General features: G+C 61.7%; 46 protein-coding genes and 1 pseudogene. 24 read left to right on the top strand and 23 right to left on the bottom strand.

From position 1 onward, the window contains the following. Nucleotides 1-106: 106 nt before the first annotated feature. The 8 genes from AC1RLZ_RS27650 (at nucleotide 107) to AC1RLZ_RS27615 (ending at nucleotide 9,985) form a co-directional block, all read left to right on the top strand. Nucleotides 107-2,353 (top strand): methyltransferase domain-containing protein, encoded by a 2,247-nt coding sequence (locus AC1RLZ_RS27650; protein WP_493191271.1) that lies wholly within the window; start codon nucleotides 107-109, stop codon nucleotides 2,351-2,353. Between the two features lie 12 nt (nucleotides 2,354-2,365). Next, a complete protein-coding gene (locus tag AC1RLZ_RS27645) occupies nucleotides 2,366-2,659 on the top strand; it encodes a hypothetical protein (RefSeq protein ID WP_493191245.1) in 294 nt (97 codons plus the stop codon). A 94-nt stretch (nucleotides 2,660-2,753) separates the two neighbouring features. Next, on the top strand, nucleotides 2,754-3,533 hold the full coding sequence (locus AC1RLZ_RS27640) for an ABC transporter permease (protein ID WP_493191244.1): 780 nt from the start codon (nucleotides 2,754-2,756) through the stop codon (nucleotides 3,531-3,533). Next, nucleotides 3,530-4,780: an ABC transporter ATP-binding protein gene (locus AC1RLZ_RS27635; protein ID WP_493191243.1), complete on the top strand. Its 1,251-nt coding sequence runs from the start codon at nucleotides 3,530-3,532 to the stop codon at nucleotides 4,778-4,780. The genes AC1RLZ_RS27640 and AC1RLZ_RS27635 overlap by 4 nt, the downstream gene beginning before the upstream one ends. Before the next feature lie 28 nt (nucleotides 4,781-4,808). After that, nucleotides 4,809-5,609 (top strand): TylF/MycF/NovP-related O-methyltransferase, encoded by an 801-nt coding sequence (locus tag AC1RLZ_RS27630; protein WP_493191242.1) that lies wholly within the window; start codon nucleotides 4,809-4,811, stop codon nucleotides 5,607-5,609. A gap of 56 nt (nucleotides 5,610-5,665) precedes the next feature. Beyond that, a complete protein-coding gene (gene asnB, locus AC1RLZ_RS27625; RefSeq protein ID WP_493191241.1) occupies nucleotides 5,666-7,600 on the top strand; it encodes an asparagine synthase (glutamine-hydrolyzing) in 1,935 nt (644 codons plus the stop codon). A 310-nt stretch (nucleotides 7,601-7,910) separates the two neighbouring features. Continuing rightward, the gene (locus AC1RLZ_RS27620; RefSeq protein ID WP_493191240.1) at nucleotides 7,911-9,092 is read left to right on the top strand and encodes a class I SAM-dependent methyltransferase; all 1,182 of its coding nucleotides are present in this window, start codon (nucleotides 7,911-7,913) and stop codon (nucleotides 9,090-9,092) included. 47 nt (nucleotides 9,093-9,139) lie between these two features. Continuing rightward, nucleotides 9,140-9,985: an NAD-dependent epimerase/dehydratase family protein gene (locus AC1RLZ_RS27615; protein ID WP_493191239.1), complete on the top strand. Its 846-nt coding sequence runs from the start codon at nucleotides 9,140-9,142 to the stop codon at nucleotides 9,983-9,985. Between the two features lie 45 nt (nucleotides 9,986-10,030). Here AC1RLZ_RS27615 and AC1RLZ_RS27610 read toward each other — a convergent pair whose 3' ends face one another. Further along, nucleotides 10,031-10,258 carry a hypothetical protein gene (locus tag AC1RLZ_RS27610; RefSeq protein ID WP_493191238.1) on the bottom strand — a complete coding sequence of 76 codons (228 nt, stop codon included), beginning with the start codon at nucleotides 10,256-10,258 and terminating at the stop codon, nucleotides 10,031-10,033. Between the two features lie 918 nt (nucleotides 10,259-11,176). Here AC1RLZ_RS27610 and gmd point away from each other — a divergent pair. The 4 genes from gmd (at nucleotide 11,177) to AC1RLZ_RS27590 (ending at nucleotide 15,607) form a co-directional block, all read left to right on the top strand. Next, the gene (gmd, locus tag AC1RLZ_RS27605; protein WP_493191237.1) at nucleotides 11,177-12,157 is read left to right on the top strand and encodes a GDP-mannose 4,6-dehydratase; all 981 of its coding nucleotides are present in this window, start codon (nucleotides 11,177-11,179) and stop codon (nucleotides 12,155-12,157) included. 4 nt (nucleotides 12,158-12,161) lie between these two features. Further along, a complete protein-coding gene (locus AC1RLZ_RS27600) occupies nucleotides 12,162-13,133 on the top strand; it encodes a GDP-mannose 4,6-dehydratase (RefSeq protein ID WP_493191236.1) in 972 nt (323 codons plus the stop codon). 229 nt (nucleotides 13,134-13,362) lie between these two features. Further along, nucleotides 13,363-14,556, top strand: a complete 1,194-nt coding sequence (locus AC1RLZ_RS27595) for a CaiB/BaiF CoA transferase family protein (protein WP_493191235.1) — start codon at nucleotides 13,363-13,365, stop codon at nucleotides 14,554-14,556. 121 nt (nucleotides 14,557-14,677) lie between these two features. Beyond that, complete coding sequence (locus AC1RLZ_RS27590) at nucleotides 14,678-15,607, top strand: glycosyltransferase family 2 protein (protein WP_493191234.1); 930 nt, start codon at nucleotides 14,678-14,680, stop codon at nucleotides 15,605-15,607. Between the two features lie 192 nt (nucleotides 15,608-15,799). Here AC1RLZ_RS27590 and AC1RLZ_RS27585 read toward each other — a convergent pair whose 3' ends face one another. Genes AC1RLZ_RS27585 through AC1RLZ_RS27565 form a run of 5 tightly spaced genes read right to left on the bottom strand, consistent with a single transcriptional unit; the run spans nucleotide 15,800 to nucleotide 21,681 of the window. Continuing rightward, nucleotides 15,800-18,262 carry a glycoside hydrolase family 2 protein gene (locus AC1RLZ_RS27585; RefSeq protein ID WP_493191233.1) on the bottom strand — a complete coding sequence of 821 codons (2,463 nt, stop codon included), beginning with the start codon at nucleotides 18,260-18,262 and terminating at the stop codon, nucleotides 15,800-15,802. An 18-nt stretch (nucleotides 18,263-18,280) separates the two neighbouring features. Then, on the bottom strand, nucleotides 18,281-19,285 hold the full coding sequence (locus tag AC1RLZ_RS27580) for a DUF1839 family protein (protein ID WP_493191232.1): 1,005 nt from the start codon (nucleotides 19,283-19,285) through the stop codon (nucleotides 18,281-18,283). 3 nt (nucleotides 19,286-19,288) lie between these two features. Beyond that, the gene (locus AC1RLZ_RS27575; protein ID WP_493191231.1) at nucleotides 19,289-20,221 is read right to left on the bottom strand and encodes an amino acid--[acyl-carrier-protein] ligase; all 933 of its coding nucleotides are present in this window, start codon (nucleotides 20,219-20,221) and stop codon (nucleotides 19,289-19,291) included. A 1-nt stretch (nucleotide 20,222) separates the two neighbouring features. After that, entirely contained in the window at nucleotides 20,223-21,431 is a 1,209-nt protein-coding gene (locus tag AC1RLZ_RS27570) for an acyl-CoA dehydrogenase family protein (RefSeq protein ID WP_493191230.1), read from the bottom strand. 4 nt (nucleotides 21,432-21,435) lie between these two features. Next, on the bottom strand, nucleotides 21,436-21,681 hold the full coding sequence (locus AC1RLZ_RS27565; protein WP_371425151.1) for an acyl carrier protein: 246 nt from the start codon (nucleotides 21,679-21,681) through the stop codon (nucleotides 21,436-21,438). A 350-nt stretch (nucleotides 21,682-22,031) separates the two neighbouring features. On the opposite strand from AC1RLZ_RS27565, the gene AC1RLZ_RS27560 reads away from it, so the two are divergent. Continuing rightward, entirely contained in the window at nucleotides 22,032-23,774 is a 1,743-nt protein-coding gene (locus tag AC1RLZ_RS27560) for a serine aminopeptidase domain-containing protein (RefSeq protein WP_493191229.1), read from the top strand. A gap of 77 nt (nucleotides 23,775-23,851) precedes the next feature. On the opposite strand, the gene AC1RLZ_RS27555 is transcribed toward AC1RLZ_RS27560, so the two are convergent. The 5 genes from AC1RLZ_RS27555 to AC1RLZ_RS27535 form a co-directional block, all read right to left on the bottom strand. Further along, a complete protein-coding gene (locus AC1RLZ_RS27555) occupies nucleotides 23,852-25,369 on the bottom strand; it encodes a tripartite tricarboxylate transporter permease (RefSeq protein ID WP_493191228.1) in 1,518 nt (505 codons plus the stop codon). Nucleotides 25,370-25,379: 10 nt separating this feature from the next. Continuing rightward, nucleotides 25,380-25,922 carry a tripartite tricarboxylate transporter TctB family protein gene (locus AC1RLZ_RS27550; RefSeq protein ID WP_493191227.1) on the bottom strand — a complete coding sequence of 181 codons (543 nt, stop codon included), beginning with the start codon at nucleotides 25,920-25,922 and terminating at the stop codon, nucleotides 25,380-25,382. A 173-nt stretch (nucleotides 25,923-26,095) separates the two neighbouring features. Continuing rightward, on the bottom strand, nucleotides 26,096-27,103 hold the full coding sequence (locus AC1RLZ_RS27545; protein WP_371423154.1) for a Bug family tripartite tricarboxylate transporter substrate binding protein: 1,008 nt from the start codon (nucleotides 27,101-27,103) through the stop codon (nucleotides 26,096-26,098). Nucleotides 27,104-27,294: 191 nt separating this feature from the next. Beyond that, nucleotides 27,295-28,092, bottom strand: coding sequence for an enoyl-CoA hydratase/isomerase family protein (locus AC1RLZ_RS27540; RefSeq protein ID WP_493191226.1), 798 nt, complete (start codon nucleotides 28,090-28,092; stop codon nucleotides 27,295-27,297). Nucleotides 28,093-28,219: 127 nt separating this feature from the next. Further along, complete coding sequence (locus AC1RLZ_RS27535) at nucleotides 28,220-29,419, bottom strand: pyridoxal-phosphate-dependent aminotransferase family protein (protein ID WP_493191225.1); 1,200 nt, start codon at nucleotides 29,417-29,419, stop codon at nucleotides 28,220-28,222. Between the two features lie 232 nt (nucleotides 29,420-29,651). On the opposite strand from AC1RLZ_RS27535, the gene AC1RLZ_RS27530 reads away from it, so the two are divergent. The 7 genes from AC1RLZ_RS27530 to AC1RLZ_RS27500 all read left to right on the top strand — a co-directional run bounded on the left by AC1RLZ_RS27530 (nucleotide 29,652) and on the right by AC1RLZ_RS27500 (nucleotide 38,563). Then, on the top strand, nucleotides 29,652-32,621 hold the full coding sequence (locus AC1RLZ_RS27530) for an FAD-binding and (Fe-S)-binding domain-containing protein (protein WP_493191224.1): 2,970 nt from the start codon (nucleotides 29,652-29,654) through the stop codon (nucleotides 32,619-32,621). A 12-nt stretch (nucleotides 32,622-32,633) separates the two neighbouring features. Continuing rightward, nucleotides 32,634-33,065, top strand: a complete 432-nt coding sequence (locus AC1RLZ_RS27525) for a GlcG/HbpS family heme-binding protein (RefSeq protein ID WP_309946411.1) — start codon at nucleotides 32,634-32,636, stop codon at nucleotides 33,063-33,065. Between the two features lie 7 nt (nucleotides 33,066-33,072). Then, nucleotides 33,073-34,038 (top strand): metallophosphoesterase, encoded by a 966-nt coding sequence (locus tag AC1RLZ_RS27520; RefSeq protein ID WP_493191223.1) that lies wholly within the window; start codon nucleotides 33,073-33,075, stop codon nucleotides 34,036-34,038. Nucleotides 34,039-34,149: 111 nt separating this feature from the next. Further along, nucleotides 34,150-35,163 carry a UDP-glucose 4-epimerase GalE gene (gene galE, locus AC1RLZ_RS27515; protein ID WP_493191222.1) on the top strand — a complete coding sequence of 338 codons (1,014 nt, stop codon included), beginning with the start codon at nucleotides 34,150-34,152 and terminating at the stop codon, nucleotides 35,161-35,163. Nucleotides 35,164-35,543: 380 nt separating this feature from the next. Continuing rightward, nucleotides 35,544-36,728 carry a hypothetical protein gene (locus tag AC1RLZ_RS27510; RefSeq protein WP_493191221.1) on the top strand — a complete coding sequence of 395 codons (1,185 nt, stop codon included), beginning with the start codon at nucleotides 35,544-35,546 and terminating at the stop codon, nucleotides 36,726-36,728. Between the two features lie 144 nt (nucleotides 36,729-36,872). Beyond that, on the top strand, nucleotides 36,873-37,865 hold the full coding sequence (locus AC1RLZ_RS27505) for a glycosyltransferase family 2 protein (protein WP_493191220.1): 993 nt from the start codon (nucleotides 36,873-36,875) through the stop codon (nucleotides 37,863-37,865). 14 nt (nucleotides 37,866-37,879) lie between these two features. Continuing rightward, complete coding sequence (locus tag AC1RLZ_RS27500) at nucleotides 37,880-38,563, top strand: class I SAM-dependent methyltransferase (RefSeq protein ID WP_493191219.1); 684 nt, start codon at nucleotides 37,880-37,882, stop codon at nucleotides 38,561-38,563. 1 nt (nucleotide 38,564) lies between these two features. Here AC1RLZ_RS27500 and AC1RLZ_RS27495 read toward each other — a convergent pair whose 3' ends face one another. The 4 genes from AC1RLZ_RS27495 to AC1RLZ_RS27480 all read right to left on the bottom strand — a co-directional run bounded on the left by AC1RLZ_RS27495 (nucleotide 38,565) and on the right by AC1RLZ_RS27480 (nucleotide 43,120). Then, complete coding sequence (locus tag AC1RLZ_RS27495) at nucleotides 38,565-40,010, bottom strand: hypothetical protein (RefSeq protein WP_493191218.1); 1,446 nt, start codon at nucleotides 40,008-40,010, stop codon at nucleotides 38,565-38,567. Nucleotides 40,011-40,131: 121 nt separating this feature from the next. Next, nucleotides 40,132-40,911, bottom strand: coding sequence for an enoyl-CoA hydratase/isomerase family protein (locus AC1RLZ_RS27490; RefSeq protein WP_493191217.1), 780 nt, complete (start codon nucleotides 40,909-40,911; stop codon nucleotides 40,132-40,134). 45 nt (nucleotides 40,912-40,956) lie between these two features. Continuing rightward, nucleotides 40,957-41,607: a glutathione S-transferase family protein gene (locus tag AC1RLZ_RS27485; protein ID WP_493191216.1), complete on the bottom strand. Its 651-nt coding sequence runs from the start codon at nucleotides 41,605-41,607 to the stop codon at nucleotides 40,957-40,959. Nucleotides 41,608-41,830: 223 nt separating this feature from the next. After that, nucleotides 41,831-43,120 carry an acyltransferase family protein gene (locus tag AC1RLZ_RS27480; RefSeq protein WP_493191215.1) on the bottom strand — a complete coding sequence of 430 codons (1,290 nt, stop codon included), beginning with the start codon at nucleotides 43,118-43,120 and terminating at the stop codon, nucleotides 41,831-41,833. Nucleotides 43,121-43,390: 270 nt separating this feature from the next. On the opposite strand from AC1RLZ_RS27480, the gene AC1RLZ_RS27475 reads away from it, so the two are divergent. Beyond that, complete coding sequence (locus AC1RLZ_RS27475; protein WP_493191214.1) at nucleotides 43,391-43,573, top strand: hypothetical protein; 183 nt, start codon at nucleotides 43,391-43,393, stop codon at nucleotides 43,571-43,573. Between the two features lie 333 nt (nucleotides 43,574-43,906). On the opposite strand, the gene AC1RLZ_RS27470 is transcribed toward AC1RLZ_RS27475, so the two are convergent. The 8 genes from AC1RLZ_RS27470 to AC1RLZ_RS27435 are packed head-to-tail and all read right to left on the bottom strand — an operon-like array spanning nucleotide 43,907 to nucleotide 55,388. After that, a complete protein-coding gene (locus AC1RLZ_RS27470; RefSeq protein ID WP_493191213.1) occupies nucleotides 43,907-44,866 on the bottom strand; it encodes a hypothetical protein in 960 nt (319 codons plus the stop codon). Nucleotides 44,867-44,914: 48 nt separating this feature from the next. Beyond that, nucleotides 44,915-48,232, bottom strand: coding sequence for a carboxyl transferase domain-containing protein (locus AC1RLZ_RS27465; RefSeq protein WP_493191212.1), 3,318 nt, complete (start codon nucleotides 48,230-48,232; stop codon nucleotides 44,915-44,917). Next, the gene (locus AC1RLZ_RS27460; RefSeq protein WP_493191211.1) at nucleotides 48,225-49,940 is read right to left on the bottom strand and encodes an AMP-binding protein; all 1,716 of its coding nucleotides are present in this window, start codon (nucleotides 49,938-49,940) and stop codon (nucleotides 48,225-48,227) included. The genes AC1RLZ_RS27465 and AC1RLZ_RS27460 overlap by 8 nt, the downstream gene beginning before the upstream one ends. A gap of 8 nt (nucleotides 49,941-49,948) precedes the next feature. Then, nucleotides 49,949-50,980, bottom strand: coding sequence for an ABC transporter ATP-binding protein (locus AC1RLZ_RS27455; protein ID WP_493191210.1), 1,032 nt, complete (start codon nucleotides 50,978-50,980; stop codon nucleotides 49,949-49,951). Then, on the bottom strand, nucleotides 50,977-51,990 hold the full coding sequence (locus AC1RLZ_RS27450; protein WP_493191209.1) for an ABC transporter ATP-binding protein: 1,014 nt from the start codon (nucleotides 51,988-51,990) through the stop codon (nucleotides 50,977-50,979). Before AC1RLZ_RS27450 ends, AC1RLZ_RS27455 begins: the two co-directional genes overlap by 4 nt. A gap of 1 nt (nucleotide 51,991) precedes the next feature. Beyond that, on the bottom strand, nucleotides 51,992-52,888 hold the full coding sequence (locus tag AC1RLZ_RS27445) for an ABC transporter permease (RefSeq protein ID WP_493191208.1): 897 nt from the start codon (nucleotides 52,886-52,888) through the stop codon (nucleotides 51,992-51,994). After that, entirely contained in the window at nucleotides 52,881-53,798 is a 918-nt protein-coding gene (locus AC1RLZ_RS27440; protein WP_493191207.1) for an ABC transporter permease, read from the bottom strand. The genes AC1RLZ_RS27445 and AC1RLZ_RS27440 overlap by 8 nt, the downstream gene beginning before the upstream one ends. A 30-nt stretch (nucleotides 53,799-53,828) precedes the next feature. Further along, a complete protein-coding gene (locus AC1RLZ_RS27435) occupies nucleotides 53,829-55,388 on the bottom strand; it encodes an ABC transporter substrate-binding protein (protein ID WP_493191206.1) in 1,560 nt (519 codons plus the stop codon). Between the two features lie 37 nt (nucleotides 55,389-55,425). Between AC1RLZ_RS27435 and AC1RLZ_RS27430 the strand changes: the two genes are divergently transcribed. From AC1RLZ_RS27430 to AC1RLZ_RS27420, 3 genes and pseudogenes are all read left to right on the top strand, one after another. Then, nucleotides 55,426-56,304, top strand: a complete 879-nt coding sequence (locus tag AC1RLZ_RS27430) for a GntR family transcriptional regulator (RefSeq protein WP_493191205.1) — start codon at nucleotides 55,426-55,428, stop codon at nucleotides 56,302-56,304. Nucleotides 56,305-56,865: 561 nt separating this feature from the next. Continuing rightward, a pseudogene (locus tag AC1RLZ_RS27425) lies at nucleotides 56,866-57,294 on the top strand (AAA family ATPase); the annotation flags it as partial. A gap of 140 nt (nucleotides 57,295-57,434) precedes the next feature. Beyond that, entirely contained in the window at nucleotides 57,435-57,620 is a 186-nt protein-coding gene (locus tag AC1RLZ_RS27420) for a hypothetical protein (protein WP_493191204.1), read from the top strand. Nucleotides 57,621-57,671: the final 51 nt, after the last annotated feature.

Raw genomic sequence — 57,671 nt, 5'->3', positions numbered from 1 at the left:
TGCGCGCCCGGCATATGAGTGTCGCGTGCTTGACGGGTGCCGCGGCGCCAAAACTGCGCATCTGGGCGTCAGGCATCGGTCGCCTGGATCGTAACTGCGAGTAGTGATGAGCACGCAACATCTGATTTTTCCGGCATTCGAAGCGGACGACTATCCCGAGGGCCCCCGGGTTCTTTTTGTCGGATGGCCCGAGAGCTCCCACACGCACTCCTGGATCAATCTCCTTCAGGACACCGGCATCAATGCACGGCTGTTCGCGTTTCCGTCCACCGTTCCGCCGGAAGATTGGCGCGTTCGAACCTACGTCACGATCAACGCGCCGGACATCGTCAACTCGGAATTTCGCAAGGTAACGATCGCGCCCCCAGATTCGACCGAGGCGTGGCCTCTCGAAAAACTGCTGGCTGCGACGATCCGCGAATGGCGTCCCGACGTCGTACATACGCTGGGCCTGGACTCCGCGTCCTACCTGATGGACCTCGCGCGTGCGGTCGATCCAGGCATCTCAGAGATCTGCCGATGGGTCGTTCAGGTGCGCGGTGGCCCCGATCTTTCGCTTCATCAGCACGATCCCAGCCACCGGCGACGCATCGAAAGCGTCCTGGCGAACTGCGACCACCTGATCGCCGACAATTCCATCAATTATCAAGATGCGATCAAGCTCGGTCTGGCGCCGCACAAGATCGATAGCCCCGGACTGGGCGTCGTCTCCGGTCCGGGCGGACTGGACGTTGCGGCGCTACGCGCGACGTGGTCACTGCCGCCCTCGCAGCGGCCGCGGACCATTCTTTGGCCCAAGACCTATGAGACGATCTCATCGAAGGCGCTGCCGGTGTTCGAGGCGCTTCGCCTGGCCTGGGATCGCATCGCGCCGGTCAACATCGAGATGCTCTGGCTGGTCCAGAGCGACGTGAAGACCTGGTTCGACAAGAGCATGCCTGACCACATCAAGGCGGCCTGCAACATCCACGACCGCCTCGACCGCGACGAAGTGCTGGCGATGTTGCCGAATGCGCGGGTGATGCTCGCGCCTTCCCTGACCGACGGTATCCCGAACTCGATGATGGAAGCGATGGCGCTCGGCGCGTTCCCCATTGTCTCGCCGCTCGACACCATCACGCCCGTCGTCAAGGACGAGCAAAACGTGCTCTTCGCCCGCAATCTCTATCCCGAAGAGATTGCCGAGGCCATCGTGCGGGCCATGCAGGATGACGCCCTCGTCGATGCGGCGGCGGAGCGAAATCTTGCGCTCGTTGAAAAGCTGGCCGACCGCTCGCGCATCCGCACCGACGTCATCGCCTACTATTCGGAAATCGCGTCGATGAACCGCGCCCCTGGTCATCGCTTTGCTCCTTTGGCCCTGGTCCCGCCAAAAAACGCCAGTACTGAAAAGGTTCTGTGCGGCATGTGCGGGCAAGTCGACCTAGTTTCGACCGATCAGGTCGTCGATATCGGCGATTTGATCAAGCGCTGGTCGGATCACGGCGTCGTTTTCAGCACCGAAACCCTCACCAGCTACACTGCCGAGCGGATTGGCTCGATCCGGCTTTTCGCCTGTCCGTCTTGCGGATTTGGACAATACCGCCCGATCGTTGTCGGCAACGCCGACTTCTATGCGGCCATTGGCAAGGTCGATTATTACACCGGCAGCAAATGGGAGTTCGAGCGTTCGATCGAACTGATCCGGAACCACGGCGCTCGCAGCGTGATCGATGTCGGCTGTGGATCCGGTTTTTTCCTCGATCACTTGCGCAATGCGATGCCGTCGGTAAAGGCGATGGGAATCGAGATCAATGCTTCCGCGGCCGACGCCGCGCGGTCGCGCGGCCACCGGCTCGAAATCCTCGACTGGGTGAAGGACGATTTTGCCATTGTCGACTTGCCGAAAGCCGACGTCGTGGTTTGCCACCAGGTCCTTGAGCACATCAAGAACCCCCTTCGCCTGCTGCAGGCGATCCAGTCGATGCTGACCGAAAACGGGCTGGCGATCATCTCGACACCCGACGCCGCGGGCCTGGTCGCGGCCTATCCGGATGCCCTGACGGAGCAGCCGCCACACCACGTCACCAAATGGAGCGATGGCGTTTTCCGCGCTGCCCTCCCCCGCGTCGGCCTGGAACTCGACGCGATCGAGCACGAGCCGCTACCTGATTACCTCTATGGCGGCTACCTTCCGGTCGTATGGAAAGCCAACGGCTGGCCAGCCCAATTGGGGCGAGCGGCCGCCCGGGTGGCCGATCTCCCCGATGGGGGAATGGACTGGTTCAGCAAGGTTTTGGAACGCAGTGGAACGCGTTACATTCACGGGGTGGGTGGACACACGGTCCTGGTAACCGCTCGCGCAGCGAGATAATCGGAGACACCTGTGCGAGTTAAAGAGATAGCCGGACGATATTTTGCAAGGTCGCTGCGCTGGTCGCGTCGTATTGTCGATACGTTGACACGTCGCCAGCAGTCCGATGAGCTGGTACGCCGGTTGGAGCGTCAGCTGGAGCGGTCGGTAAAGGACCTTTCGTCCAAGATCGAAAGCTCCACCCTAGAGTTGCTGGCCATCAACGCGATGGTGATAAACCAGCAGCACGAGCAGATGCGAATTCTTGAACGGCTCGAAAATTCGAACCGGACCCGCACCGCTGGAACATCTGAATCTGAGAAGTGATTGGCCCCGCGTCGCGGGCTGGGAGTTCGATTTGATATTTCAACGGCTTGCTTTTACATCCTGGTGGTCGTCCGGTGTCACATTGGCGCGAAGCATGTCACGGCATCGCCGGCTGGCGCTCGAACTGTCCAAGCGCGAAATGCTCGACCGCTATGCCGGTCAGTTTTTTGGCGCCGCCTGGGCGTTGTTCCATCCGGCGCTGACGGTCCTGGTGTTCCTGTTCCTGTTCGGCGAAGTACTAAAGCTGAAAATCAGCGGCCCCAACGTTCCAGAGGGCGTCGGCTTCACGACCTACCTTCTGGCCGGCCTTCTGCCGTGGCTGGTGCTGCAGGATGTCATGTCGCGCGGCGCGACCATGATCACGGCGCAGGCGCATCTGGTGAAGCAGGTGGCGTTTCCGCTCGATGTGCTGCCGATCAAATCGATCCCGCCGGCCTTCGTGATCCTGCTGGTCGGCCTGGTCATGCTTGCCTGCTACACCATCGCCTTTGTCGGTCCGCTGCCGTGGACCTACATCATGCTTCCGCTGCTGCTCGCCGAACTGGCCATCACCTGCGTCGGCATCGCCTTGCTGCTGTCAGCCCTGGGCGTCTTCGTGCGCGACTTGAAGGACTTCGTGCAGATCTTCACCTTCGTCGGGATCTACGTGTCGCCGATTATCTACACGATTGACGCCATTCCCTCGAAGCTGCGCGTGCTGATCATGCTGAACCCGTTCACGCCGATCATTCTCGCGTTTCAGGATGCGCTATTCTACGGCGCGTTCATCCACCCGTGGGCATGGGTCATTTCCGGGCTGCTGTCTGTCACCATATTCCTTGTCGGCGCGCGGGTATTTTATTCAACGCGGCATTTTTTCGGAAGCTACCTGTGAGCGCAATCGCCATCTCCATTCGCAACCTGTCGAAGGTCTACAAAGTCTACTTGCGGCCGGTCGATATTCTCTGGGAGCTTTTCACCCGAAAGAGCCGCCACCGCGAATTCTGGGCGCTGCGGGACGTCTCGATCGATGTCAAACGCGGCGAGGTGATCGGTGTGATCGGACGCAACGGCGCGGGAAAGACCACGCTGCTGCGCATCATCGCCGGAACGCTCGATGCCAATTCAGGGACCATCGAGGTCAACGGCAAGGTGTCCGCCATCATGGCTCTGGGCACCGGCTTCAATCTGGATCTCTCCGGTCGCGAGAACATTCTGATCGGCGGCCTCGTTCAGGGGCTGACGCATGACGAGGTCGCGGCAAAGACCCAGGACATCATCGACTTCTCCGGGCTGCGCGACTTCATCGACCAGCCCTGCAAGACCTATTCGAGCGGCATGATCGCCCGCCTCGCCTTTTCCGTAGCAGCAAGCATCGATCCGGACATCCTGATCGTCGACGAAGCGCTGGCCACCGGCGACATGGTGTTCAACGTCAAGAGTTACGCGCGGATGCGGCGCATTGCCCGCAGCGGCGCCACCGTGCTGCTAGTGACACACAGCCTCGCGCAAATCTATGAACTGTGCGACCGCGCGATCCTGATCGAGAACGGCAGCGTCGCGATGATCGGCGAGCCTCGCGTCGTCGGCCAGGCCTATGAAGATCTTCTGCACAAGGAGATGGAGGCCGCCGCAGCTGTCACCGCGCCGACGGCAGCGGCTGTGCCGGTCGCCCAGGCGTTAGCCGAACCGGTGCAGTTGAAAGGCTTCGTTGTCGATAGCGTACAGTTCTCCGATCTGCAGGGCCGGCCGGTGCGCTCGCTCAATTCCGGCGAGACCTATCGCATTACCATTCGCGGCAGCGCGACGGGGCCGATGAAGAACGCGAGCCTCGGCTACAAGATACGCACTCAGTTGGGCACCGAGATCTACGGCACCTCTGCCGCAGAGCTTGGTCGCGGCCTCGACCTGGACGCGGGCCAGCGTGCCGAAGCGGTGTTCGACTTCAAGTGCGATCTCGGTGGCGGCAGCTATTATCTGACGATCGCGACCAGCGAAGGCGACGGACCCGGCGACGAGTCGGCAATCGCGGACTCGACGAGCCTGACGAACGCCCTGTTCTTCGACGTCACCGGCGTGAAGATCTTTGCCGGCATCGTGGATCTCGACAGCCTGCTGCTTCCGTCCGACAGCGCCACGTGAGACATTTACGCAAGAGAGCGAGCAAGTCATGAATCCCAGGCGATGGTTTTCCGGCCCCGGCGCCGCGCCGGCTCCCGAGTCGTCGAGCAATCGCAATGAGCAGATCGCTGCGAATGAGTTGAAGCAGCAGATCGAACAGTTGCGCAACGAAGTCTCCGTGCTGCGGGCGCACAGCACGGAGCTGGAGTACCGCTTTGCCACCTATTATCGCGAGCGTTACAATTGCATCGACAAGCTCGCAGACTATCTGGTCGGCGCGGAGCTTCCGGGCGACGACTATTACGAGTTCGGCGTCTCCAAGGGCGTGACGTTCTCCTACGCCATGCGCACCATGCAGGGCCTGTTTCCGGAGATGAGGTTCATAGCGCTCGACTCGTTCGAGGGACTTTCCGCCGCGCTCGGGCAGGATGCCGTGCAGGGCTATACCAGCGGTTTCCGGGCCGGCGAATTCGCCTGCAGCCAGGAGGATTTCCTGAACAACGTCGCGACCTCCGGCGGCGACGTCTCGCGCATCACGACGGTGCCTGGCTGGTTCGACAAGTCACTGGTCAAGGGCAAGCCAGAGATCGCGGGACTCGGCAAGGTCGCCGCGGCGTGGATCGATTGCGACCTGCACGATTCGACGATTCCGGTTCTCGATTTCCTGACCGAGCGCCTGAGCGTCGGCAGCGTGCTGCTGTTCGACGACTGGCGCTGCTTCCGCAACCTGCCCGACCGCGGCGAGCAGCGCGCCTGCCGCGAATGGCTGGAGCGCAATCCGCAAATCTCGCTTTGCGAATTCGTCGATTTCGGTTTCCACGGCGTATCGTTCACGGTCGAGCGGTGCTGATCGGCCGGGCCGCTCAGGCGAATTGTCGGCGCGGCTCACGAAATGCGGTGTCATAGATGTGCGGACTAGTCGGAATTTTTGGCAGCAGGGATCGCGCGGCGATCGACGCCATGGTCGCGTCGATCGGCCATCGCGGGCCGGATGACGAGGGCACCTATCTCGACGACCGCGTGAGCCTCGGCCACGCCCGGCTGTCGATCATCGACTTGTCGGCGAACGGCCACCAGCCGATGTCCAATGCCACCGGCACGATCGCCATCGTGTTCAACGGCGAGATCTACAACTATCTCGAAGAGCGGCGGACGCTGGTCGCGGCGGGCTGGCCGTTTCGCTCGACCTCGGACACCGAAGTCCTGCTCGCTTTGTACGAGCGCGAGGGTGACGCCTTTCTGTCCCGCCTGCGCGGCATCTTTTCGTTCGCGATCTATGACAGCCGCCGAGGACCCGGCCGCGAACGGCTGTTGCTGGCGCGTGACCAGTTCGGCATCAAGCCGCTGCTCTATGCCGAAACCGACCGCGGCCTCGTCTTTGCCTCCGAGTTAAAGGCCATTCTGGCCAGCGGCCACGTGGCGCGCCACATCGATCGTGAGGCGCTGCGCACTTTGCTCACCTTCGGCTCGGTGTCGCAGCCTCACACGCTGATCGTGGGCGTCCGCCAGTTGCCATCTGCCTACAAGCTGGTGGTCGATGAAACCGGGCATCATCTCGCGCCCTACTGGTCGTTCGCCACCGACCGCGTCGCCGGGCTGCGAAAGAGCCCCTACCCGGTGATCCAGCGGCGCGTGCGCGACGCCGTGGTGCGTTCCGTGGAAATGCAGATGGTCGCCGATGTCAAGGTCGGCGCGTTCCTCAGCGGCGGCGTCGATTCCTCGCTGATCGTGGCGCTGATGGCGCGGCACAGCGGCTCGCAAATCGAGACCTGTTCGGTCGGGTTCGAGACCGGCGCCAATGCCGACGACGAAACCGAAGACGCGGCCGAGATCGCGACGCTCCTCAAGACGAAGCACCAGCGCATCGTGGTCGGCGAGAACGAGGTGAGCGATCATCTCTTGCGCTTTGTCGCCGGGCTCGACCAGCCCTCGGTGGACGGCATGAACAGCTACTTCGTGTCTCACGCTACCGCGCAGACCGTGAAAGTCGCATTGTCTGGCACCGGCGGCGACGAATTGTTTGCAGGCTATCCCTGGTTCGCCGGCATGATCCCCGAATTCGATGCGCACGTGCGCCGCCCCGATCCTGGCATCCTGGAACGCCTGAAGTCGATGTTCGGCGCCACGGCGCCCGCCGTTCCCGACGGGGGATACACGACGGAGTTTCTCGAAAACTACGGCCGCCTGTATCATTGCTTCGGCCCTGCGGCCGCCGCCGGTCTGCTGTCGCTGACCACGCCCCGCTCGATGGCGTCAGATCTGCTGCCGCTCGACCAGCTACCCCAGGCGGATGTGCTGGACCGCGTCGGTGCGCTGTGCCTGAACGGCTATACTCGCAACCAGCTGCTGCGCGACATCGACGCCACCTCGATGACCAACTCGCTGGAAGTCCGCGTCCCGTTCCTCGACGTCAATATCGCGGACATCGCGTTCTCTCTGCCACGCGACGCCAAGGTCGCGCCCGGCCATACGCCGATGGCGCTCGGCGCCAGCTACGACGAGAGCGGCGTCAAGCGCGTACTGATCGATGTGGCGCGCGAGTTTCTGCCGGCTGACTTCTTTTCACGGCGTGGCAAGCGCGGCTTCAGCCTGCCATTCGGCGACTGGATGAAGGGACCGCTGCGCGACATCCTCGAGGACACGTTGTCGGACGACGCCGTGCGCCGCCGCGGCCTGTTCGATCCCGCGATCGTCGCGGGCATCAAGCTCGAGTTTCTCGACGGGCATCGGGCCTGGAACGGGACCTGGCTGCTGATGGTGCTGGAACTGTGGATGCGCGAAGTGTTTGATAAGGCCGGCCCCTATCGCCTGCCGTCCGTCGCCCGGAAGGTTGCAGCCTGATTGATCCGATCGCGGGGCCCGCAAGGCGGCGCTTTGATTGACATGCAATTTCGTAAATGTAACCAGACGTGTATGCTCGGCCGGGCAAAAACGTTTTGACAACCGGCTGTGACCTTGCAATGGAACAGCCACCACAGGATCCCGCCACGGACGATCCGGATCGGACCGCGCGCCTTCGCTAGCACGGTCTCCGAGCCACTCGGCCGCAACGGGAGCCTGATCGCCGGAGATCAACGAAAAGGTCTCTTTGGCGACTTCCAATTTCTGTTTCATGTCTCTCACAACCAATTTTCGATGAAGGCAGCGCGCGATGGCAAGCAATACCAGCAAGAGTTCTGCTTTCGTCCGCCGCGCCCAGAACGTGATCCTGCGTCGCGCGATCAAGCTGGCCCGTCGGGTGGCCGGCCCGGCCATCCAGCGCATCCTGATCGAAGAGCGTCAGGCGCCGCAGCAGCTAGCCGCGTCCCCCGTTGCCAAACTGGGCGACGGCCAGACCCTGCAGAGCATTGCAAAACTGCTTTCCGCTGGCGATGGCCAGACCGAGATGAGCACCGACGCTGCCGTGCTCGAACTCGCGCGCCTGATCGCACCGAAGCTCGCTGCGATGCCCGGCAATCCGGCGCACGGCATTTTCTATCCGCACGGCCTGCATCTGCTGCCGAAGCACTTCTATCTCCCGATTCCGGATGACGGCGACCAGCTCGACGAGTTCTGGACCACGCCCAGCGAGATGGTCGGCGTGGAGATGAATAACGCCTCGCAGCTTTCGTTGATGAAGGACGTGCTGCCCCGCCACCTCGCCGAATTCCGCCAACAGTTTTCCGTCACCGACGCCAAGGAACGGACTGAGTTCTACCTGCTCAACGGCAGCTACATGGCGGTCGACGCGCATGTGTATTACTCGTTGATCCGCGAAACCAAGCCGAAGCGCATCGTGGAAATCGGCACCGGCTATTCCACGATTCTGGCCTGCCATGCGGGCAAGCTGAACAAGGAAGAATTCGGCGTCGCGCCGGTGATCACCGCGATCGACCCCTACCCCTGGGAAGTCTTCAAGGACGGTCTCGCCGGCCTCGACGAAGTCGTTCCCAAGAAAGTGCAGGACGTGCCGCTCGACGTGTTCACGTCGCTCGAAGCCGGTGACATCCTGTTCATCGATTCCACGCATGCGCTGCGCTCCGGTAGCGACGTCCAGTACGAATTCCTCGAAATCCTGCCGCGCCTGAAGCCGGGCGTGCTCGTGCATGTCCACGACGTCAGCCTGCCGCTGCCCTATCCGAAAGTGTACTACGACACCCAGACCTACTGGAACGAACAGTATCTGCTGCAAGCGTTTCTGGCGCACAGCTCGCGCTTCGAAGTGGTGTGGGCCGGCAATTACATGCTGATCAACCATCCCGACGTCACGCTCGACACCTTCCCCGAGTTCAAGCTGATGAAGGCCAAGTGGACGTCATCGGAGCCCACGGCGTTCTGGATGCGCTCGAAGTAGGCGCGTCCTCCGCACTCGTTTCAAGATCGATGTCAGGCAACCGGTTGATGGCGAAAAGTCTGGTCATTGGTGCTTCCGGCCTGGTCGGCGGTTACATCCTGCAGCATTTGATCGCGCGCAGCGAGACGCCGTTCGCGCTGTCGCGATCGCCGCGGCCGAATTCGGAAGCCGTCGAATGGTTCGTGGGCAATTTGCTTGATGCGGCCGCAATCGACATTCCGCCGTTCGAGACCTTGTACTGCACCGCGCTGGCCGAACAGCTGGTGCAGGCGCTGCCGCGGCTGATCAATCCCGCGCTGAAGCGCGTCGTCGTCATCACCTCTACCAGCATCGTCACCAAGATCGACTCGGAAATACCGGCCGAGCGCGAGCTGCTGCAACGCTACGCCGAGAGCGAACGACGCCTCGCCGAACTCTGCGAGCAGTCCGGCATCGAATGGACGATCCTGCGGCCGACGGTGATCTACGCCGAAGGACGCGACGGCAACATCACGCGCATCGCCCGGCTGATCGAGAGATTGGGTTTCATTCCGCTGGCCGGATCTGGCAAGGGCCTGCGTCAGCCGGTCCATGTGGAAGATGTGGCGATCGGCGCGGTCGACGCCGCGGCGAGCGCAGCGGCCGCCAATCGCATCTACGCCATTCCCGGGGGCGATACCATTTCCTACCGCGAAATGGTCGGGCGCGTTTTCGACGGCACGCGGCGTCCGCGCCGCATCATATCGATCGAACCGGCGATCTGGAGAACGGCCTTCTTCGTGCTCAATCGATGGCTTCCCAACGCCAACACCGCCATGGGAACGCGGATGTCGAACGACATGGTGTTCGACCCGGCGCCGGCCAGGAACGACTTCGGGTGGAATCCCCGTCCCTTCCGCCCTCGTTTTGGCTGACAGCTCGGGACGCATTGCGCGGGAGCGTCAATGTCGGCAACCGAATCAGCGCGCGACGCTCCCAGTCGGTAACGACGTCACGGATGCCCGTGCGGACGGATCGACCGTCAGGTCAACCGACCTGTGATTTCGGAAGTACAGCCGCTCGGCGACGAGGAACGAAACCCAGCTGATCGCCGACGCGCCGTATCGTCGGGAATTGTCGAGCCGGACAAGCAAGCAGCAGACATCGACAAACAGCAACGCGAAGACGAGCTGACCCGCGCTGCGCATGTGGCAACTACGTTGAATCATGTTTTCCCCCGACCTGCCCGAAGCAAGTCGTAACACTAGCTGAAGCCTACGGACGCCAAAAGAGCCACCTCGCTCGGCGATTCGCAGCGACATAAGCGCCAAGTATCATTGGCATATCAGCATTCGTCGGCATTCCGACAGCGCAACGGGCACAGCCGTAGCTTCGGCGCCATACAAATGTCGTTGGCCGCAGAAGTCGGCGAACAGATCGATGAATTACAGACGAGTTTGGATGTGGCACTGACGAGATTTGCGGCGCTCTGAAAAGGCAGGTCAATTGCTAAGGGCGAATGGGCAATGATTGCTTATCGGTTTTTTGAATGCGTAAGCGTAGCCTCCTTGAAATTAGGTGGCTAGTCGGGAAAGAGCACAATGCAAAACAGATATGAAATTTGGCGCTTGATGGCCTTGGCACTTGCTGGGATAGCGTTCTTAATGTTGGCATATTTTTCGGGAGGGTGGACCCTTCGTTTCAGTCAACCACCCGCAACTCAGGAAAATACACGTCAACTAGGTCGTTAGTCGGAATACGGAAGCGCCGACAGCCATGCGGTGGTGCGCGAACTCGCGTGCACCAACGTCATCAAGGTTGACACGCTAAGTGTCACGACGCCGGTGGTGAATGAAAGCCCGGCGGCTGCAGCTCTCATTTGCAGAGCCTGCACAGCAGCAGCGGGCGACGGCATGAACCTTCTGGTCCAAAGGGCTGGCGTAGGTCAATATTTTTGCCCTGCCTTCGAAGTCAAACCTTACATTTACCATGAGAGGCCGCGCCAGATCAATCAGGGCATTATCAGTGGCGGCGGGCTTCGGCGCGCTCGAAGAACGTGCGCATCGGTCATAATCCGAACCGAATGAGCTGATTTCTTCCGGAGACCAGATTTTGAAAGTTAAATCATGAAGCGCGCTCTCATCACCGGTGTTACAGGACAGGACGGCGCCTATCTGGCGGCGCTGCTGCTCGACAAAGGCTACGAGGTCTATGGCCTAGTCAGGCGTTCGAGTTCCGCCGATGTGATCGACGCCAAGCTACGCTGGCTCAAGATTCAGAACGACGTGAAATTCATCGACGGCAATCTGCTTGATCTGTCATCGTTGATCCGAACGATGCGCGGCGTCAAGCCCGATGAGGTCTACAACCTTGGTGCCCAATCCTTCGTGAAATCGTCATGGAGCCAGCCGCTGCTGACGGGACAGGTCACCGGCCTCGGCGCCGCCAACGTTCTCGAGGCCGTGCGGCTCGACGCGCCGCAGGCGCGGTTCTATCAGGCTTCCTCCTCGGAAATGTACGGCCTGATCCAGGAGCCGGTACAGAACGAAACCACGCCGTTCTATCCCCGCTCTCCCTACGCCGTCGCCAAGGTTTTCGCGCATTACATGACCGTCAACTATCGCGAGAGTTTCGGGCTGCATGCCAGCAATGGCATTCTGTTCAATCATGAATCCCCGGTACGCGGTATCGAGTTCGTCACCCGCAAGGTTACCGACGGCGTTGCGCGCATCAAGCTCGGCCAGCAGAAAGAACTGCGGCTCGGCAATATCGATGCTAAGCGCGACTGGGGGCATTCGAAAGACTTCGTCCGCGCGATGTGGCTGATGTTGCAGCAGGACGTCTCCGATGACTATGTCATCGCCACCGGACGTACCACCACCGTACGCGACATGTGCCGCATCGCCTTCGACCATGTCGGCCTGAACATCAACGACCATCTCGTGATCGATCCCGCGCTGTTCCGGCCGGCGGAAGTCGATCTGCTGCTTGGCAATCCGGCGAAAGCCCACGCCAAGTTCGGCTGGAAGGCGGACATCTCGCTGGAGGAAATGATCCGCGAGATGGTAGAAGCCGATCTGAAGCGGATCAAGCAGCAGATCGGTTAGCCGGATGAACCTGAATGGGCCGATGCAGGTTCTCATCACGGGGGCCAGCGGATTCGTCGGTGACCACCTCGTCCGGAGACTGAAAACCGTATTGCCGGCCGATGGCCAACTTCTCCTGGCGGACAGACACGCCGGCGGCAACGCCAATCTGCCGAACTGCAAGAGCATTCACCTCGACATCACCGATGCGGATGAAGTGGATCGCGTCATTCAAAGGGAGCGGCCGACGCATGTTGTGCATCTCGCCGCCATCGCGGCCGTCACCGCAGCCAACCGCAATGTCCGGCTCGCCTGGAACGTGAATTTCTCCGGCACGCAGAACATCGCGCTGGCCATCTCCGAGTTCGCGCCGGAATGCCGGCTGCTCTATTGCAGCAGCGCCGAAGTCTATGGCGCCAGCTTCAAAAGCAATGCGGCGCTGGATGAAAGTGCCCTGCTGCAGCCCATGAATCCCTACGGAGCGGCGAAGGCGGCGGCCGATATCATGCTAGGCCAGATGGCGCTGAATGGCCTGCGTGTTCTGCGGCTGCGCCCGTTCAATCATACAGGCCCCGGCCAAAATACCCAGTTTGTCATTCCTGCCTTCGCAGCTCAGATCGCCAAAATAGAACGTGGCGAACAAGAGCCGGCAATCCGCGTCGGTGACCTCCGAAGCCGCCGCGACTTTCTCGACGTACAAGACGTGGTCGACGCCTACGCCGAGGCTCTGCTGCGGTTTGACGACCTGCCGAATGGCGCCGCCATCAATCTTGCATCGGGCGATGCCCGCGCTATTCAGGAAGCACTCGACATCCTGGTGTCGCTATCGCGCGTGAAGATCGATGTAGCAATCGACCCCGCGCTGCTGCGCCCCAATGATACGCCGGTCGTGCTAGGCAATGCGGGGCGCGCCCGCGACTGGCTCGGATGGGCACCAACACGAAGCTGGAACACGATGCTGGAGTCGGTGCTGAATTACTGGCGCCAGCAACCTTAGCCAGGCAGCGGAAGCTCGGGCGGGGTGTCGCGGTCCGTTCCGCTGAATAATTCGGCGCGCCCCGCCATCAGTCTCGTCACCCGTTTTGTGACGTCCGGATTACATGGATTTCTGCACAAGCTGGCGGGGATGCACTCCTCGCCAGCCCACAGGAGGGCATGACAACGCTGCCGGTTTGCGCGAAAGGTAATGTCTCGGCCCAACCTTGCGTCATTCCGGAGCCCTCTGAATGCCCTTCCCGCGCGCCTCGCAGGCCCTCTCCCGCTTTACCGTGCTCGACCTGACTCGGATCCGCTCCGGCCCGACGGCGGTCCGGCAGTTCGCCGATTGGGGTGCCAATGTCATCAAGATCGATGCGCTGTCGGACGATGCCGCGGGGGAACAACCCGGCGGCCCGCGCCAAGGTTCCGACTTCCAGAATTTGCACCGCAACAAGCGGGCCATGACGCTGAACCTCAAGGACCCCCGCGGCCTGGCCGTTTTCAAGCGGCTGGTCGAGAAGGCCGACGTGGTGGTGGAGAATTTTCGCCCGGACGTAAAAGCCCGGCTCGGCATCGATTACGAGAGCCTGAAGGCGATCAATCCCGGCATCGTCTATGGCAGCATCTCCGGCTTCGGCCAGGACGGCCCCTATCACAAGCGGCCGGGCTTTGATCAGATTGCACAGGGCATGGGCGGCTTGATGTCGGTCACAGGGGCCCCGGGCGAAGGCCCGATGCGGGTCGGCATTCCCGTGGCCGATCTCACCGCCGGGCTGTTCTGCGCCTTGGGCGTGCTTACTGCGCTGCTGGAGCGCGATGTCTCCGGCCAGGGCCAGTGGGTCCAGACCTCGCTGCTGCAGGCGCAGATCTTCATGCTGGATTTCCAGGCCGCGCGCTGGCTGATGGAACAGGACGTCCCCAAACAGGCCGGTAACAATCACCCGACCAGCATCCCCACCGGCGTGTTCAAGACCTCCGACGGCTACATCAATATCGCCACCACCGGCGGCAAGATCTGGGAGCGCTGCGCCCAGGCCATCGGCGCCGCCGAACTGATCACCAATCCCGATTACGCCACCGGCCCTGCCCGGTCCAAGAACCGTGACGCGCTCAATGCAGCGATCGGCGCCTGTACCGAAAAGCGCACCACCGAGGAATGGGTCAACGATCTCAATGCCGCCGGCGTGCCATGTGGCCCGATCTACTCCGTCGACCAGATGTTCGCCGACGCCCAAGTCAAGCATCTCGGCCTTGCCCAGGACGTACCCAACGACCAGAACCGCAAGATCACGCTGGTCGGCCAACCCTTCACGCTGTCGCGCACGCCGAGCCAGATGGCAGCGCGTCCCCCGGAAGTCGGCGAACAGACCGAGGAGCTACTCGCCGAGTTCGGTTTCGGCGCCGAGGAGATTGCTGAATTGCGCCGCGGCAAGGTGGTCTAAGGCGCGAGCTATCGAGTACTATGAAAATTAACGCCAGTTGCTGCATTGATCAGGAGCACATTTTCGTCCAGGCGCAGTCGATCGGAGATCGTGCTGCGCCTCGAACCCGCAGGAAGGCTCCATGACCGCCCCGCCTCGCGTTGCTATCCTGATCCCCTGCTTCAATGAAGAGGTCGCAGTCACAACAGTCGTGAACGATTTCCGCAAGGCGCTGCCCGCCGCCACGATTTATGTCTACGACAACAATTCGACAGATCGAACGCGGGAAGTCGCGTCGCAGGCGGGGGCGATTGTTCGCAGCGAGCCCCGCCAGGGCAAGGGTCATGTCGTCCGCCGCATGTTCGGTGACGTCGATGCCGATATCTATGTTCTCGTAGATGGCGATGCGACCTACGACGCGACGTCCGCGCCGGCCATGATCGAAGCGCTGTTAAAAGGTCGTCTCGACATGGTCGTGGGCCGCCGCATCGAGCGGCAAGTTGCCGCCTATCGCCTTGGCCACCGTACCGGCAACTCACTGCTCACCGGCTTTCTGTCAATGACGTTCGGTCAGAACTTCAAGGATGTGCTGTCGGGCTATCGCGTATTCTCGAGACGCTTCGTCAAATCCTTGCCGGTGCTGTCCGATGGTTTCGAGATCGAGACCGAACTGAGCATTCATGCGCTGCAGCTCGCACTACCGGTCGCTGAAATCGAGACGCCGTATTTCGCGCGACCGCAGGGCTCCACCAGCAAGCTCAGCACGTGGAAGGACGGCTTCCGGATCCTCGGCACCATCATGAAGCTCTATCGTTCGGAAAAGCCCCTGCGCTTCTTCGGCACGATCGGCCTGTTTTTCGGCATCGTCTCCATCGGCTTCGCGATTCCCATCGCCGTCACCTATCTGGAAACAGGGTTGGTGCCTCGGCTGCCCACCTCCGTGCTCTCGACCGGCCTGATGATCGTCGGCGTACTCTCATTTTCGTCGGGCCTCGTCCTCGACACTGTCACCCGCGGACGCCGCGAGATGAAGCTGCTGGCATATCTGGCGCAGCCGTCATTGCCGGATTAGGCCTGCATCTAGCCGAGCACCAGCTTACGTCGTCAGCGGCCCCGGACGCCAGATGCGTGCAAGGTCGTAAGGGCTCGAACGATCACCGGTCAAAACAGCAGCCTGATCGCCAGCGTGGGATGGTCGCCTCTCCAAAGCAAACCAAGGCGATGCGAGCTGGCGCGGCGTGTCTCCCCCACCTTGATCGTCCCTTCAGTAGTTGGCTTCGCCGCTTCCGCCCAGCACCGAGACCCGCCCTGCAGGGCGCAGGTGTTTGCCCGCTCGGTGCGGCGGTGTGAAGCAAACGACTTTTTTGCGCCCGGGTGCGAGATGAAAGTAATTGTCGTCGGGCACGAAACTGTCGTCCACGATCTCGACGAATCGTGTTGTCGTGTCCGTCTGCAGTTCCAGGAAGAAACCGTTTCGATCTTCGCCAAGCACTGCGTTGATGGCATGATCGGATTCCACCGCGGGGATCCCAATGAAGTGGAAAGCCTCGACATGCTGGCCCGCGATTGGCATCTCGAACGTCGCATGAACCACATCATGCGCGGCCGGTCCAAACCGATAACAGTGACCTGCGTCGAAGAAGCGATCAAACAGGTCGAACGCCCCGATGGAGAGCCCTGCATGGGCCGCAACCGTCACGTCACGGGCCGCTTCGATCACCGGTATCGCACCGTCTTTCAGGCAGCGCAAAGTGAGCCTGCCGGTGACGGCGTGTGGCGTGTCGTTGACGAGATGCAGGTAAAGCCCATTGGTGCCCTCGTCGGTGATGGACAGCCGCAGTGGCAAGGAAGCCCGCCGAAGCGCGTAGACGGCCGACTTGGGGCGTCCGTCCGAATCCACAAGACCCCAGCCTGCACCAGGCCACAGGTCGCGCCACAGCCATAGCAATGCGCCCGCTGTTGCGGACGCGGGACGGCGCCATTCATCAATGGTGCGTTCGATCACCTCGGCGACGACTGCTCGCGACAATTGGCGCCAGCGCATGGAATCGCTGTGGCGCAGGCTGCGGCCGTCTTCATTCCAAAGCGAAGTTAGATAATATTCGCGGATGTCCTCGAAATCCCAGGACGAGCCGCCATCGCGGGGCACACGCCTCAGCCAACGGACCGGATCAGCGCTCGGATCAAGTTGACAGGATGCAAATTGGCGATCGTCCGGCAAGTTGGCAAAAGCCAGGCATTCAGAAGCAAAGCGGACATTGGCTCGGCGTGCGTCGGCGAGCGGCCGCATGTAGGCACCGACGCCGTAGTAGTGCGATGGCCCCGCTTCGGACACGAACGGAAGCGCTCCCCCCGACGGCGAACCCGGCGCATAGACGGCGTCCGACCATTGCACAAGAATCTCGGGGATCACCGTCTCGGCGAGCGGTGTGCCGCGCATCTGGCGCGGCAACCCCATCATCGCTGCCTGCTGTCCAACTTCGCTTCCGCCGCACATAACGGTGAGAGACGGCGACGCGCTCAATCGGCGCAGGAGCGTCGTGATCTCGCTGCGGATGATGTCTGCGAATGCGGCATCCGATGGATAGTCAAAATTGGCCATCATCGCGTCCTGCCAGACGAGAATGCCCATCTCATCGCAAGCGCGGTGGAATTCGGGCGTCTCGTACAGCATCGTGCCGCTCAGGCGCAGCATGTTCAGGCCCGCGCTTTGCACCAGGCTGAGGTCTCGGATGTAGTCGGCATCAGACGCCTGCAGATCGACGATATCGATCGGGGTCCAGCACGCGCCGCGGCAGAAGATCCTCACGTCGTTCACAAGGATCGTAAATCCGTGGCCATCCGGTCCCCGCTCGAATCCGATCTTGCGAAAGCCCGTCTTCCCGAGATCGACATGGACCTCGCCGATCTGGATGTCGACCACATGTAACGTCGGCGTGCCATGGGTGTGTGGCCACCATGGCGCGACATCAGGAATGCGCAGCACCCCTTGCCAGGTCGTTGTCCGATCGGACCGGGTGAGCTGAGCGCTCGCGCCGGCACATCGGAGAACCGGAAGCGCTTCGGCCGGTACACCTTCCAACTCCAGCGAGATAGACAGCACGCCATCGGCTTGTTCCAGCTGGGCGCGCAGATCGACATTGCGGGCCACGATCGGCCCCTCCTCGATCAGCAAGACCTCGCGATACGGGCCAACGACGTCTACCGGTGGACACCAGCCGGGCATATGGCCGATCAGCGTGGTGCGCAGGAATCGCAGCCGCGGCTCCTCGATCATCATGATCTTCCACCGTGCCCGCGGGCCTTTCGTTCCAGCCAGCACGCGGCCGAGGCTCCTGAAGGCGATATGCACCCAATGCTCACCGCCGAGAATGATATCAGCCTCGTACGGCTCGAACATCGAGTTACTGGTCAGGATGGGCCTGTCGTCGAAGAAGACCTCAGCGAATGTCGCGAGCCCCTCAAACCGCAGCTTGCGCGGGCCGTGTCCGCTGATCTGGATCCGGTACCAGACGTCCTTGGCGTGCAGCGGCTGTGGCTCGTCGAAGCTCCATTGACCGAGGGCGCGCAGCGCGCCGGCGGCTGTCCCAGGGACGATGGCGGGCAACCATATGGCCTCACGCAACGCGCCAGGCTCTTGCCACGCCTGAGGGAGTGACAGCGCCAGTTCCCAGCCGCTGTCGAGCGACTGCACCTTACGTCCCGTCATGGCGAGGATGTCGGTCATGGCAACACCCGGATCAGGTCACAGGGAAGATCGTGCCGCGGCCCCGCGAGCAACGAAACTGTTCATGAGACTATCGAAAGCGATGTCATAGTCGGTCGCGAGCTGGCTGATGGCATCCGCCACGTCGGGAATTTTGCCGCGGGCCGAAGCACGGGCGAACTGAAACTGCATCATCTTGGTGCCGCCGGCGATAGCCTCTGCGGCGAGCCTTGCGCGCTCCAGCGCCGGGTCAGGCAGCTCCTGCAACCAGGCCAAATAGGACGCCAGCAGTTCGAAATTCGCACCGGCCTGACGCAATGTGCTGAAAGCGTAGGTGTGAAACCACTCGGGAGGCCGTCGCATCAGTTGGGCGATGTCGGCACCGATCATCTCGCCCCAGGCCGCAAATGGATTTTGCGGCGGACGACGGCGCAGATGCTCCGCCAATAGCGTGCGAGATATCTTCATCTGCGCCTGTACAGACGGCGCGGGACCGAACTTGATGAATTCCACATAGGGAAACAGCGGCAGACCGGCGTCACGCGTGGGCCGCATCAAGGCGTCGAAATCATCGCCTTCGAGACGGAAGTAGCCGGCATTGTGAAAGTAGTCGAGTCGGCGATTGACCGAATCCAGCACATTGACGCCAATGGTCGTCTTGCTGTGGCTGTGCCGATAGGTGATGCCGCGGGTGTCCGGCAGATACCAGGAATCGACCTCGATCATGGGCAGGCGGCCGCGCGCCAGTTGCATGCGCACGTGCTCTTCGAGCTCATCGAAGATCGCAAGCTCCAGAATTTCGACGCCATAGAGCCGTGCGAGATCGACAGCCGGAAACTTGAAGAAGGTGAACTGGTCGCCCTCGTAATCCTGCGCGACCGTGAAAGCCAGCGCCGCGCGGGGATCATGCCCACGCTGGCTGAGCACCTCGATCAGCAGATCGACATAGCAATTGGTCTCGGGCCAGTTGCGCGCGGGATCATGCAGTGCATGCCGCACATAGTTTGCCGAATCCAGTCCATCGATGGCGCAAGCGATCTGCAAGACCTAGCCCCACAACACGCGTCGGACATCCGCGGGCCATGCCTCGACCTTTGTGCCGTGGTGGCGAAACAGCGCCAGCGCCGTCCGCTCCAGGCCGAAGCCGACGCAGGCCGAATGCGCGACTTCACCGTCAGCGAACTGCATGCCCCACAGGCTACCGAAATGGTTCTGGTGATAGTTGAACGACAGGCACGCCGTCGGATTTTCATCGCTGGCGACCGGGATCAGCAATTCGAATTTCAGCCCCTGCTCGCGCTGGTTCGACGCCAGCATGCGTCCGGTACGGCCGAAGAACGGATCATTGGCGACATCAATGACGCAAGGCAGACCCAGCGCGTTGATCAGCTGTTCTCCGCGCTCAAGCCAGACGGCACGAAAGGACGTCACGTCGTCGGCGGTGCCGATGCGGACGAATTCGCGCATCCGGAACAGCTGCATCCGCCCCGGATCTTTCGAGGGCTCATGGCGGAAGCAATATGATTTGAGATCGAACAGCCGGCCGCCTTCCGGCACCGGGCCCGCCGCCGCGACGGTGGGATAGAGCGGGTAGCAGGCCGCGGGCGTCAAGGCGACTTCCGTCGCATCCTGCATCTCGGTCCAGTCTTCGCCCCGCTCGATCATGCCGACGAGCTTGGCGTGGTCGGCATTGTCGCCCGTGAAAGAATGGACGCAGCCGGCTAGTTGCGGAAAGCTCTTGAGGTAGCCGGCCTTTTCGAGATTCTTGCGTGGCATGCCCGGCGGAAAATGAATCCGGGTGGCCTGATCGCCGACAGCCATTTTCGTCACCGCGTCTTCGAAGCGATCGATGACTTCCTCGAACACGCCGGCACGGCCATAGAGGCCATCGACGCCGGTCCTGATCAGGATCGATTCATCGAACAGAGCGTCGAGAAACGCTTCGGGACTTTGCACGGCTTTGGCAGGCGCGTTCATCATGTCACTCCAGACCTGAGTCAAATCGGCTCGCGACCACCAGGCCGGCGGTGTTGGCGAGGATACGGTCGTTTGCCACCATCAAGGGCGCCGAAAGCACATCCCTGAGATGGCGGCCGATCGAGAATGGGCCGTCATTGCGATAGCCGGCGATGCCGGTCACCATCAGCGCTTCACGGACAACATCGACGGCCATATTCGAAGCCATGACCTTGAGATTGTTCATTTCGACGGTGAAATTATTCGAGTTCAGATCGTCGTCGTCGCGCTTCGCCGTCTCGAAGCGTTCGATATGAGCGACGAGCGTGGCTTTGAATACCTGCAATTTCGCGGTCGCCTCGGCCAGTCGCGCTGCGCCTGGCAGCGGCCCCGCGAAATCGGGTGGCATGCGCCGCGCCGTTGCCCGAACCGAGGCATGCGCGCGCGACAGAGCATTACTCGCGATCCCGAACCAGACGCTGGCCCACAGCACATGCGCGGTGGCCAGCATGGATTGCACGGCGATCTCGTGAAACGGCTTCGGGAAGATCTGGTCGGCGCCAGCTGTTGCCGTCAGCAGGAAACCTTCGGAGCAGGTGCCGCGCATGCCCAGCGTATTCCACTCGGCAGTGCGTTCGAGTTGATAATCGTGGCGCCGCAGCGCGATCAGGACCTGGTCGGACCCGGCCGACGTCGGGCTGCGGCGCGCAGTCGCCATGATGATGTCGGCTTCCGCGGCGTAAGACAGCACACTCGCCTGTTTGGTCAGGGAAACCCGGTCGCCCGTGACCTCGATCGCGCAATTGGAGACACGCATATCGCCGCCAATGCCGGCTTCCGTGGTCGATGACGCAATGAGCAGCTGCTTTGTTGCCACATCGCGCATCAGCGCACGGTGATAGTCGGTGTCCATCCCATGGGCGACCAGGCTTGAAAGCTTGATCTGATGCATGGCGTAAATCATGCCGCTGGCGCCGCAGGCACCTGCGAGAATGGCGCAAAGATCGGCGATCTTGCGCAATTCGAGCTCCTGGCCGCCAAGATCCTTGGGCACCATCAAGCCCAGCATACCGTTACGGCGAAGAGCGTCAAATGTCTGTGCAGGAAACGTCGCGGTTCGGTCTGCAAGCTCCGCATTTGGCGAAGCAACTTCGCTGGCGATCCGCTGCATCACGTCACGCCAGGAGGCGGCTTGCGGCAGGTCAACGCCTTGCTTCACCGCGTTTGGGATCATGGCCTCAGACCTTCTGAGTGGCGAGCTGTTCAACTGCAGCAATCAACCCACCAAGCGTCGCAAATGTCTTGCGAGTGAGAAGACTATTGGGAAACTCGATATCGAATTCTTCCTCGATCGCCAGCATCAGCTGAACCGAACCGAATGACGTCATGCCCGTATCGAACAGATTGTCCTGGTCGGACAAACCATCGATCGGAACAGGGACGAGGTTCATCGATCCGACGATGGCGCGTACACGATCACGCATTGATTTCCTCCAGAGCTATTGAAGTATCGACGGCTGCCTCAAAGCGACCGGCCGTCGTCAGAGCTTGTCGGGTGATATCAGATAAATAACGCGTGAGTCGTAAACAGCATCGAATGCAATGGGTCGTTCCGGTGTAAAGCCCAATGGGTTGCAAGATCGATGTTAGCGAGCGGTTAAATATCCGGATACGAATCGAGCCGAACACGTAATTAATGATGGAATGCGATATCGCATGACACGTTCATCGACCGTCAGCTACGAAATCAAGCTCCAACGGGGCCATGACTTGTCAGATATTGCCCGCTTTTCTGGATGTGACGGACCGGTTCAACGATGATGGTTTCCAAATCATGAATTTTCGATATGGCTCACCGGTCACGTTCGACACGTTCGGCGGCTTCTATCACTCAAGCTGTATTGACCGGCAAGGGCACAAGGCAGTGCTGCTGCTGGCGCCTATCGGATACGAGGAATTGTGCACCCGCGCCACATGGCGCGCTTTGGCCGAGAAGATTGCTCAAGCAGGCCATGCCTGCCTCAGATTCGATTATCCCGGTACTGCAGATGCCATCGATGTTGTTGGCGAGCCTGACGGCCTCTCCGATTGGCTCGTTGCTGCGCGTCAGTGCATGGCATTTTTGCGAGACTGCAATCCCGGCGCCGAACTCGTGCTGGTCGGGCAAGGCGTTGGCGCGAGTCTGGCCGCTCAACTCGGACCGGAATCCCCCGGCATCGCAGCGACGGTTCTGATGGCGCCGGCCGTAAAGGGCCGTTCTTATCTTCGTGAATTGCAAGCTTGGTCGCGTATGGTGACCGAGCGGATGGGGATCGGACCCGATCCCTTGGACGACAGCGGCTACACCGTCGCCGGTCTTCCGCTGGCAAGCAGCCGAGCCGCGGCCATCAAGGCGATTGATCTCACCAAGGCCACTCAGCCTCCCGCCGCACGGGTCCTCCTGGTTGAGCGCGCACAAATGTCTCGCGACAGATCGCTCGGCAACCACCTGCAGACGCTCGGAGCTGATGTGTCGTCGATCGACTACGCGGGTTATGAAGTGATCATGCAAAACCCAACTGTGGCTGAACCACAGCTCGGCACGCTGGCACGCATCGTGTCGTGGATCGACGATCTCGTGACCGCTCCAATGACAGGCGCCAAATTGCCTACAAAGGAGCCCACGCCTGCACGGCCAATCGCCGGCCCTCACTATGAAGAACTACCCGTTCGGTTCGGGCCGGATGACCGGTTGTTCGGTGTCTTGTGTCAACCGCTCGGTCGCAAGCCGTCAGCCATAGCGGTTTTGGCCAATTCGGGGCGGGACTATCACATCGGCTGGGGTCGCGCAGCAGTCGAACAGGCCCGCGCCCTCGCGGAGCGCGGGATCGCCTCGTTCAGATTTGACGCCGGCGGCATCGGCGACAGTCCGGCTTCGGCAGGTGCGCCGGCCGAAGTGCTTTACTCGGACGAGCAACTTGCCGACATGCATCACGCGATCGACCATGTTGCGAAGCTCGATGCCGGCCCGATCGCTCTGGTCGGGCGCTGCAGCGGGGCCTACGCCGCATTCCAGGCAGCGGTGCAGGATGTGCGCGTTCGCAATGTTGTCGTCATCAATAATATGCGTTTTGTCTGGGACCCCCGGGAAACTGTCGCAGAGGCGCTACAATCGGCCCATCGAACCATCGGTGGTTCCGTTTCGCTACTGTTCAGCAAACGAAGCCTGAGACGACTGCTGTCAGGCAACTTGCGTCTCAAGGCCCCAATCGCATTCGTCTCCAAACGTCTCCTTCAAATCCTCTCGTTGAGACCGAGCCAAATCCTTGCGCGCCGCAAGCTCTATGGCGAAGGTCATCGCCGCTTCCAAACTCTCGCAAATCGCGACGTTCGCCTGGCGATGCTGGTTTCGGAGGGAGATCACGCGCTGGGTGAATTCCACACCTATATGGGACGAAAGGGCGCGCGGCTGCGCCGTTATCCGAACGCGTCGATTTCGATCATCCCCAATGCCGACCACGATTTCACGCATGCGTATGCGCGCGCGCGATTGACGAACGCCTTGTGCGACGTGCTTGCGGCATCCTCACGGCAGTAACATCGCGAGGGAAACTGCTGAATTCTCCAGAGCGATCGTTCGGGAGGATCACATGCTCTTGAGGGCCAGACGGCGGGTCAAGGCGTTTGAGCCATTGGCCGCAGTATCCGGCCTACCCCACTGAACGCCTTGTCGATGAGCGGCCAGAACAGCAGCGTGATCGCCAGCGTGGTGATGGTGCCGACCAGTCCATTCGACCAGAACACCCCGACGCTGCCGCCGGAGCCGATCATGGCAAGGCGGAACGCATCCTCGGCGCGGCTGCCGAGCACCAGCGCCAGCGTGAACGGCGCGAGCGGAATACCGATCTTCTTGAACACATAGCCGACGACGCCGAAGCCCAGCATCAGCCAGATGTCGAACATGGCATTCTGGATCGCATAGGCACCGATGGCACAGGACACCACGATCATCGGCGCCACTGCCGCGAAGGGCACGCGCAGGATCGAGGCGAAGATCGGAACCGTCGTCAGGACGATGACGAGACCGACCACATTGCCGAGATACATCGAGGCGATCAGGCCCCAGACGAAATCCTTGTGCTCCACGAACAACAGCGGCCCGGGATTAAGGCCCCACACCATCAACCCGCCCAGCAGGATTGCCGCAGTGCCGGAGCCGGGGATGCCCAGCGCGAGCATCGGCAGCAACGCCGCGGTGCCCGACGCGTGTGCCGCGGTTTCCGGCGCGAACACCCCCTCGATGCGGCCTTTGCCGAAGCTTTCGGGATCCTTGGAGAAGCGCTTGGCGAGGTTGTAGCCCATAAAGGATGCGGCGATGGCGCCGCCCGGCGTGATGCCGAGCCAGCAGCCGATCACCGAGGAGCGCAGCAGCGTCGCCCAGTATTTCGGCAGGTCCATCCAGACCCTGAGCACAGTGCGCAGGCTGATCTTGGCGGCGTGGCCGCGCAGCGCGAGGCGCTCTTCCATCGTCAGCAGGATTTCGCTGATGCCGAACAGGCCGATCACGGCGACGAGGAAGTTGATGCCGCGGAGCAGATCCGTCGAGCCGAAGGTCATGCGGAGCGTGCCGGACACTGTGTCCATGCCGATGCCGGCGATCAGCAGGCCCAGCGCCATGGAGATGACCGTCTTGTGCTTGGCCTCGCGGCCGAGGCCGACAAAGGAGCAGAAGGTCAAAAGATAGACCGCGAAGAATTCCGGCGGCCCGAATTTCAGCGCAAATGACGAGATCATCGGCGCGAGGAACGTGATCAGCAGCACGGCCACGAGCGAGCCGATGAAGGATGAGGTGAATGCCGCCGTCAGCGCTTCCGCAGCCTTGCCCTGCTGCGCCATCGGATAGCCGTCGAAGGTGGTGGCCACCGACCACGCCTCACCGGGGATGTTGAACAGGATCGAGGTGATGGCGCCGCCGAACAGCGCGCCCCAATAGATGCAGGACAGCATCACGATGGCCGATGTCGGGTCCATGGTGAAAGTCAGCGGCAACAGAATGGCCACGCCGTTGGGGCCACCGAGGCCCGGCAGCACGCCAACAAAGATGCCGAGCACGAGACCGACGATCATCAGCGAGATGATCTTCCAGGTCATCAGCACGGCAAATCCGTGCATCAACAGTCCGAAGGCTTCCATATCAGTAGTCCTAGCGACCGAGAGCCGATTCAATCGGCCCCTTCGGCATGATGACGTCGAAGGCGACATCGAAGGTGACGAACATGATCGCGGTGAACACGAAGGCGGTGAGCAGCGACTTCCACAGCGCGATCTTGCCGACCATGCGCATGAAGCCGGCGATCAGCACGAAACTCGCGACATAGATGCCGAGGAACTGTGTGGCCACGCAGAACAACGCCGTCGGCACGAAGACGAGCGCCACGCGCCGCAATTGCGCGCGGGTGACGAAGGTGTCATCGCTCTTGCTGCGCGCGAGCAGCGTCGTAATCAGGCCGTACAGGCTGGCGCCGCCGAGAATGACCGACAGATAGAACGGGAAGTAGCCTGGCTGAGGCCCGGTGGAATCCCAGGCGATGCCGGTACGCCAGTTGTCGAAGCCGAGTGCGATGGCAAGTGCCAGCAGCACCAGCGAAACGATGATCTCGATGGTGCGCGTGCTGACCACCGACGGGGAATCATCCTCCGGCGCGGTCGGGTCTTCGACGATGATTTCGAGCTCGGTATTGGACATGAGGATTTTTCTTTCCCTTCTTCCCTGGTGGGAGAAGGTGACGCGGACGTCGTCCGCCTCGGATGAGGGGTAATGCTGGGCGCGGAGTCTGTGGCTACCCCCTCCCGTCTCGAACGCCACGCGGTTCGATCCCCCCTCCCCAAAAGGGGGAGGGAAGAAAGCGAGCGATCGATTTACTTCGCCACAAATCCCGCTTCGGTCATCAGGGACTTGTTGAGCGCATCATCCTCTTCGAGGAACTTCTGCATCTCCTGCCCCTTGAGGAAGATCGGCTTCAGCGCCTGCTTCTCCATGTAGTCCTTGTATTCGGCCGTCTTGGTCACCTTCTCGAACAGGTCGACATAGAAGGCCTGCTGCTCGGGCGTCACCTTGCCGGGCAGGAACATGGCGCGCAGCATCAGATACTGCACGTCGAGGCCCTCTTCCTTGCAGGTCGGGATGTCATTCCACGACTGGGTCTCGGTGACCTTGGTCTTGTAGGAGATGCGCTCCTTGTCGAACACGCAGAGCGCGCGGACCTGGCCGGCACGCCAGACTTCGAGATTCTCGGAGGGATTGTTGACGTTGGCTTCCGTGTGATTGCCGACCAGCTGCGTCGCCGCCTCGCCGCCCGACTTGTAGGGCAGATAGGAGAACTTCGCGCCGGTCTGCTTTTCCATGAATACCGTCAGCACGTGGTCTTCACGCTTGGAGCCGGTGCCGCCCATCTTGAACGGCGAGGATGCCGCCTTGGCCGCTGCGATGAATTCCTTCACGGTCTTGGGGCCTGACGCATTGTCCCACAGCACGAACTGGTCCATCGCAACGACGGAGACCGGCGTGAGGTCGCGCCAGTTGAACGGGATCTTGGCCGACAGCGGCAGCATATAGATCAGCGAATAGGCGATCAGCACCTTGTTGGCGTCGCCGTCGCTGGACTTCATGTAGATCAGCGCTTCTGCGCCGGATGCGCCGCCCTTCAGCGACACCACCACCGGTGCCTTCATCAGATTGTTCTTCTGGATTGCGGCCTGCATCATCCGCGCCATCTGGTCGGAGGCGCCACCGGCGCCCGCTGCAACCACGATTTCGACGGGCTTCGTCGGCTCCCAGGCCATGGCCGGCGACGTGGCCGATGAGAGGATGGGCGCGCTGGCGAGCACGGCTGCTAGCGCAGCTGTGGCCCTGATCGACTTGGACATTGTTTCTTCCCTGTAGACGCAAGCGGACGTTGGACGCCGCCGTTTTTGTTGGTTCTATTCTATTGTGCGGGGATTTGGACGTGAGTTCAAGCGTGCCCCACGCATGCCCATGCCGACTTTGGTCAGGGGTCTCCCCACTGAATGGTCAGGCGACAGAATATAGACCCAGCCGCCTGCCCCTAATCTGCCCGCTATTTCCCCTGCCAGTTCGGCTTGCGCTTGTTCAGGAAGGCATCCATGCCCTCGCGGAAGTCCTCGCTCATATAGGCCTTGAGCACGAGATCCTTCCCCTCCTCGCGGGTCAGGGTCGGACGCAGGCGGCGCACGGCTTCCTTGGTCACTTCGAGGGTGATCGGCGCGTGGCCGGCCACCAGTTGCGCGAGTTCCAGCGCGCGGCGCTGCAGCGTCTCCACATCGGGCACGATCTCGTTGATCAGACCGAGCGCCAGCGCCTCATCGGCCTCGATCAGACGCGCCGTGAAGATCATGTCCTTGGTGCGCGCCGGGCCGACCAGCGCCATCACCCGGCTGATATTGGACATCGACAGGCAGTTGCCGAGGGTGCGGGCGATCGGAAAACCCATGCGCGTTGCGGCGGTGCCGATGCGCAGGTCGCAGCAGGCAGCGATGCCGGCGCCGCCGCCCGTGCAGGCGCCTGCGATGGCGGCGATGGTCGGTACCCGGCAGGTCTCCAGCGCGGTGAGCACACGGTCGATCCGCGCTTCGTAATCGAGCGCGTCCTGCGCCGTCTTGAATTCACGGAACTGCGAGATGTCGGTGCCGGAAGCGAAAGCCTTGTCGCCGGCGCCGGTCAGGATGATCGCCTTGATCGAGCGGTCCTCATTGGCAGCCTGGCAGATCTGCGCCATCCGCTCATACATCGAGAACAGCATCGCATTGCGCGCCTGCGGGCGATTGAACGTGATCTTCGCGATCCCGTTCTCGACGGAATACAACAGGTCTTCGGTAGCGGGCGTTGGCGCGTTCATGTGATTCGTCCTCTGGTGCAGCATTCCGCCGCAACATGATGAAAAGGCTGGAGCGATTATGCTCCAGCCTCCGGTAGATTGTTAGGCCTCAAAGACGGGAATTCGCGGGCTTAAGCAACCGCCGCCACTACGCAACGGCAGCCTTGGTCATCGGCACCACGCTCTTGCCAGTCAGCACATCCATGGCTGCGATCACGCCGCCAGCGCGATGCGGGACCTTGGCGAGTTCGAGACCCATCTCGACGCCGGCCAGCGTGCCCATCAGCATCAGGTCGTTGAAGTGACCGATATGGCCGATGCGGAAGATCTTGCCCTTCCACTTGTTGAGGCCGGTGCCGAGCGACATGTCGAAGTTGTCGAGCACCACCTTGCGGAACTTGTCGGCATCATGCCCGTCCGGCATCAACACCGCGGTCAGCGCCGGCGAGTGATCATGCGACTCGATCGAGACCGTCTCGAGGCCCCAGGCCTTGACGGCGGCGCGGGCGGCGGCGCCATGGCGCTTGTGGCGCGCGAACACGTTGTCGAGCCCCTCCTCCTCCAGCATCGCCACGCCTTCCTTCAGCGCGTAGAGCAGATTGGTAGCGGGCGTGTAGGGCCAGGAGCCGAGCTTGTTGGCGGCGATGATCTCGGCCCAGTCCCAATAGGACCGGAACGAGCCGTTGGCCTTGGAGGCCGCCAGCGCCTTGTCGGACACGGCATTGAAGCCGAGACCCGGCGGCAGCATCAGGCCCTTCTGCGAACCGGCGACGGACACGTCGATGCCCCATGCGTCATGCTCGTATTCGAGCGAGCCGAGGCCGGAGACGGTGTCGACCATCAGCAGCGCCGGATGCTTCACGCGGTCCATGATCTTGCGGACATCCTGCGGATGGGTGACGCAACCGGTCGAGGTCTCGTTATGAACGATCATCACGGCCTTGATGGCGTGCGACTTGTCGGCGGCGAGACGCTTCTCGATTTCCGCGAGGTCGGCGCCGTGGCGCCAGTCACCCGGGACGAAATCAATGTCGAGCTTGAATTTCTCGGCAAGGCTCCGCCACAGCGTGGCGAACTGGCCGGTCTCGGCCATCAGCACCTTGTCGCCCGGCGACAGCGTATTCACGATGGCGGCTTCCCAGGCGCCCGTGCCCGAGGACGGATAGATCATCACCGGCTGCTTGGTCCGGAACACACGCTGCATCGCAGCAATGACGTGGAGGCCGAGCTCGGCGAATTCGGGACCGCGATGGTCCAGCGTGGGCATATCCATCGCCCGCAGCACCCGGTCGGGTACGTTGGTCGGGCCAGGAATCTGCAGGAAATGCCTTCCGGTATGCACGGTCATTGTCTCGTCCTTCCCAGGGAGTCCATTTTTTATTGAAGCGCCCGGATAGCACCTTTCAGAGGACTTGTCCCGCGTCTGGTATACCAGAGCGCCGAAGAAAAGCGTGGGGCAGCCATGAGCATTTCTTATCCCTCCGGTATCCCGTCCTCGCCACCGCTGGCACAGCACCTCCGGGTTGCCAAGCCGGAATCCGGATGCAAGACAGGACGATAGAGGGACGAGGCAGGAATTCATGGCGAAGGCGGCAATCATTCGAAGCACGGCCGCAGACAGCGCGCTGGCGGCCAAGCTCGCGCGTGAAGTCTCCGGCGACGTGTTCTTCGACCCGTTCAATCGCGGCCGTTATGCCACCGATGCCTCGTTCTACCAGATCGTACCGTTCGGCGTGGTCGTCCCTCGCACCATCGACGACGCCTTGCGCGCCATGGCGATCTGCCGCGATGACGGCCGCATCGTCACGCCGCGCGGCGGCGGCACCTCGCAATGCGGACAGACCGTCAATGACGGCATCGTCATCGACCTCTCCAAACATCTCAACAAGCTCATCTCGCTCGACGTCGAGAACCGCACCTGTATCGTCGAGCCCGGCATCGTGCTCGATGATCTCAACCGCCAACTGAAGAAGCACGGCCTCTGGTTTCCGGTCGATGTGTCGACCGCTTCACGCGCCACCATCGGCGGCATGGCCGGCAACAATTCCTGCGGCGGCCGCTCGCTGCGCTACGGCACCATGCGCGACAACACAATCGCGATGGATGCCGCGCTGGCCGATGGCAACCTGCTGCATTTCGGCGAAGTGAATTCAGGGGACGATGCGCCTGCCCTGTTTCGCGACATGCTGGCGCTCGGCGAGCGCGAAGCCGCCGAGATCGCCGCGCGCTTCCCGCAGGTGCAGCGCCGCGTCGGCGGCTACAATCTCGATGCACTCGTCCCGCGCAACACGGCCAACAATCTCGCGCACCTGCTTGTGGGTTCCGAGGGCACCCTCGCCTTCACGACACAGGTCGAACTCAAGCTGTGGCCGCTGATCGGCAACAAGGCGCTCGGTGTCTGCCATTTCGGCAGTTTCTACGAAGCGATGGATGCGACCCAGCATCTGGTCAAACTCAAGCCCATCGCCGTCGAACTGGTCGACCGCACCATGATCGCACTCGGCCGCGACATCGCGATGTTCCAGCCGATCATCAAGAGCGCCGTGCGCGGCGATCCGGATGCACTCCTGATCGTCGAATTCGCGGAAGAGGATCAGGCTGCCAATGCCGCCAAGCTGAAAGAGCTGGGCGCATTGATGGGCGATCTCGGCTTCGGCTGGGATAACCCGACGCGCAAATGGGGCGGTGTGGTCGACGTCACCGAGCCAGCGCTTCAGGCCGGCATCGCCGAGTTTCGCGCGGCCGGCCTCAACGTCATGATGTCGATGAAGCAGGACGGCAAGCCGGTCTCCTTCATCGAGGACTGCGCGGTACCGCTGCCGCATCTCGCTGATTACACCGAACGCCTCTCCGCGATCTTCAGGAAGCACGACACCACCGGCACCATGTATGCCCATGCCTCCGAAGGCTGCCTGCATGTCCGCCCGGTGCTGAACCTGAAGCTCGACAAGGACGTCAAGGCAATGCGCGCCATTGCCGAAGAAGCCTTCGCTATGGTCCGGGAATACAAGGGCTCGCATTCCGGCGAGCATGGCGACGGTCTCGTGCGTTCGGAATTCCATGCCGAGATGTTCGGCCAGCGGATCATCGACGATTTCGCCGAGGTGAAGAGGCGCTTCGATCCCGACAATGTTTTGAATCCCGGCAAGATCGTCGATCCGCCCAAGATGGATGATCGCTCGCTGTTTCGTTACACGCCGGACTATCGCGTCGGCGAATTGAAGACCGCGCTCGACTGGTCCGCATGGCCCGGCGCCGGCGGCGGTTTTCAGGGCGCCATCGAGATGTGCAACAACAATGGCACATGCCGGAAGTTAGAGGGCGGCGTGATGTGCCCGTCCTATCGCGCGACACGCAACGAAAAGGACGTCACCCGCGGCCGCGCCAACACGCTGCGGCTGGCGATCTCCGGCCAGCTCGGCCCGGATGCGCTGACGTCGGATGCCATGGCCGACACGATGAAACTCTGCGTGTCCTGCAAGGCCTGCCGCCACGAATGCCCGACCGGCGTCGATATGGCGAAGATGAAGATCGAGGTGCTGGCCGCCCGTGCTGCGAGGCACGGCCTTACGCTGCGTGATCGACTCGTCGGCTACCTGCCGCGCTATGCCGCCTTGGCCGCCCGCGCCGCACCACTCGCGAATCTCCGCAACAAGAGCCCACTGCTGCGCAATCTGCTGGAGCGTTATGCGGGCATCAGCGCCAAGCGCAGCCTGCCGGAATGGCGCAGCGACGTGTTTCATCGTGATGCAGACGCCGTCGGCCCGGCCGATGGCCGCGAGGTCGTGCTGTTCGCCGACACGTTCAACCGCGCCTATGAGCGCGAGAACCTCGATGACGCGCTGCGCGTTCTCATCGCCGGCGGCTATCGCGTGCATCTGCCGAAGCCGATGGATCGCAGCAGCCGTGCACTGTGCTGCGGCCGTACATTCCTTTCTGCGGGGCTCGTCGATCAGGCGCGCGCCGAACTGGATCGCCTGGTCGCAACCTATGCGCCTTTCGCAGCGCGCGGCGTGCCAATTGTCGGACTTGAGCCGAGCTGCCTGCTGACGCTGCGTGATGAATTGCTGTCGCTGCGATCGGACGACAGCGCCAAAACCGTCAGCGCGCACGCAATGCTTTTCGAGGAATTCCTGGTGCGCGAGGCCGAGGCCGGCCGACTGCAACTGCCGCTGAAACCGATCGCGCCGAAGGCGATGGTGCACGGTCACTGTCACCAGAAGTCGTTCGGCGCTTTCAAGCCGGTCGAACAGGCCTTGCGGCTGATCCCGGATCTGAAGGTCGAGACTATCGAGTCGAGCTGCTGCGGCATGGCTGGCGCTTTCGGCTACGGCGCCGATACCTATGACGTCTCGATCCAGATGGCCGAGGCATCATTGCTGCCCGCCGTGCGCAAGGCCGAATCCGATACACTGATCGTCGCCGACGGCACCTCCTGCCGCCACCAGATCGCTGACGGCTCCGCGCGCCATGCGCTGCATGTCGCCCGCGTGCTGGGTATGAGCCTCGACGGCGCCGCAACAAACGTCCATTCTTCCACGCTCAACTAGGAAACAACCGATATGGCCGACCTCACCCTCGACACAGCCCGCAAGATCATCGATGGCGCCCTCGCCAAGGTGATCGAGATGAAGCTCAAGCCGATGGTCATCACGGTGCTCGACGCTCGCGGCTGCGTAAAGGCCACCATCGCGCAGGATGGCACCAGCCTGATGCGCGGCGAAGTCGCACACGGCAAGGCCTATGGCGCATTGGCGATGGGGCTCGGCTCGCGGGCACTATTCAAGCGTGCCGAAGAGCAGCCGTTCTTCATCGATGCCGTGAATACCATGGCCCGCGGGGCGCTGATCCCGGTGCCGGGCGGCGTTCTCATTCATGACGCGTCGGGCAGCCTGCTCGGCGCCATCGGCATCTCCGGCGATACATCGGACAATGACGAGATCGCAGCCGTCGCCGGCATCGAGGCGGCCGGCCTCAAGGCCTCGACCGGCTAGAACCGCATTGACCCGACCACTGCATCTCCCGATCGACGACAGCGCGCTGCGCCCGCTGATCGACCGTATCGGGGATGCGCATGTGAAGGCACGGCTGGAGATCGAGACCCATCACGATCACCAGCTGTTCGGTCAGGGGCGCCTGTTCTTCAATCTGGAGAACTGGCTCACCGCACCGCCGATCGTCCGCACCGCGCTGAAGCTCACCGGCCTCTATGGCCGCGCCCGCCGCGAGGCCGACCGCGTGTTGGTGTGTGAGAATATCGTCGCCTCACCGCGCCTGCCTGCCGCGTTCGATGGCTTCACGATCCTGCACATCAGCGATCTTCACGTCGATCTCAGCGAAAACGCGCTCCGCCACCTGATCTCCTTCGTCGGCGATCTCCAATACGACATCTGTGTTCTGACCGGCGATTATCGCGGCAAGACCTACGGTCCGTATCAGCGCGCCACCGAAGGTGTCGGCGAACTGCGTGCAAAGCTGCGCGACCCCGTCTATGGCGTTCTCGGCAATCACGACAGCATCCGTATGACGCCGGCGCTGGAAGCCATGGGCATCCGCATGATGTTCAATGAATGCGAGACGATTGCCCGCGGCGATGCGCGCATCTATCTCGCCGGTGTCGACGACCCGCATTTCTATCTCGCAGACGACATTCCGAAGGCCGCGTCGCAAATTCCGAAGAATGCCTTCTCGATCCTGCTGTCGCACACGCCGGAGACCTACGCCGAGGCGGCCGCGCACGATTTCGACCTCATGCTGAGCGGCCACACCCATGGCGGCCAGCTCTGCCTGCCCGGCGGCTACGCCATCAAGCTGGAGGCCGTGCTGCCGCGCCATATGGGCAACGGCGCGTGGCGCCATGAGGGAATGGCCGGCTACACCTCCGTGGGCGTCGGCACCAGCCTGCTGCCGGTGCGGCTCAACTGCCCACCGGAGGTGACGTTGCATCGGCTGACGCGCGCTGGCTAGTCCATATGTGTAATTCACTAACCAAGGCGACTATCGCCGCGAACCGCCATTTATTAAGCTGACACAGCTAGTCTCGGTGCAGCCCGACGGCTCAGGCAGGACAATTCCGATATGACGGTGATGATTACAGGCGGCGCCGGCTTTGTAGGTTCGCATATCTGCGTGGAGCTGATCAACGCCGATCGCAAGGTTGTGGTCTATGACAATTTCTGTAACAGCCACCCCGAAGTCATCAATCGGATCCGGCAGATCACCGGTACGGCTCCGGATGTCGTCAGAGGCGACGTGCGCGACGTCGAAGCGCTGATATCGGCACTGTCAGCGCATGGTTGCAGCGCCGTCATTCATCTCGCCGGACTGAAGTCGGTTGCGGATTCCGTCAACAAGTCGGCCGAGTATTACGATTACAATGTGGTCGGAACCCTGAGGCTGGCACAGGCCATGCAGCAGACCGGCGTGCGCAATATCGTGTTCTCGTCGTCGGCGGCGGTCTACGGTGAGCCGGACGTACTGCCCTTGCAAGAGGACCACAAGCTCGCACCGTTCAGCCCCTATGGCCGCACCAAAATGCAGGCTGAGGAATTGCTGAGCGACATTGCGCATTCCCAGAATCCGTTGAATGTCGCGATTCTGCGCTATTTCAATCCGGTCGGCGGCCACGAAAGCGGGCTGATCGGAGAAGACCCTCATGGCATTCCGAATAATCTGATGCCCTACATCTCGCGCGTCGCTATTGGACGCCTGCCCGTGCTGAACATCTATGGCAACGATTACCCGACACCGGACGGCACCGGCATACGTGACTACGTCCATGTGGCCGATCTGGCAGCCGGGCACGTAGCGGCCCTTGACTGTGCCGACAAGCAGCGTGTCCTTAAGGTCAATCTAGGAACCGGACGAGGCGCCAGCGTGCTGGAGCTGGTAGACGCCTATGCAGGTGCGTGCGGCAGGATGATCCCTATCACTTTTGCACCGAGACGCGCCGGTGATATCGCCAGTTACTATGCAAGCGCAGAGCTTGCGGCAAACGTACTCGGATGGCACGCAAAGCGCGGCATTGCGGAGATGTGTCGCGACGCCTGGAACTGGCAGCGAAAAAACCCCAATGGCTATCTCGACCAGTGAGCATGATCACGCAAAAATCGAAGGCCATGTCTGCCTGGACGCATGCGGATCCGTATCGGACGGTAGCGATCGTCGTTTTTGCATTGCTGACGGCAGCCTCGCTTCTTCCCGCAGTACTGACGCCAATTCCGGCGATGGTCGATTATCCCAATCACCTCGCCCGCATGTATCTTCTGGCTGAGAATGGGAAGCCCGGCGCCAACCCGTATTACGAAGTGCATTGGGCGCTCTATCCCAATCTCGGGATGGATCTGCTCATCCCACAGGTGGCACGATGGGTCGGTGTCGAAAACGCGACCCGGCTGTTTCTGCTCTGCAGCCAATTGTTGATTGTCGGCGGTGCGCTGGTGCTCGAACGGGTCGCGAAGGGTCGCACCCAGATGGGCGGCTTCGCCGCGCTGCTGTTCCTCTACTGCCTGCCCTTCAGCTGGGGGTTCCTGAATTTTGAATTCGGTCTCGGCGTCTCGCTTTGGGGCGTCGCAGCCTATCTGACGGTCGTCGAGCGTTCATTGCTAACGCGCTTCCTTGTCAACGCCATCTTCGTCGCCGCACTGTTCGCGGTGCATTTCTTTTCGCTGGGCATCTACGGCGCAGCGATCGGTTTTTACGAGCTGTGGCGCGCCCACCGGCGCAAGGCGCCGTATCGCGTCACCGCACTGCGCCTGATCCTTCTCGCAGTGCCCGTCGCTCTTCTGCTGGTGGTGATGCGCGCCACCGCCGGCTCTGTTGGCAGCGAGGGCACGGAATGGCTGTTTCAGTACAAGCCGCTTTGGCTGTTTCGGATCATGAACGGCTATAATTTGACGGTATCCGCCGCATGCGCTCTTGTCCTGCTGGTGTCGTTGTATCTGGCGTTCAAGCGCGATGTCCTGACGATCGAACCGGTCGGCATATGGCTCGCCGCCGGTTTCGCGCTGCTGTATTTGGTCATTCCTTCGAAGCTTCTCGGGACGTCGTTTGCCGACCTCCGGATTATACCCGCCGCGGCGATGATCGTTGCGGCGTTCTGCTCGTTGTCGTTGCCAAGCCGACGATGGGTGGCTGCCGCGCTGCTCGTGGTCACCGGCGTCATCCTCGCCAATCTCGCGACCGTATTTGCCGTCTGGCTCTCTTACCGTGCGGACTATGCAGCTCTGATCGAGTCGTTTCATCGGATTGACCGCGGCGCGCGGGTACTCACGGGAACGAGCGGCGATGGCGAAGACCCGCCGTTCAAAGACCTCACGCAATATCCGATGGCTTATGCTTCGACCCTGGCCGTCCATTATGCGAACGCCTTCGTCCCCAACCTGTTCACCGAGATCGGAAAGCAGCCAATCCGCCCCATCGCCGGCATGCAGCGCCTTGCCATTCCATATGGCGGGCCGGTCCCAATACGTTTGCTTAGCGCAGTTGCGGCCGGCGGCACCGCGGCAGACTTTCCTTCGTTCATCCAGAGCTGGCACCGCGATTTCGACTATCTCTATGTGCTCCGTCCCGCTTCGGAGAACCCGCTGCCCGACAGACTGCAGGAGGTGGACAGGTCCGCGCGTTTTGTCCTCTACAAAATACACCGGCAGCCATAGCCGAGCAGACCACAGGGTACTCCCGCTTGCGGTAGCGCGGCCCCATGAAGGCGGCTCAAAGGCGCCTGATTTCAAGGCTCTTTGCAAGGCCGCCTTAACCATCAAGGCTTAGGATCCTGCTATTCAGCAGGGCGGAACTCCAAAATGACGATTGATGGCGGACGGATCATCTACAGCATCGTCGTGCCGGTCTATAATGAAGAGGCCGTTCTGCCCGTGCTGATCCGCCGGCTCGGATTGCTGCTTGATCGCCTCGGCGGCCCCGCAGAGGCCATCTTCGTGGACGACGGCAGCAGTGACACCAGCCCCATCGTGCTGCAGGCGCTGGCCAGGGATGACCCGCGGTTCCGTTACATCGGCCTGTCCCGCAATTTCGGCCATCAGGTGGCCATCACCGCCGGCATGGACGCCGCGCAAGGCGACGCCATCGTCGTCATGGACGCGGATCTGCAGGACCCGCCCGAAGTGGTCGAACAACTGATCGCCAAGTGGCGCGAAGGCAATGACGTGGTCTATGCGCGCCGTCTGTCCCGCGCCGGTGAAAGCGCGTTCAAGCGCGCCACCGCCCACGTGTTCTATCGGGTGCTTGGCCGCCTCACCTCCGTCCGCATTCCCGCCGATGTCGGCGACTTCCGCCTGATCGATCGCAAGGTGCTGGACGCGCTGCGCCAGATGCCGGAGCGCGATCGCTTCGTGCGCGGCATGATCGCCTGGCTCGGTTTCCGCCAGGCCGAGGTCAGCTTCCATCGCCTCGAACGCGCCGCCGGCGAGACCAAATATCCGCTGTTCAAGATGGCCCGGCTCGCGATGTCGGCCGCGCTCGGCTTTTCCGATGCACCACTTCGGCTGGCGATCTGGTGCGGTCTCGTTGTATCGGGCCTGGCACTCCTCTACGGCGGCTGGGTGCTGGTGCTGTGGTTGACCAACGACTCTCATCTGGTCGCGGGCTGGTCGTCGATCATCGTCATTGTGTCGCTGCTCTGCGGGTTGAACATGCTGATGACCGGCATCGTCGGTCTCTATGTCGGACGCATCCACGCAGAAGCGAAGCATCGCCCGCTTTATGTGGTCCAGAACCGCGTCGGCTTCGAGCGCGATCAGAACGAAGCCTCTTACCGCACTTCACGCAGTGCCTGATTGAGCGGATTGCCATGAGCCAGCTTTTCGACAGCTACCGGAGCAACTATCGCGACGTCGTTCAATCCTCGATCGACTTCTCCGGCCTGCCGCACAGCTTTTTCATGCGCGCCAAGGCCGATCTGCTGCGTGACCTGATCGCAGCGCGGCTGCAATCGAAGAAGCCTGATATGCTCGACGCTGGCTGCGGCGTCGGCAGCTTCCACCCGCTGCTGCGCGGGATGGTCGGCCAGCTCAGCGGCATCGACGTATCCTCCGCCAGCATCGCGCAGGCGCAGGTCGACAATCCTGACGTCGATTACCGGGCTTTCGACGGCATCCATTTTCCGTTCGCCGATGCCAGTTTCGATCTGGTCACCACGATCTGCGTGATGCATCACGTCCCGCCTGCGGAATGGGCGGGTTTCATGGGCGAGATGCGCCGCGTGGTGCGGCCGGGCGGCATGGTCTGCGTCATCGAGCACAATCCGTTCAATCCGCTGACGCGTCTTGCCGTTGCACGCTGCGAGTTCGACCGCGACGCCGTGTTGCTTGGCGCCGGCAGGACCCAAAAGCTCATGGCGAGCGCCGGTTTCCGCCAGATCTCTTCGCAGCATTTCCTGCTGCTGCCTTGGGAAGCGACAGCCGCGCGGCGCGTCGAAAGCGCCTTGAGCGGCCTGCCGCTCGGCGCGCAATACGCGACGTTTGGTACCGCCTGAGCTACTTCGCTCCCGCGCTCTGACGCCTGTGGACCACCGCGACGTCATCGCCATAGACACGTTTCCAGTCCGGCAGCCGATCGAGCAACGCCACCGCCGGGGTGTCCGGCTCCAGCAGCGTGGCGTCGATTTTATAGTCGTCGAGCAGTTTCAGAAGATCATTCAGATCAGCCAGCGAGAGGCCGCTATTGTAGCGATGGAGAAAGCGACCGCCGTAGAGCTCGCCGCGACCATCGATGAAGGTGGGAATGCCTGCGAAGATCAAATAGCCGCCGAACGAATAGTCGTTGAGGATACGGTGCCCCGCCGTCAGGCCGGCACCGGCCAGCGCCGCCTGCGGCGTGTTTCGGGAAGTTGGCCGAACGTCGCGTGCGGTCGCCACCGCGGTCGCCAGGATCATGACGCCGACAGCCGCGGCCTGCAGGCTCCAGCCTGAGTCCGCCTCGCCCTGCTCGGCCTTTGCTTGAAACTGCCGTGCGATCGGCGCGGCCAGATAGAGCGGCGCCAGCATGGCAAGCAGATCGACATTGCGCACCTGCGCCAGGGCAAAATGCAACAACCCGATGACGACCAGGGCACGAACCACGGGAAGCGTCACGCCGCGCGACAGAGCAAAGATTCCCGCGAGCAATAGGATTTCGAAAGTGCCGACGCGGCTGAAATTCTGCGACCGCCATTCGCCGATCCAGTTGAGCGCATCGCCAAGACCGAGAGTCGTCAGCGGCATCAGCAGCGTGCCGGGCCCGTAAGGGGTCAGACAGGATGCGATAACAGCAAGAGCCATAAAGGCGAGCCAGTTGAGCAGCTCGCGAGGCTGCTCGCGCAGCTTGTTTCGTATGAGGACTTCAAGGATTGCGGGTCCGATCAATCCCAGCGCCAGGATCACGCTGCCATGGAGATTGGCCCAAAGGATCAGCAGGGGTAACGCCCAGTAAGGCGGGCGTGCGCGTGCATCCATGGCGCGAACGAGCGCCGTCGCCCAGGCCATCATGACCGGCAGTGCCAATACATGCGGCCGCGCTAACAGGTGCGGAGCCAGAAGGACGACCACCGCTATGACGATGAACAGTACCGGCTTCGGTGAGAATTCCCGCAGCAGAAACTGCGTCAGAAGCCCGACGGCAAGCGCGATCGCTGCGGCAGCGAGCGCCACGACGCCATGCCAGCCGGCAAACGCGTAGATCGCCCCGTAAATGACCTCGGAAAGCCACTCGAAAGCAAGCCAGTGGCCGCCATACATGGAGAAGGAGAACGAGTCCGTCGATGGGATGACGCCATTGGCCAGGATCCAGCGTCCGATGGCGATATGGGAGTAGCTGTCCGGATCGTTCAGGAGCCGCGGCCCGAGCGCCAGCAGCATGACATAGACGCACGCGCACACCAGCAACGGCATCGCTGCCCGCACCGGGAACTGTTTGGCTGTGCTGCTGATTGCCTGGTCGCTCACGGGCTGCGAGGGTACAACGACACTGTTAATTCCACTTTAAGGCAGACGATACGGCCAGCTTGCATGGACGATGACGTGGTCTGCCGCAGAGGCTGGCAATCCGCCGCCGGGAAGCCCGCGCTTACCTCCCCGGCCAGACCGGCTTGCGCTTTTCGCCGAATGCCTTGAGGCCTTCCTTGGCGTCTTCGGTCATCGACAGGATTGCAATCTGGCTTTCGGTATAGGCAATGCTCTCGTCGAACGACATTGCGGCAATAGCGCGCATCGCGTACTTCCCGCGGCGGATCGCCGTCGGCGACTTGTCGGTGATACGCGAAATCAACCAGTCGACCTTGGTATCGAGTTCGGCGGCCGGCACGACGTGATTCAGCAGGCCCGCACCAAGCGCGGTCTGCGCGTCGAACGGTTCGCCGGTGATGCACCACTCGTTGACCAGCCGGCGCGGCGCGATCGATTGCAGCAGCGCCAGCACCTGCATCGGAAACACGCCGACCTTCACCTCGGGCAGGCCGAAGATCACGTTGTCCGCAGCCACCGCCATGTCGGTCATGCACAACAGGCCCATGCCACCGGCCATGCAGACGCCGTTGACGCGCGCAATCGCAGGCTTGGTGGCGCTCTGCGATAGCCGCATCAGATCCGCGAGATCGCCATTCGGCTTGGAGAAATCCATCGAGAAGGCCGCGCCGGCATTTGCCAGATCGGCCCCGGCACAGAACGCCTTCTCGCCCGCACCGGTCAGCACGATGACCCGCACACCCGAGTCCTCGTGCGCGGTGCGATAGCCTCGGGTGATGCCGGCGATGACATCGGCATTCATGGCATTGCGTTTCTCGGGGCGGTTGATGATGATGCAGAGTGCGGCACCCTTCTTCTCCAGGATCACGCTGTCATTGGCCATCGAAGTTGCTCGCTCTATTGAATGTGATGCTGCTGGTATAGCCGCTTAGAAGCGGCGCGCCAAACCCAGCGCGTCGCTCGCGCTGTTTTCAGACTCCATCGCACGCAGGTAGGCCTCGCGCTGTTGCAATCGTGCCCAGTAGGCCGTGACATTCGGCCCGAATTGCGATGCAAGCCCGAGACGATTGGCCAGCAGCAGTGCATAGCCGACGGAAATGTCCGCGGCGGTGAAACGGCCGGCGCAGACATAGTCGTTGCCGGTGGTGATGGTCTCAATCATGCGCAGCCGGCCCAGAAAGAACTTCGAGTAATCCTCGACCACCTGCGGATGACGGCGCTCCTCCGGCTCGAGCTTCGAATAACGCAGCACCAGCGCCTGCGGGAAAGTCAGCGTTGCCTCGCCGAAATGTAACCAATTCAAGAACGCACCGAAATCCGGTTCATCGACGCCAACGGCCAGCGGCGTCGGGCCATATTTGGTCACGAGATATTGCGCGATCGCCGCTGATTCCGTCATCCGCGTCTCGCCATCGAGCATCAGCGGAATGGTGCCGAGCGGATTGATGCCGAGATATTCCTTGGCAAAGACACGCGGCGGGAATGGCAACATCTTCAGCTCATAGGGCAGTCCAAGCTCCTCGAGCGTCCACAGCGGGCGGAACGAGCGCGCGCGGGCGCAATGGTAGAGCGTGATCATCGGGCGAGACCTCCAGGCAAGCACGGACTATCGCCGTGCTGCCGGCCAATGAGACGCAGCCACGAGGCTTCGTCAAGTCTTGCCATCGCTATATGGCCTCGGCAAACCGGTCTCGCCCTTCCCGATCGACGACACCCGTGATCACGCGCACGTCACCGAGGCTGACCACGACGGCTTCGCGCCTCGATCGCAATTCAGGCGCCCGGCGTCGCCGCAGTCGACATTATTTCGCCTGAGTGCGACGAACGCCCGGCCAGATCGTCGTCCGCTGCGGGAGCTCGTCGAGCGGTCTGGCGCGATGCTCTCGGGGAAGAAACGCCCCGCGCGCAAACCCGGCAAGCGGGCCGCCCTGGGTGATGCTTGCTCGCGTTGCGTTGGCCGGCTCCGCCGGCCTGGTGCCGCTGAAAGTCTGCTTCAGCTTCGCCATCGGACTTTCGAGCAGATAGTAGGACAAGATCGACAGACCAAGCGTAATGCCGAAAGCGAGCGCGACCTGGAGGATCGGCACCTTGGCGCCATGGGTCGCGGCATCGTTGAGGCCGAGATAGAACAACACCGGCAGATGGAACACATACATCGCGTAAGAGAGATAGCCGAGCCCGCGGAACAGGGACAGCGACAGGACCGCCGTCATCACACGCCTGACAATACCACGATCGAACACCAGCGTCGCGACGAAGGACACGCTCACCATCGAATAGGCGATCAGCGCAAGGGTCCAGTAGACTGGTTGCGAGGTGATAATGCCGAGGTCGCGGCCCCTCCGGTCAATCACAAGGATTACCACCGCTATGACCACGAGCGCTGCACAGCGCCAGCCGCGCAACGGCCGGTTCTCGAATTCGCGCACTGCCAGCAAGCCGCCGAGCGACAGCGACAGCATGCGGGTAAACAGCGACATATAGACGAGATCGCCTGCCTCTCGCGGATCGTGATTGATGAATAGCAGCGCGATCAACAAACCGCTCGCCACCGCCAGCAGCGGGATCATCCGACCGGTCACGGCGTTGAGCCAGGCCGGCGCCACGATGAGGATAAGCATCGGCCAGAAGAAATAGAACTGCTCCTCCACCGACAATGACCAGGTGTGTTCCAGCGGGTTCGGAACCCCATGTAGCGGGTGATAGAAATTGAACGTGTAGGTCAGAAGGCTCAGCGTTTCCGCCGGACCGAATCTGAAGATGAAGTAGCAAGCGAAGATCGTGAGATAATAGACCGGGAAGATGCGCAGCGCCCGGCGCATATAGAAATCCTTGAAGGAAATGCGACCGGTTTTGGCTCGCTCGCGCAGCAGCAAGCGTGTGATGAAGAATCCTGAGATCACGAAGAAGATGTCGAGCGCGATATAGCCCACGCGTGACAGCTGGTTGACATACCAGATCGCGTTATAGGCGCTGCTGTCCAATACCTGCGGGCAATGGGTGAACACCACCACCACCACGCCGATTCCCCGAAAGCCGTCGAACGCCGGAAATTTCTCCAGCCGCTTGGCGATTCCTGCATTCCCTGACATTGCGAGCTCCCCGTTTGAACCGGGGTAGCAACCGCGCGAACAACGAAGGTGAAGGCGATTTACCTATCTACCACCTCAGGCGAAATGTTCGGGCTTAACCTGAATGCACGGTCACGCGGGAGCGTTAGGGTTGATGACACCGCGTCGACCACAACGCATGAGAATCCTCTCTGAGACACCAGCGCCACTTACGGTCTGTTAAGCATCTGGGGACAGGCTGGGAACGATTGAAATTGACTCAACTTGTATCGGCAAGTGTGAGGGCAGAAGATGAACAGAGTTCAGTATCTCAGGGACCAGGCGGTCCGCGCCGAACGGTTGGCAAGGACCATTCTGGATGCCGTCACTGTATCGCGACTGATCGAAGCATCGCACGAGTACCGCCAGGAAGCCGATCGCCTCGAGCAACGCGAATCGAGCGATCAGGCCACGACGATGTGGATGCCTCACTGACGTACGAGTGCGGGAGGCATCGGAACATCGAATGCCATTGTCCGGCAAGAAAGAAGGCTGAAAGCCGCCAATCGCCACCTTGAGAACCAGGTGTTGGCGAGCAGTCGAGACGTTCACAGACCAAGTGCAAGTAAACGTCCGCTTTGCGTGGCGGATTCAACCGGTCGATGCAACACTCAGATCTTGTAGCAACGATGGGGTGTGAGCATGAACTGACAACGTCGCACTCACTACTCGGCAGCTAAGCACTCCGAGAGCCGAAAGGCCTGTGAGCCGATGACTTCGATCGGCCGCCGATTTGATAGAAATTGACCCTGGGGGCCAACCCTTGCCTCATAAACCTGGATGCAACAAAGCAAATTCCTGGTCATAGGTAGCGTATGACTCCTTGAGCGTGGCCAGATTAAGCAGCATGGTGGCCGCAAGTGCGTCTGAACGATCGAACACCGCGGTGCGCACCCACAGGCTTTCGGTGCGCTTGCTGCCGGACATGGCGACGACCTTGCGTTCGATCCGATAGTCTTCGCCGACGAACAATGGCCCGCGCAGCAGCCGGATTTCCTGATCGGCGAACAGTCCCACAGCCGGCCCCTTGACCGGCAGGCGATCCTTCTTGCTACCGTGCTGAAACAACACGCTGAGCATCTCGACCGGAATGATCGCGCGTCCCCATGGCGAGTTGCCTGCGCTCTCGGGCTCGTAATATGGCGAGGGCTCGGTGATGACCTTGAGCTTCTGTTCCAGCGAGAATGGATAGAGCTCGCCCATGTTCTGATCGAAATCCATCCGAACGGTCTGCGACGCAGTGGTCATGCCGAGCTTGATGTTGCGCAGGATTACCGCATCATTCAACGGCTTCAGCTCGGTGAGCCGGATATCCAGCGCGGAGGCCGGCGCATCACTGCCGATCGACGCGCTGCCACGCAGCACTTCAGTGCCGTCGCGTTTCATCATTCGGATCGTGGCGTAGTTGCCGCCGTCGGCCGGCTTCTCGACGATGGCCTGCACCTCTTCGCCTTCGAAGGCGGCGGCGCGGTAGTGCGCCGAGATACAGCCGGTCTCAAACCATTCCCTGCCCCACAGCCGCTCGCAGAGCGGCGCAAACTGGCTGAAGTGAGTCGGACCCTCGATGGTGCCGCCCTTGAAGCCCAGCTTCTGCGCCGTGGCGTCGTCATGGATGGAGGCGTGCGAGTCGTAGGTCTGAGCATGCAGCATCTGACGCGGCTGGCGCCATGGGCCGACGAGCATATTTTTGCTATCTTCGATCAAAGTGTCGAAAGCGGCTGATGTCATCGACTTTTCCTCGGTGAATGCGGTCTATCGACGCTTGCGCCTGTTTGGCTACCAAGTGTCAACGCAGGGACGCTTGCGGCCCTCGCGTTGCGGCGGCTTTGGCGCAGATCGAAGTCCGCTGATGATCCAGTGCCGGGTCTCAATGGGATCAATGACCTGATCGATCTCAAGTACCGAAGCGATGTTGATCGCCTTGCCGTTCTCGTAAAACTTCGCAACCATGGTCTTGAAGAAGTTGTCGCGCTCGACGGGATCCGCGATCGCTTCCATCTCCTTGCGGAAACCGAGCCGGACGGCCCCCTCGAAACCCATGCCGCCGAATTCGCCGGTCGGCCAGGAGATCGTGAAATTCTGCGCGTGGAAGCCGCCGCCAGCCATTGCCTGAGCACCGAGGCCATAGCCCTTGCGCAGCACAATTGTAAAATACGGCACCGTGATGCTGGCGGCTGTCACGAACATGCGCGAGACATGGCGCACCAGCGCAGTTTTTTCCGCCTCTGGACCAACCATGAAGCCGGGCGTGTCGCACAGTGATACGATCGGAATGTCAAAGGCGTCACACAATGCCACAAAGCGCGCCGCCTTGTCGCCGGCATCCGCGTCGATGGCGCCGCCAAGGTGCTTGGGATTGTTGGCGATCAAGCCGAACGGCTGGCCTTCGATACGGACAAAAGCTGTGACGACGCCGATGCCGAATTGCGGGCGCAGCTCCAGCACCGACTCGTGATCGGCGAGCGTTTCGATGACATTGCGGATGTCATAGACACGCAGGCGATTTTCGGGGATCGCGCGCCGCAGCAGGCGCTGGTCCGGCTCGCTCCAGGTCTTCAACGCCCCCTGGAAATAGGACAGATACTTCCTTGCGGCCGCGACGGCCTCGACCTCGTCCTCGACCAGCACATCGATAACGCCGTTCGGCGCCATCACCTCGGTGGGGCCGACCTCCTCGGGCTTGTAGACGCCGAGTCCACCGCCTTCTATCATCGCCGGTCCGCCCATGCCGAGGGTGGTGTCACGGGTCGCGATGATCACGTCACAGCAGCCGAGCAGCGCCGCATTGCCGGCAAAGCAGCGACCGGACACAACGCCGACCAGCGGCACCAGGCCGCTGAGCCTGGCGAACGCTCCGAAGGTCGGCACATCCAGACCCGTGACACCGAGACGTTCGGTATCGCCGGGCCGCCCGCCGCCGCCTTCGGCGAAAAGTACCAACGGAATTTTCAGTTCTTCCGCAAGCTTGAACATGCGGTCCTGCTTCTTATGATTGCGCTGTCCCTGCGTGCCTGCCAGCACGGTATAGTCGTAGGCAACCACCATGGTGCGGGCATAATCCGGCTCGAAGTGACCGCCGTTTACGGTGCCCATTCCGGCCACAAGGCCATCCGCCGGCGTGTTGCGGATAAGATCGTCGAGACTGCGCCGCGCACGCTGCGCGGCAATCGCCAGCGAGCCGTATTCGACAAAGCTGCCGTCATCGACCAGCGCTGCGATATTCTCGCGTGTGGTGCGATGATTGGTCTTGCGCCGCCGCGCGATGGCATCGGGCCGGTTCTCATCCAGCGTGAAGGCCTGCCGCGCATTCATCTCCGCCAGATCGGCGCGGATGGCATCGAGATCGGCCGCCTCGTTCGCGACCTCACGTTCGCCGGCGACATCCGCCGGCTCGATGAAGACGACGGGGTCGTCCCTGTACAAGGTCTCGCCGATCGCAGCGCAGACCTGCCTGACGATGCCGCCCTGCGTCGCGGTGATCAGGTGCTCCATCTTCATCGCTTCGACCACGGCGATCTGCTGACCCGGCCTCACAGTATCGCCCTCCGCCACGGCGATGGCGACGACCGTACCCTGCAACGGCACGGGCACCGACACGGTGCCGGCCGGCGCGGACGGCTTGTTGCTGGCGCCGACCGCAGCGGTGCAGCCTAACGCCGTCTCGAAAAACAGATGCGGATGCGCCGCGGCGGCGCTGGCGTGAAGCTCGGCGATATTGCTCTCGATGAAGCGCGTATTGACCTTGTTGGCCACGAAACGCGGGTCGGTTAGCAGCGCCTGCAGGAACGACAGATTGGTGGCGACGCCATCGATCCGGGTTTCACAGGCCGCGCGATAGGATTTTGCGACGGCGTCGCTGAAATCCGGCGACGCCGAATGCACGATTAGTTTTGCCAGCAGCGAGTCGAACGAGGTGCTGGTGCGATAGCCGGTATAGCCGAACGTATCGACGCGCACGCCGGGGCCGGACGGCATGTCGAAGGCGCTCAGCGTTCCGCTGCTCGGCTGGGTCTCGCCGGTCGCATCCATGGTCTCCATGTTGACGCGCAACTGAATGGCGTAGCCGCGTGGCGAGGCCGCATTCGCGCGCGACAGGCCCAGACTCTCCAGGCTTCTCCCCGCAGCAATCCTGATCTGCGTGGCCACGAGATCGATACCCATCACCTCCTCGGTGACGGTGTGTTCGACCTGCAGCCGCGGATTCGCTTCGATGAAGGCAAAGAACCCATCCGCGCCTGACTTGCTGGCGTCGACGAGAAACTCGAACGTCCCGAGATTGTCGTATTTCGCGGCCCGCGCCAATTTCAGCGCCGCGTCAAGGATTCGTTTACGCAATTCGTCCGACAGTGACGGGCTGGGGGCTATCTCAATCAATTTCTGATTGCGGCGCTGGATCGTGCATTCACGTTCACCGAACTGCACGACGGTCCCCGTGCGGTCGCCGACGATCTGCACCTCGATGTGGCGGGCGTCCTCGACCAGCCGTTCCACATAGACGGTGTCGTCGCCGAACGCCGCCTTGGCCTCGGACTGGCAGCGCGCATAGGCTTCCGCAATATCATCCGCCCTGCGAACCGCGCGCATGCCGCGTCCGCCGCCGCCGGACACCGCCTTGATCATCATGGCGCCGCCCTTGAGCGACGCGAAGAAATCCTGCGCCTGCGCGAGGCTGGTCGCACCGACCGTACCTTCGATCACCGGCACGCCGGTCTCCACAGCAAGCTTTCGCGCCGCGATCTTGTCGCCGAACAATTGCAGCGCATCCGGCGATGGACCGATGAAGGTGATGCCCGCTTCTTTGGCACGGCGCGCCAGTTCGACATTCTCGCTGAGAAAGCCGTAGCCGGGATGGATCGCATCGCAGCCGGCTTCCTCGGCCGCGGCAATGACGCGGGCGATGTCGAGATAGGCGGCCGCGCCGTGGTGGCCGAGCGCATGCGCCTCATCCGCCTTGCGAACATGCAGCGAACTCGCGTCATCCGTTGAATAGATCGCCACCGTGGCGATTCCCAGTTCAGACGCCGCGCGCGCGACACGGATGGCAATCTCGCCACGGTTGGCGATCAGCACTTTCTTGAACAATGTCTCACGCATCGAGCAACTTACCTAACTCTTGTTTCTTGACCTTACCCGTGGCCGTCATCGGCAGGGCATCGACGATCCGGACTTCCGGAACCTTGAAACCCGCCATGCGGGCACGGCACCAGTCCTCAATGGATTGCGGCGTGACGCTGGCATCGGCATCCGGCGTCAGCAACACGAAGGCCACCGGCACTTGGCCGCGCTCCTCGTCGGCGCGCGGCACCACACCGGTACCGACGATGGCCGGATGCTGGCCCAGCAGCGCTTCCACCTCGCCGGGAAAAACGCTCATGCCCTTCACCTTGATCATCTCCTTGCGGCGGCCGAGATAATGCAGATAGCCGTCCTCATCGATCAGACCGATATCGCCGGAATGCAGCCAGCCGTTGCGGATGGTCTCAGCGGTGGCCTCCGGCTTGTTCCAGTAGCCCTTCAGCAGCGATGGCGTGCGGCAGCATAATTCACCTTCGGAGCCGAGCGGGAGGATCGCGCCGGTCTCGAAATCGCAGATCTTGAATTCCGTGCCGGGCACCGGCAGTCCGACGAAGGTCGGCCGCGACTTCAGATCGAAATCGTCGTCCTGCATTCCCGTGGTGTAACTGTCCGAGGTGTGGGTCTCTGTCATGCCCCAGGCAGATTCCGCCAGCACCGTGCCGACCAGCTTCTGCCAGCGGCGGCGATAGTCCATGTTGAGCTTCTTGACGAATGACACCACGCGCACATTGTTCAGCGAGCTCAGATCGAACTCGGAAAAGCGCGGGTGATCCATGATCTCCAGCGCACCGTCGACCGGCATCGCTGTCGCGGTGACCTTGTAGAGCTGGATCGCGGCCATCACGGCGACCGGGTCCCAGCGCGTCAACAGCACCAGCGTGGTGCCGTTGAACACCGGAAAGATCAGGCAACTGTTCTCGCCCGCGATCCAGAATTCCGGAAAGAAGCTGAGTGATACCGAAGTGGGCGGCGGCGGCGCCAGCGAGGTGTTGGATGCGACGGTGTAGATCATGTCGCGCTGGGTATGGATGCAGCCCTTGGGCATGCCCGTTGTGCCGCCGGTGTAGTTCAGCGCGGCGATGTCATCGAACGACGCCCCCTCCGGAAAATCGGACTTCGTGATCTTCGCCAGTGCAGGCATCATGTCGACGGCGTCCGCGCAGGGAATCTTCGGCGCCAGCGTCGTTGACGGCGCGGGAATGCTCGGCTGCTCCGGCATCACGTCGATGAAACTGGTGACGATGACACGCTTGAGCTTGGTGTCGGCCATCACCTCGCGCACCACCGGCATCAACTGATCGAGCGCAACGATGGTTTCCGACCCGCAATCGCCGACCTGGTAGCCGAGCTCATAGGCCTTCGACAGTGGGCTGACCGGACAATGCACCGCGCCGAGTTTGAGGATGCCGAAGAAAGCGATGTGGAATTGCGGGCAGTTCGGCATGAACACCGACACGCGATCGCCCTTCCTGACGCCCATCTCCGCGAGCAACGTCGCAAACAGATCGCTCTGGTGATCAAGCTCGCCATAGGTCGTCACCGCCCCGTAGAAGATGACCGCCGGCTTGTCCGGCTGCAGCCGCGCCCAGATGCGCAGATAGTCGGTCAACGGCTTTTCGCCGTGCGGATAGCTGATCTCGCGGGCGAGCTCATTCGGCCAGGCCTTGCTGGTAAGGTCCCGCAGTTTTGCCAGATAGGCTTCTTCTTGGATGATCTCTTGCGGCATGGGCGTACTCATCGAAGGGGAGTGACGGAGGCTTGAACGGGCGGGACGATGGTCTCGGCGAAGTGGCAAGCGACGAGATGCTGCGACCCCAATTCACGATCCGCCGGCGGCGTGGTCTTGCAAAGGTCCTGAGCATAGGGACAACGCGGATGGAATTTGCAGCCAGGCGGTGGCGCCATCGCGCTGCCGATCTCACCCTTGATAACGCCGACAGGCGCGCGATGGTCCGGATCAGGTCGCGGCACCGACGCCAGCAGCGCCTGCGTATAAGGATGCCTGGGCTGTGCGAACACCGAGTCCGTCGGACCGAGCTCCACCATACTGCCGAGATACATCACGCCGACGCTGGAGCTGAAATGCTCCACCAGCGCCAGATCATGCGCGACGATCAGATAGGTCAGTCCGAATTCATCCTGAATATCGGCCAGCAGATTAAGTATCTGCGCCCGCACAGAAACGTCGAGCGCCGAAATCGGTTCGTCCAGCACCATGAAGGACGGCTTCAGAGCCAGCGCTCGCGCAATCGCCACACGCTGCCGCTGCCCGCCGGAAAATTCATGCGGATAGAGATCGGCCGCGGTATTCGGCAGGCCGACGACATCGAGCATTTCCAGTACCCGGGCACGCTGGCTAGCCCGGTCTCCGATGCCATGCGCCATCAGAGGTTCAGCAATGATCTTGCTCACGCGCATGCGCGGATTGAGCGACGAATACGGATCCTGGAACACGGCCTGCGCCTCGCGCCGATAGGCATGCATCGTCTTCGACGACGCTTTCGCCAGATCATTGCCATTGAACAGGATCGCGCCGGATGTCGGCTGCTCGAGCCCGAGCACCAACTTGGTCAATGTCGTCTTGCCGCAACCGGATTCCCCGACAAGCGCGAATGTCTCGCCGCGGCGGATCGTGAAGCTCACCTCCTCCACGGCGCGCACCACGCCGCCGCCGCGGACGTTGAACCGCTTGGTCAGATGACGAATCTGCAGCAACGGCGTAGCCGTGACCGCTGTCGCGTCGGGCTGTGTCACGGCCATCGTCATGGCCGGGGCTCCGCCAGCCAGCACGCTGCCTTGTGGCCGGTCGAGACCTCGAATTGCGGCGGATAATCGTCGCAGCGCGACATGCGCTGCGGGCAGCGGGCGGCAAAGCGACAGCCTTTGGGCGGATCGATCAGGCTGGGCGGCTGTCCCGCGATCGCCTCGAGCCGGCGCCGTTTGCGGCCGAGATGCGGGATCGAATTCAAAAGCCCGCGCGTATAGGGATGCACGGAATTGCGGAAGATCTCGCGGACATCGCCGCTTTCCACCACCCTGCCCGCATACATCACCGCGACACGGTGGCAGATGCCCGCGGCGACGCCGAGGTCGTGGGTGATCAGGATGATGCCGACACCGCTGTCGCGCTGCAATTCGCGGAACAGCTCCATCATCTGGACCTGGATCGTGACGTCGAGCGCGCTGGTCGGCTCGTCCGCGATTAGAAGCCGCGGCGAACAGGCGATCGCCATCGCGGTGACCACGCGTTGTCGCATACCGCCGGAAAACTGATGCGGATAGTCGTCGATGCGCTTGGCCGGCGACGGAATTCGCACCCGGCCGAGCACGGCCTCGACGGCTTTGCGCACGGGGCCACGCCCCTCGGCCAGCTTGTGATAGCGGAACGGTGCGCCGACCTGGTCGCCAATGCTGAACACCGGATTGAGCGAGGTCAAGGGATCCTGCGACACCATCGAGATGCGGCGACCGCGCCAGTCACGCACCATCTCGTCTTCGCTGAGCTTGACCAGATCGGTGCCGTCGAGCGTGATCGAGCCCTCGACGATGCAGCCGCTCGGCTTCGGCAACAGCCGCAACATCGACAGGCTGGTCATGGTCTTGCCGGAGCCGGATTCGCCGACGACGCCAAGAGTTTCCCCCGCCGCCACTTCGAGATCGACGCCGTCGACTGCGCGCACGATGCCGCGTTTGAGATAAAGATAGGTCTTGAGGTTCTCGACCTTCAGAAGGGGCGGTTTCGGCGCGGGCACCGGAATCGTTGCAGCATCGCTCATGTCACAGCTGCCTTCGCTTGGGATCGAGCGTATCGCGCAACCAGTCGCCGATCAGATTGGCCGACAGGCACGTCAGCATGATCGCAACGCCTGGCAGCGTGATCGCCCACCAGGCATTGCCGATGTAGTTGCGGGCATCGGCCAGCATCAGACCCCATGATACGTCAGGGCTCTGGATGCCGAGACCGAGGAAACTCAGCGAGGCCTCGAAGATGATGACCTGCCCGACCTGCAAGGAGGCCAGCACCAGGAGCGTGTTGAGGATGTTCGGCAGCAGGTGACGGGCGAAGATCGTTGCCGTCGAGCAGCCGGCGACCTTGGCAAGCGCCACGTAGTCGCGCTCCTTGAGCGACAGAATCTCGCCGCGAATGATACGGGCATACCAGGTCCAGTAGGTGATCGAGATCACCACGATCACCGTGGTCAGGCTCGGCGACAGCACCGTGGCGATCACCAGTGCCAGCGCCAGCGACGGGATCGACATCTGGATGTCGACCAGACGCATGATGAAAGTATCGACCACCTTGCCGAAATAGCCGGAGATCATGCCGATCAGCGCGCCGATACCGCCGGAGATCACGATGGCATAGACCGCGACGGTCAAGGTGACGCGTGCACCGGCGATAATCCGGCTGAGGATATCGCGGCCGAGATTATCGGTTCCAAGCGGATAGTCGAGCGTTCCGCCCTCCAGCCAAAACGGGGGCCTGAAGGCGGAGCCGAGATCCAGGCCGTTCGGATCATGCGGCGCGATCGACTCTCCACCGATCGCGGCGATCACGACCAGAGCGAAGATCAACAGAGACAGAAGCGGCAGGCCCGATCCAAAGATACGCCGCATCCCGCGGTGCAACGGCGAACGGGACAACCCGAGAGGCGATGCGCCGATATCAACCATGGCGGATCCTCGGATCAATGATGCCGTAGCTGAGATCAACCAGCAGATTCGACACTACGAACAGGATGGACGTGAACAGCACGCCCGCCTGCACCACCGGGAAGTCCCGCGCGAACACCGCTTCCACCACGGTGCGACCAAGACCCGGCCAGGCGAAGATCACCTCGACAACAAAGGCTCCGCCCAGCATCGACGCAAAATAAACGCCCAGTACCGTGACCAATGGCACTGCCGCGTTGCGGAAAGCATATTTCCAGACAAGGAGCCGCTCCGGCGCACCGAGCGCGCGGCCCATGCGGATATAGTCGCTGTCGAGCACATCAAGCATCGCTGAGCGGATGATGCGTGTCTGCGCCGCGACCGGATACCAACCGAGCGCGATCGCCGGCAGGATGATGTGAGACACGCCGCCTGCGCCGAAGGCCGGCAGCCAATTCAGTTCCACGGAAAACACGAGAATGAGCAGTAGCCCAACCCAGAAGCCCGGCATCGCCTGGCCGAGCATCGCAAAACCCTTGCCGAAAGTATCGATCCAGCTGCCTCGATACACGGCCGACAGCACACCGAGCGGGATAGCCAGCATGATCGAGAACAGCAATGCCGAAAGCGCGAGCTCGATGGTCGACGGCAGCCGTTCGAGAACAAGCGTCAGCGCTGGCATCTGCCATCGGTAGGAGTTGCCGAAATCCCCGGTAAGCGCCTTGCCGGCGAAAATCAGGTACTGCATCCAGATCGGTTTATCGAGCCCCATGGTCTCGCGCATCTGATCGATGGCCGACTGCGGCGCATCGACCGGCAGCAACAGCACGATCGGATCACCGGACATCCGGGAGATCACGAAGATGAGCATCGACGCGCCGATGATGCTGACGATGCCGTGCATCATACGGCGCAGGATATAAGAGAGCATGACGATTCTTCTTGTTGTGATCAGGCTCGATTACTTCTTCAAGCCGATCTCTTGAAATCCACGCCACGCGCCGGGATACGGCCACGGCTTGAACTCGACCTTGTCGCGCCAAGCCAGCGTAATCACCGGACGATAGGTCGTGATGCCGCCGAGCACATTGTCGTGCTTGTATTTGGCGATCTGGCGGATCAACTCCTCGCGCCTCGGCTGTTCCATCGTGCTCTTGAGCTGCTCGATCATCGCGTCGACCTGCTTGTCATCGGTGTAGGAATAGCTGCCCCAACCCTTGCCTGCGACGAAGCTGTGAAGGTGACCGCCCCACGGCGTCGCCGGATCACCCGGCAGGCCCTGGCTCCACATCCACATCAGCACGCCGTCCATCTCCGGCGGACCGCTGCGGCCGCGGCGCCCGAGATTGATCCAGGCGCCGTATTCGAGCCCCTGGGCCTTGCAGCGGATTCCAACTTGGCCGAGATATGCAAAGACGGCCTCGCCCATTTCCTTGACGTTCGGCTCGCGCGGCGTTGTCAGATTGTAGCAAGGCGTCTCGAAGCCGTTGGGATAACCGGCTTCGGCCAGGAGCTGCTTCGCCGCCTTCAGATTGTAGGCATAGGGTTTGAGATCCGGATTGTATCCGGCGCTCCCCTTGCCGACTTCGGCATAGCGTTCGCCCTGCCCGAACAGCACGCTCTTGATGATCGCATCCATGTCGACGGCCTGCGCTGCGGCCTGACGGACCTTCAGCTTGCTGAACGGCGAGGCCGGATTGTAGGCCGGAAAATCGATGTAGAGATTGTTGCCGGAGGTCGCGGTGAAGGTCTTCACGCCCGGCATCTTCTTGAACTCGGCCACCATGGATGGCGGCACATTGTCGATCCAATCCACCGCGCCCGACTTGAACGCCGCGACGCGCGTCAGATCTTCCGGGATGATCTTGATGGTGAGGTCCTTGACACCGGGCCGGGCGTCCTTGTTCCAATAGTCACCGAAGGCTTCCAGCTTCAGCTCTTCCTTGACCGAACGCGACACGAATTTCCAGGGACCCGTCCCCACCGGCGCCCTGGCAAAGCCGTCTTCGCCGACCTTCTCGAAATACTTCTTCGGCAGCGCCCAGAGCTGTAGCGAACCCGCGATATAGTCGCCATCCGGCGATTTGAAATGAATCTTGAAATGCAGATCGTCGATGATCTCGAATTTCTCGACATTGGCCTGCAAATGCGACCAGCGCGATACTTTCGGATCGCGCAGGCGCTCAAAGCAAAACTCGAAATCCGCCGATGTCAGCGGGTCGCCATTGTGAAACTTGACACCTGGACGCAGATGCACGTCGATGACGGGCTTGCCCTCCTGCTGCTGCAACTCCCACTTTTCCGCCAGCCAGTTGACCGGCTTCTGGTCTGGATCGAAACGCACCAGCTGTTCGAACATCTGTCCGATGAAGTAGTGATCGACGCCGGCGGAATATTTGGTGGGATCGAGCGTGGTGCCCTCCGCCCCAAACGCGACCGTCAGACTGCCGGTCGCCTGGGCCATCGCCGGAACCGGACCTAGTGTTAGCGATATCGCGATCAACAGGCTGCTGCGTTTCACAACAGATCCTCCCTTTTAGTCTTTATCGTCGCCCGCTTTGCTCGAGCTTTATGACACTAGCCGACCACACCGCTGTCCTCATGTCAATTGTCAACAATTGTACAAATGCACGCAAGCGTTTACACTGCAGCGATCAACGCATGAGCGATGGCACCCGATGGATCACCTGAGGCTCGACAAGAATCTGAAGACGCCTCCGCGCAGACGCGGCGAGCGGACACGCACGATCCCCCAGCAGATCGCCGACCACGTCAGTAATGCCATCATCAACGGCGAGTATCGCGGCGATGAACGCATCCGCGAACAGGAGCTCGCCACAATGTACGGCGTCAGCCGCGGTCCGGTGCGCGAAGCGATCCGTACTCTGCAGGTACGCGGGCTGGTCAATTTCTTTCCCCGTCGCGGTGCCTATGTTGTCAACATCACGCTCGAGACCATCGCTGAAATTTTCAACGTGCGTGCCGTATTGATGGGCCTCGCAGCGCGAGACATCGCGCGCCGCAACGACGCGCAGGTTCTTGCCGACCTCCACGCCGGCATTGCCGAAACGCAGCAACTCGCCAGGACGAAAGCGGCTTCGCCCCAGCTCTTTGCTCGGGCGATCGCTCGCCTCGGCAGCGTGATCGCAACTCGCTGCGGCAATGCCCATCTGTCACGGTTGCTCCGCGACCAGCTCGATCACACGCTATGGGGGCTGCTGTGGCGTGACAGGCCGCTGGATTTTTTCACACCTCAGCGTCAGTCCGCCGCCGTCCGAGAATGGCAGGCACTTGCGGACGCGATTGCTGCCGGCTCCGAAGCCGACGTGGAAGCGCTGCAGCGACGGATCTTCTTCAATGCCCGCGACACTGCCATCGCCACATTGCGCAAGACGCGGCACGAGAGGATCAGCCCAGCCGCGACGATCCGGGATTGAGAGAACACTGCAGGCTATGTCAAATCGGCGCTTCGCGCCAAAGCGCGCTACGAACCAGAGCGTGCCCTTTGCACGAAAGTCTCGGGCGCTACCGATCTGATCGTTAGGGCGGTTCCGAGTCAGTCCATTATACCTGCCAATACGCGCGGATCCGCGTAGCGGTCATATTCTTGGTCGGTTGGTAGGCCGAGCGCGAGGACAGCTTCGGGGGGGGGAGCGTGACGTCCTTATTGTCGCTCCCGACCATCCCCTTGCGAGCAGACGCATCACGATCAAGCAACTTTCCACGCTGCCGCTTTTCGTTGTTGCTGCAGGGGGTATAGAAGACGGACCTATTTCCGAATGTGGCCTGATCCGTCGCACTGAGATGTTTGATCGCTCGGTGCTAACAACAGAGCTCGCAAAGATCGGCGCTGACCTGACGGATATCTTGGACCAGTCAATGTGCCCTGACCAGCCAGCACGAGCTGATTGCGGGCGCTTGTGCCCGGTGCGGAAATTAGCGACGCTACGAGCCCAACGGTTGTAGCCGATCTGCTGCAAATTTAATCGAAATATCCGATGCGGTCTCGGCCTGGATCACCAAAGTCGTCGCGTGACATTCCGTCGATGAAGTCTGGAGGCTACCGCCTGAGCGGCATCAGACCAAAAACCTACACCACCACTTGGGACACGATCTTGGTCCGTGATCTTCTGAAGTCTGCCGCCTACGTGACGTTCGACGACGATACGATCCGACGCGCATCGGACGAGGGCCCCTACAACCAGCTCAAGGCGCTCTCTGATCAGGCCAAGGATTCTGGCCTTCCCGTCGTCATCGACGAAGTTCAGCGTCTTCGTGAACTGGCTTTTGCCCTCAAACGCATCGTCGATCAGGACAACCGTCGCGGCCACTTCGTGCTGACTGGTTCGGCTGACATTTTCACATCCGGCAAAGCCTACGATTCTCTCGCAGGCGGGGTCACGCCGCTCACTCTGCGCCCGCTCAGCACTGCTGAGATTTATCATGGATTTCCATGCCGTATCCTCGATGCAATCGCAGATGCCCCTGAAAACCCGCTACCGTTGCTCCCGAAACCTTTGATCGACCCAAAATCATCGATCTTGTGGTTCGCGGCGGCTTCCCGGAAATGCGCCAGCTACCTGACCGCGACCGGATGGACAGATGGTCAAGTTATGTCGACAGCATTGTTGAGCGCGATGTTTCAGCGGTTCATCCCGTGCGCAAGGCGGATGCCGTGCGACGGCTGATCTACCAAGCAGGATCTAGCAGTCTGCTGAAAAACCCAGCGATTGCGAGTTTTCTTATTCTCTGATCGGCGTTTGTCGGGTCGGAGCGCTGGAGTTGGATGTATTCGTCCAACCTG

Source organism: Tardiphaga sp. GW822-FHT04G09 (assembly GCF_058800725.1).
Note: the sequence above shows the minus strand (reverse complement) of the source record. Positions and strands in the feature narration are given on the sequence as shown.

Bases quoted from the DNA above. Each gene is read 5' to 3' on its own strand.
- AC1RLZ_RS27650 (WP_493191271.1), top strand. From the start codon at position 107: ATGAGCACGCAACATCTGATTTTTCCGGCATTCGAAGCGGACGACTAT.
- AC1RLZ_RS27640 (WP_493191244.1), top strand. From the start codon at position 2,754: ATGTCACGGCATCGCCGGCTGGCGCTCGAACTGTCCAAGCGCGAAATG.
- AC1RLZ_RS27630 (WP_493191242.1), top strand. From the start codon at position 4,809: ATGAATCCCAGGCGATGGTTTTCCGGCCCCGGCGCCGCGCCGGCTCCC.
- asnB (WP_493191241.1), top strand. From the start codon at position 5,666: ATGTGCGGACTAGTCGGAATTTTTGGCAGCAGGGATCGCGCGGCGATC.
- AC1RLZ_RS27620 (WP_493191240.1), top strand. From the start codon at position 7,911: ATGGCAAGCAATACCAGCAAGAGTTCTGCTTTCGTCCGCCGCGCCCAG.
- AC1RLZ_RS27615 (WP_493191239.1), top strand. From the start codon at position 9,140: ATGGCGAAAAGTCTGGTCATTGGTGCTTCCGGCCTGGTCGGCGGTTAC.
- AC1RLZ_RS27610 (WP_493191238.1), bottom strand. From the start codon at position 10,258: ATGCGCAGCGCGGGTCAGCTCGTCTTCGCGTTGCTGTTTGTCGATGTC.
- gmd (WP_493191237.1), top strand. From the start codon at position 11,177: ATGAAGCGCGCTCTCATCACCGGTGTTACAGGACAGGACGGCGCCTAT.
- AC1RLZ_RS27600 (WP_493191236.1), top strand. From the start codon at position 12,162: ATGAACCTGAATGGGCCGATGCAGGTTCTCATCACGGGGGCCAGCGGA.
- AC1RLZ_RS27595 (WP_493191235.1), top strand. From the start codon at position 13,363: ATGCCCTTCCCGCGCGCCTCGCAGGCCCTCTCCCGCTTTACCGTGCTC.
- AC1RLZ_RS27590 (WP_493191234.1), top strand. From the start codon at position 14,678: ATGACCGCCCCGCCTCGCGTTGCTATCCTGATCCCCTGCTTCAATGAA.
- AC1RLZ_RS27585 (WP_493191233.1), bottom strand. From the start codon at position 18,262: ATGACCGACATCCTCGCCATGACGGGACGTAAGGTGCAGTCGCTCGAC.
- AC1RLZ_RS27575 (WP_493191231.1), bottom strand. From the start codon at position 20,221: ATGATGAACGCGCCTGCCAAAGCCGTGCAAAGTCCCGAAGCGTTTCTC.
- AC1RLZ_RS27570 (WP_493191230.1), bottom strand. From the start codon at position 21,431: ATGATCCCAAACGCGGTGAAGCAAGGCGTTGACCTGCCGCAAGCCGCC.
- AC1RLZ_RS27565 (WP_371425151.1), bottom strand. From the start codon at position 21,681: ATGCGTGATCGTGTACGCGCCATCGTCGGATCGATGAACCTCGTCCCT.
- AC1RLZ_RS27560 (WP_493191229.1), top strand. From the start codon at position 22,032: ATGAATTTTCGATATGGCTCACCGGTCACGTTCGACACGTTCGGCGGC.
- AC1RLZ_RS27555 (WP_493191228.1), bottom strand. From the start codon at position 25,369: ATGGAAGCCTTCGGACTGTTGATGCACGGATTTGCCGTGCTGATGACC.
- AC1RLZ_RS27550 (WP_493191227.1), bottom strand. From the start codon at position 25,922: ATGTCCAATACCGAGCTCGAAATCATCGTCGAAGACCCGACCGCGCCG.
- AC1RLZ_RS27545 (WP_371423154.1), bottom strand. From the start codon at position 27,103: ATGTCCAAGTCGATCAGGGCCACAGCTGCGCTAGCAGCCGTGCTCGCC.
- AC1RLZ_RS27540 (WP_493191226.1), bottom strand. From the start codon at position 28,092: ATGAACGCGCCAACGCCCGCTACCGAAGACCTGTTGTATTCCGTCGAG.
- AC1RLZ_RS27535 (WP_493191225.1), bottom strand. From the start codon at position 29,419: ATGACCGTGCATACCGGAAGGCATTTCCTGCAGATTCCTGGCCCGACC.
- AC1RLZ_RS27530 (WP_493191224.1), top strand. From the start codon at position 29,652: ATGGCGAAGGCGGCAATCATTCGAAGCACGGCCGCAGACAGCGCGCTG.
- AC1RLZ_RS27525 (WP_309946411.1), top strand. From the start codon at position 32,634: ATGGCCGACCTCACCCTCGACACAGCCCGCAAGATCATCGATGGCGCC.
- galE (WP_493191222.1), top strand. From the start codon at position 34,150: ATGACGGTGATGATTACAGGCGGCGCCGGCTTTGTAGGTTCGCATATC.
- AC1RLZ_RS27510 (WP_493191221.1), top strand. From the start codon at position 35,544: ATGGGCGGCTTCGCCGCGCTGCTGTTCCTCTACTGCCTGCCCTTCAGC.
- AC1RLZ_RS27505 (WP_493191220.1), top strand. From the start codon at position 36,873: ATGACGATTGATGGCGGACGGATCATCTACAGCATCGTCGTGCCGGTC.
- AC1RLZ_RS27500 (WP_493191219.1), top strand. From the start codon at position 37,880: ATGAGCCAGCTTTTCGACAGCTACCGGAGCAACTATCGCGACGTCGTT.
- AC1RLZ_RS27490 (WP_493191217.1), bottom strand. From the start codon at position 40,911: ATGGCCAATGACAGCGTGATCCTGGAGAAGAAGGGTGCCGCACTCTGC.
- AC1RLZ_RS27485 (WP_493191216.1), bottom strand. From the start codon at position 41,607: ATGATCACGCTCTACCATTGCGCCCGCGCGCGCTCGTTCCGCCCGCTG.
- AC1RLZ_RS27480 (WP_493191215.1), bottom strand. From the start codon at position 43,120: ATGTCAGGGAATGCAGGAATCGCCAAGCGGCTGGAGAAATTTCCGGCG.
- AC1RLZ_RS27475 (WP_493191214.1), top strand. From the start codon at position 43,391: ATGAACAGAGTTCAGTATCTCAGGGACCAGGCGGTCCGCGCCGAACGG.
- AC1RLZ_RS27470 (WP_493191213.1), bottom strand. From the start codon at position 44,866: ATGACATCAGCCGCTTTCGACACTTTGATCGAAGATAGCAAAAATATG.
- AC1RLZ_RS27465 (WP_493191212.1), bottom strand. From the start codon at position 48,232: ATGCGTGAGACATTGTTCAAGAAAGTGCTGATCGCCAACCGTGGCGAG.
- AC1RLZ_RS27460 (WP_493191211.1), bottom strand. From the start codon at position 49,940: ATGCCGCAAGAGATCATCCAAGAAGAAGCCTATCTGGCAAAACTGCGG.
- AC1RLZ_RS27455 (WP_493191210.1), bottom strand. From the start codon at position 50,980: ATGACGATGGCCGTGACACAGCCCGACGCGACAGCGGTCACGGCTACG.
- AC1RLZ_RS27450 (WP_493191209.1), bottom strand. From the start codon at position 51,990: ATGAGCGATGCTGCAACGATTCCGGTGCCCGCGCCGAAACCGCCCCTT.
- AC1RLZ_RS27445 (WP_493191208.1), bottom strand. From the start codon at position 52,888: ATGGTTGATATCGGCGCATCGCCTCTCGGGTTGTCCCGTTCGCCGTTG.
- AC1RLZ_RS27440 (WP_493191207.1), bottom strand. From the start codon at position 53,798: ATGCTCTCTTATATCCTGCGCCGTATGATGCACGGCATCGTCAGCATC.
- AC1RLZ_RS27420 (WP_493191204.1), top strand. From the start codon at position 57,435: ATGCGCCAGCTACCTGACCGCGACCGGATGGACAGATGGTCAAGTTAT.